Origin of the sequence: Granulicatella seriolae (assembly GCF_024543085.1) — a bacterium.
GTDB lineage: Bacteria > Bacillota > Bacilli > Lactobacillales > Aerococcaceae > Granulicatella > Granulicatella seriolae.
Genome location: NZ_JANHNZ010000002.1, coordinates 57,672 through 115,342, shown reverse-complemented (window position 1 = coordinate 115,342; position 57,671 = coordinate 57,672). Strand labels below are relative to the sequence as shown.

The following is a 57,671-nucleotide window of genomic DNA, read 5'->3' as shown; positions in this document are numbered from 1 at the left end:
ATTTGTCAAAACGCAAGATGGTTCCGGTAGATTTAGAAGTTTTGAATTGTTATGGCATTGGTGATTCAAAAGAAATTAGACGTTCAACTAAGCTAAGAGAAATCCAAGAGCCACAAATGGAAAAAGATTACTCCGTACGAGTCTTGGATATTGATTATAATGGTCATGTTAACAATACGCGCTACTTTGATTGGGTACTTGATACACTAGGGATGGACTTTCTACAAAAGCATCGCCTAATGCGTCTAACCGTTAAATATGAAAAAGAAGTTAGACCAGGAAGTCAGGTAACCAGTTTGGCTGAAGTAAGTAGTGAGGATGCGACTGGCTTAGTGGAAACCAGCCACACCATAAAAGATGCTGAGCAACGCTTCTGTCAGATGAATGCTAAATGGGAGAAGTTGTCTTAAGCAATAGCTGTCTATATAGGAAATTAGGTAAAAAGCTTCCTTGTGTTTAAGCTAGTCAAGACTCCAACATATCTTTCGGAAATAAGAACGATGGCAGTGCCGTGAACCTTGGTCTCACGACTGGCTGTCTACGTGGGTTGTTGTACATCGGCTAAAGCCAAAATAACCACTGTGCGTCAGCTATGCTGAACAATTCTATGCCCGAAAGATGAGTTGGAGTCTCTTTTTTTGTGAGCTGAAAATACATGTTATTAGATAGTATGGCCAATATAAGTATCACCAATTTCTAAGAATTTCCTAGTTGTCGAATCATCAGGATAATTTCAAATATAAAGAATTACTATATGAAGTTTAAGAGGTAGTAACAAAACGAAGTAGTGCATCAATAATGGTTTATCTTGCAAGTCTCAAGAACATCGTCTAAGATGGAATTAATTTTCATCCTAGACGATGTTCTTCTAGTGACATAGATTACTGATGTAAAAGTGATGATTGATGGATAATAACTTACATGAATTGGAGAAAAGATATGACATTTAAGCAAAAATTAATCAAGGAGATATTCAAAAGTTTCAAATGGTCAACAGTTATGATTATTAGTATCTTTTTTGTTCTGGTGCTAGTGTTATTGTTCTCTACAAAATATTATCAACTTCAGAAAGATATGAATTTAATTGAAGATGAATTTCAACAATTATATGATGAAGGGTTTCAAGTGCTTGATGAGTTGAATGCCGATATTATCCCCACTTATATGCAAGATAAAAATACTAGACAATTATATAGTGCATTTTATGAAACGAATAATCAATTAACACCAAGAGCTACTTTGCTGTTATTAGATGACCAAAATGATTTAGTTTTTTCCTCTGATAGCAATGCACAAGAGACGACAATGAATATAAATTATTTTAGGGCTGTTATTGAAAATTCACCAACTGCACCGAGCATGAGAATTTTTCGTGGACAGAATACCTACGCATATTTGTTATTATCCAGACCTATTGTGGAAAATAATCAAGCTTTAGGACATAGTTTTTTACTAATTAATGGGAATGATTTTGTGGCAAACCTTAAATTGGAAGCCACTAAATATGCAATTGTAGATGAGTTTGATAATGTCTACGCCTATACGGGTGATACTGAATTAAAAGGAAGTCTGATGAAGTTTAATCAGGATGATTTTCAACAATTTATTATGGTTCGTAATGGAGATATTTATGTGACCATGTCGAGAGAATTAACTCCAAAATTAACCTTACATGCTAATGTCATCATTATTAATTGGTTGACGCTAGTCATATTTATGGGAGTAGCTTTGTTTTTTATTGCTGTAGTGTTATTGATTCACTTTACTCTTTTATCAAGGAATATTGCTCAATTAAGCAGCTCTTCTGTCGGCATATTAGTTCATGAGACGGAGTTGGTTATTAAAGGATATAAAACTCGACTTGATCAATCCGGGGCAGATGAATTTGCCTATTTAGCAACTAGAATTAATATGATGATGGATACGGTAGAGTCGATTTATAAGACAATGGTTCGTTTAGAAGAAGAAAAAGTAATAGCTGAGAGAAAAATGTTAGAGGCTCAGTTTAATCCACATTTTTTATATAATTCCTTAGAGGCAGTAAAGATATTGGTGCATATCAATCCTAAGAAAGCAGAATATTTAATACTGGCATTGAATCGTGTACTTCGTTATAGCATTAACCAGGATATGGCTACAGCAAGACTGTGTGAAGATATGGAAATAATCAAAGACTATCTAGAGGTCAATCAAATTCGATTTGATAAATTTACTTATTCAATCTATGTTGAAGAATCCCTTGAAAATCTAATTATACCCCGATTAAACTTATTACCACTGATTGAGAACTCACTAAAATACGGCATGAAAATGAGAAGTGACTTGACGCTTAGTATTCGAGTTTTTAGACAATCCCATCAAATAATCTTTGAAATTGGGGATAATGGACCGGGATTTGATGATGAATTTATTGACAATATTCAACACTATTTAAGAACTCAAAATACTGAGCACGGCATTATTAATAGTTTTAGGAGAATGGAATCTGTTTTTAAGCAAGTAACAATTGAATTTGGTAGACAGGGTGAGACTAGTAGTATTCGTTTTGTTGTAGAGGAGGGGTAGTTATGTATAAGTTAGTGGTTGTTGAAGATGAGCATCTCATTAGGAATTATGTTGCTCATGGTATTGATTATCGAGGAATGAATATTGTTGTAGTTGGCGAGGCTGAAGATGGTGAACAAGGTGCAGCCTTAATTCGAGCTCTAAAGCCAGATATTGTTATTAGCGATATCAATATGCCAAAACTAACAGGATTTGAGATGTTTGAATTAACTCAAGATATAGACTATAAAAAAATCATCTTATCGGGTTATGATGACTTTGCTAATGCTAAAAAAGCGATGAGATATGGTGTAATGGATTTTATATCAAAACCGATTGATGAGAATGATTTAAGGGAAAGTATCTATCGAGCTTGTCTTGATATACCTAATCAACCCGATATTTTTGAAGAGTTTCCCCACTTAGAGATTCAATATAATAAGTCAACAGACCTAGTGATATCCGATGTCATACAATTCATTCATCAGCATTATCATGAACCCATTAGTATTCCTACCATTGCCAATCAATTTGGCATTAGTGAAAGTAACCTTTATAAAAAGATCAAAGATGAATTGGGGATAACTCTTACAGACTATATTAATCGATTTAGGGTCAAACAAGCCATGATATTATTGCTAAAAGACTCTAATCTACGAGTGTATGAAATTGCCAATGAAGTAGGGTTCACTGATTATAATTATTTTAGTAAAGTGTTTCGCAAGTATACACACTACACCATTTCAGAGTTTAAAGAGAAAATTACTCAAAATTAAGAGAATAGTCTAGTTTATTAATCGCTTTCATGGATTACAATGAAACTATCAAAAAGATAGGGAGTTATGGAAGATGAAAAATAAATTAATAAAAACAGTTATGGCTAGTTTCTCGGTACTAATGTTGGCAGCATGCTCTAATCCTAATCAAAATTCTCAAACGAGTGAAGGAAATCCAACAAGTGATCGATTGGTTATTTATTCACCGAATTCGGAAGGTTTGATTAATGCAACAATTCCAGCATTTGAGGAAAAGTATGGTATTAAGGTTGATCTAATCCAAGCAGGAACAGGTGAATTATTTAAGAAAATCGAAAGTGAATCATCAGCACCTGTAGCAGATATTATTTTTGGAGGCTCATACACGCAATACGCACAAAATGCCGACCTTTTCCAAGAGTATATTTCGACTGAAAATGATAATGTTCAAGAAGAATACAGAAACACAACTGGTTACTCTACACCTTATACGTTAGATGGTAGTGTCATCATTGTGAATAAAGATTTGACTAAAGGAATGAATATTAAAGGGTATCAAGATTTAATCAATGATGAATTGAAAGGGAAGATAGCAACAGCAGATCCTGCCAATTCTTCCAGTGCCTTCTCTCAATTGACTAATATACTATTGGCCAATGGTGGTTACGATAACGAAGCAGCTTGGACTTACGTTCAAAAATTATTTGGCTTAATCAATGGTAAAATTTCATCAAGTTCTTCAAATGTCTATAAAGCAGTTGCTGATGGAGAGATGGCTGTTGGATTATCATATGAAGACCCAACTGTTAAATTATTAAATGATGGAGCTAATATTGAAATTATCTATCCTGAAGAGGGTACTGTATTTCTACCTGCTAGTGCTGCAATCATAAAAGATGCACCTAATAGTGAAAATGCTAAGAAATTCATTGATTTCATTATTTCCAAAGAAGTTCAAGATACATTGGGAACTATGACTACCAATCGACCTGTAAGAGCAGACGCAACTACTAGTGAGAACATGAAAAATATCTCTGATATTAAGGTCATCGTAGAAGATTATGACTATGTTATTGAACATAAAAATGATATTGTGAAACGTTACAATGAAATTTTTATCAATAGTCAATCTAACTAGGAGGAAAATAGTATGAGTGAGATTAGTATTAGAAATGCTAAAAAGATATATAATGATACTCCTGTTATTGAGAATTTGAATGTAACAATTCCTGATGGTTCTTTATTTACCTTGCTAGGACCATCAGGGTGCGGGAAAACAACCTTGCTTAGAATGATTGCAGGTTTTAATTCTATTGAAGGTGGCGATTTCTATTTTGGATCTGAACGTATCAACGATATGGATCCTAGTAGAAGAAATATTGGTATGGTTTTTCAAAACTATGCCATATTTCCCCATTTGACAGTGAGTGAAAATGTTGCCTTTGGGTTAAAGCAAAGAAAACTACCAAAGGATGAGATCGAGAGACAAACAGACAAGTTTTTAGAGTTGATGCAGATCAGTCAATTTAAGGATAGAAAGCCAGATAAATTAAGTGGTGGACAACAGCAACGGGTAGCACTGGCAAGAGCCTTGGCCATTAATCCTGATGTGTTACTGATGGACGAACCATTAAGTAATCTTGATGCCAAATTGCGGTTAGATATGCGACAAGCTATTCGAGAAATTCAGCGTGAAGTTGGAATTACAACAGTGTATGTTACTCATGATCAAGAAGAAGCTATGGCAATTTCAGACCAAATTGCGGTTATGAATTTAGGTGAAATCCAACAGATAGGTAAACCAAAAGAATTGTATCATAGACCTAGCAATGAATTTGTAGCTACTTTTATTGGACGGACCAATTTAATCAATGCCAAACTAATAAAACGTCAAGATCGTGCGGTGATTCAATTCAGCAATGGCTATGAGCTTCCATTTCCACAACTAGATACATTATCAGAGCAGGATATCAGAGTAAGCATCAGGCCTGAAGAATTTATTCGAAGTGACGAAGGAGAAATTGAAGCTACAATCATAGATAGTGTCTATTTAGGATTAAATACAGAGTACTTTATGTCAATTCCTTTCGCAGATCGCATTCAAGTGAGTGAGGAATCTACCTTTGGAGAGGACTTGAAATCAGGAGATACGGTCAAACTAACGATAAATACCCAGAAAATTAATGTGTTTACCGCTGATGGGAAGCAAAATTTGCTGGGGGTGGATTAGATGGCTCAAAAATTCAAACGATTTAATATCTGGACAAGTGCTTCATTGTTTATATTTGTAGTCTATCTAATCTTTTTAATCTATCCTATTGTCACGATTTTAGGACAGGCTTTATTTAGTGATGGTAGTTTATCATTGGATAATTTTGCAACATTTTTCTCTAGAAGCTACTATTTGGATACACTTTTAAATAGTTTTAAAGTGTCCATCACAGCGACAATCACCTCGCTAGTTTTGGGAACAGCTGTAGCGTATTGTTTCACTATGTTTCGATTCAAAGGAAAGAAAGTTTTGCAGATTTTGATTATTATTGCTTCAATGTCAGCACCTTTTGTTGGCGCATATTCTTGGATATTATTACTGGGAAGAAATGGCTTAATAACAAAATTTTTAGTGAACGTATTAGGGTTTCCACAAATCGATATCTATGGATTTTCTGGAATTGTACTAGTCTTTACCTTACAACTCTTTCCTTTAGTGTTCTTATATGTTTCTGGTGCTTTGAGTAGTATTGATAACTCTGTGTTAGAAGCAGCAGAGAGCATGGGGTCACGAGGATTGAATCGTATTTTTAAGGTTATCCTACCTCTATTAACGCCAACATTATTAGCAGCTGCTTTATTAGTATTTATGAGAGCATTTTCTGATTTTGGTACACCTATGCTGATTGGTGAAGGGTACCGAACCTTCCCCGTTCTGGTCTATTCAGAATTCATCAGTGAAGTTGGAGGCAATTCTGCTTTTGCATCAGCCTTAGCAATTATTGCGATTATTATTGCCATGACTATTTTCATGTTTCAGAAATATATTGCACAAAGAAATAGTTTTAGCATGAATTCTCTGCATCCTATTGAACCTAAGAAAATTAAATCCTTTAAGAAAACAAGTGTTTATATTTTCGTTTATGGAATTGTATTTCTGGCTATATTACCTCAACTGTATCTGATCTATACTTCTTTCCTAAATACATCTGGAATGGTATTTGTACCTGGTTACTCCATGAATAGTTACAGAGAAGCTTTCAGCAGAATGGGATCAGCCATAATCAATACTATTCGTATTCCACTTTTAGCCTTGATTATTGTAGTTGTTTTTGCAACAGTGATTTCTTATTTAGTTGTTCGAAAACGAAATATGTTTACCTCTTTGATTGATAGCATGAGCATGATTCCTTATATTGTACCTGGAACGGTTATGGGGATTGCGTTTATCACAGCATTTAACTCAGGAATCGGAGGAAGTGGATTTTTAGCCATTACTGGTACGGCTTTTATTATGATTGTATCCTTGTCAGTGCGTAGATTGCCCTATACTATTCGTTCATCCGTTGCTGCTTTGCAACAGATTTCGCCAAGTATTGATGAGGCGGCAGAAAGCTTGGGAAGCAGTCGGATCAATACCTTTACAAAAATTACTGTACCTATGATGATGTCAGGTATTGTATCGGGTGCTATTCTCTCTTGGATTACCATGATTTCAGAGTTATCAACATCGATTTTATTATATAACGTTAAGACAAGAACAATGACTATCGCGATATATACAGAAGTCTTGCGAGGAAATTATGGTATAGCAGCAGCCTTATCAACCATTCTGACCTTAATCACAGTAGTATCACTGTTAATTTTTATGAAAGTATCAAAGAGCGATCGAATTACAATGTAGGAATGATGGTGTTCGAATCTTGGAGTAAGTGTTAGGTTTTGTATTGTTTAAACGGTAATAAGTAAGCTATATTGATAGCTAAAAATTTCAATGAATAAAATCCGTAATAGTGGAAAAATAAAATATGACTTAAAAGGCAGTACTACCTCTCTTGTAGTGTCCTTAAGTATTAGAAAAATCATCTAATATTTATTGGCACTCAAGGGAGTTTTTTTGTATTTTAGACAAGCTCCCTTATTGATAAATCAATTAGAAAATGAATTTCTTAATAATGTACTTGAAAAAATAAATTTCATATGCTATTCTATTTTTGTAAGCGATAGCATTTTGTTCAAATAAATCTAGATAGAGGTGGCAAATGAAAAAATTGTATACAGCATTACTTACATCATTTGATAAAGAGGGGTACATTAACGAAAAAGGATTAAGAGAAATTATTCGTTTTAACATTGATGTGAACCAAGTTGATGGACTTTATGTTGGGGGATCTACAGGGGAAAACTTTTTACTAGATACAGCCAGCAAAAAACTAATCTTTAAGATAGCCTTTGAAGAAACAAATGGAGCGGTAGATTTAATTGCTCAAGTAGGGTCTAATGACCTCCATGAAGCCGTTGAGTTGGCCAAGTATGTAACTGATTTGGGGTATAAGACTATTTCTGCGGTAACCCCATACTACTACAAGTTTGACTTTGAAGAAGTGAAAAACTACTACAACACCATTTTAGCAGGTGTAGAAACAGATATGATTATTTACTCCATCCCATTTTTAACAGGGGTATCTTTATCTGTAGACCAATTTGCAGAGCTTTTTGAAAACGAAAAGATTAAAGGTGTCAAATTTACAGCAGCTGATTTTTATCTGCTCGAACGAATGAGAACTCGTTTCCCTGACAAACTAATCTATGCTGGCTTTGATGAAATGCTCCTACCTGCCTTATCATTAGGTGTAGACGGTGCCATTGGTTCAACCTTTAACGTTAATGCCAAGAGAGCTCGGGCAACCATGGAAGCTGTTGAAAAAAGAGATTTAGACCAAGCCTTCTTAGAACAAAGCAAGTCCAATGACTTAATTGAGGCAATTCTAGCAAATGGGCTATACAACACGATTAAAATCATCCTTCAAGAAGAAGGAGTAGATGCTGGGTACTGTAAAGAACCAATGAAAAAACCGTCAGTAGAACAAATTGAAAGAGCAAAAGAAATTTATAGAACCTTAGTCTAGGTCTTCAGGTAAAAGGAGTGAAGAAGATGAAAGAGTTTTTGTGTATCGATATTGGTGGAACGAGTATTAAGTTTGCTATTTTTTCTGAAGATGGACAAATGGTTGGCTCTATGAATGACGTGGCAACACAACAAACCATTGGAAATACTGAAATATTAGATACTCTTCACTCCATTATCTTAGACAAATCGATGCAACATATCATTTCGGGAGTTTGTATTTCGACAGCAGGGGTTGTAGATACGGAGCAAGGTCGAATTCAATATGCAGGCTATACAATTCCTGGTTATACAGGAACGGAACTTAAGGCTTATGTTGAGGAACACTTCCATATTCCATGTGAGGTTGAAAATGATGTGAATTGTGCTTGCTTGGGAGAATTTTGGAAGGGAGCTGGCCAAGGGAGCAGCTCAATGGTATGTTTAACTATCGGAACAGGTGTTGGTGGAGCTATCATGAGTGGCGGACATTTATGGCATGGATATTCCAATACAGCTGGAGAGATTGGCTATATGAATGTCAATGGTAAGAAATTCCAAGATGTCGCTTCAACTACTTATTTGGTTCAAGAGATAAATGCAGTAAAAGGCTTGAGCGGAGACCGTGCTTGGAATGGCTACCAAATTTTTCAGGCAGCGAAAGAGGGAGATGCTCAATCAATAGAGGGCATTCAAAGACTAGTTAAAAACCTTGTTACAGGACTGACCACAATTATCTATTTGGTTAATCCACAAGTGATTGTGTTAGGTGGAGGAATTATGGCTCAAGAAGAGATGTTAAAGCCTTTGATTGAAGCTGAACTTCGTCAACAGATTGAAGATCCACAGTTTTTAACAAGCCAAATTTGCTTTGCTCAACAAAAAAACGCTGCAGGAATGCTAGGTGCCTTATACCATTTTATCCAAAAGCAAGGAGATGACTAGATGGATATACTTGATCAAATCGAAAAACAATATGTTAGCTTCTCCAACAAGGAAAAGCAGATAGCCATGTATATTTTACAAAACAGTAACTCTATTAAAAATATCAATATCTCCAAACTAGCTGAAAAGACCCAAACCTCAAGTGCTACAATCACGCGTTTTTGCCGAAAGATATCCTGTGATAGTTTTGTAGATATGAAAATAAAAATTAGTGCATCTCAAGTAGATTCCCAATCTAGAGAAACTGGAAATATCTATGAAGATGTTTATCAATTCTACGATAAGGTGATAGAACGTACCAAGAAAAATATTGATACAGAAGTCGTCCAAAAATTTGTTGAAGAAATTAAAAAAGTGAAACGAATTTTCATCTATGGCGTAGGAAGTTCTGGGATTACTGGGTTGGAATTACAGCAACGATTTATTCGGATGGGGCTGAATATAACTTGTGTAACCGATTCTCATATGATGTTGATTAATAGTACATTGGTCACCAAGGATGACCTTGTTCTAGGGATTTCTACGTCTGGAACGACACAAGATATTATTAAAGCACTAAAGATTGTAAAAAGTAAAGGTGCTAAAATTGCCTGCATTACAAGTTTTTCAGAAAGTCCCTTAGCGAAACTGAGTGACTATGTTATGACTGTATATAATAGTCTTTTTGTGGACGATACACGCTTTGTGAATTCACAATTTGCTATAGTTTATTTAATGGATGTCATTTCAACCATGCTACTGGAAGAAGAGGGGTATCACTACATGATGAGCCAAACCATCAATGCAATTGTTAAGGATGGAGAAGAGTGAAATTTATTTTCATAATCAAAATTTTAGAAATTATTTTTATGAAAAGGGTTGCATTTCTAAAATGATTTGGTAAGATAAGATTATAAAGATGGAGTAAGCGTTTGCGACATCAATCAAAAAACTTTAGGGGGAAAAGAAATGAACAAGGTTTTTAAAGGGTTTATGGCTACGGCAGCATTAACAGCTGTTTTAGCAGGATGTGGGAATACAACACCAGCCGAGTCAAGTAAAACTGAGGGAGAAAGCAGCAAGACAGAGACACAAGAACAAGTTACTATTAAATATTGGAACTTTCCTAACTTCACTAATGACAAAGAATTTACGAAATCTGAAGATTATGATGCAGCCTTAATCGCAGCGTTTGAAGCGGCAAACCCAAATATCAAAGTAGAATACCAAAAATTAGACTTTACAGATGGGCCTGCAAAAGTAGAAACAGCCATCCAATCTAAAACAAATCCAGACGTTATTTACGATGCGCCAGGACGTGTTATCGACTGGGCAAGCAAGGGCTACTTGGCACCATTTTCAGATGTGGACACGTCTAAGTTGGATCCATCAGCAGTAAAAGCATCAAGCTTTGAAAGTGACCTTTACCTATACCCACAAGGAATTGCACCATTCTTAATGGCTGTAAATACTAATCTAACGGATCAACTAGGAATTACAGATATGCTACCTTTGGACAAAGCAGACAACCCAAGTCGTTCATGGACAACAACAGAGTTTGAAGCTTTCCTTAGAGCTGTCAAAGAAAAAAATCCTGATTTGATTCCAACTCTTCTATATGCTAAATCACAAGCAGGAGACCAAGGCCCACGTGCTTTCGTTTCAAACCTATACGGCTCATGGATTACTGATGATGCTATTTCAAAATATACCATCAATGATGAAAATGGTGTTAAAGGCTTAGAATGGATTCAAAAAGTTTCTCCTGAAGGACTACTAGGTTCTGGGGAAGGTCTTGAATCAAAAGATGGACAAGAATACTTTAAATCTGGTAAAACGGCTCTAACAATCCTTTCATCACCAGGCTTACGTGTACAACAGATGCAAGGTGAAAATATGAATGCTCGTTTCTTGCCTTATCCAAACGAGAACGGTAAAGCGAAGTTTGAATTCCTAGTAGCTGGACCAGCTGTCTTTGAAAATGGCGACAAAGCAAAAGTTGAAGCTTCACAAAAATTTGTTGACTTTATGATCAATGATTCTGTTTGGGGTAAACGTACGTTATTAGCAACTGGTAACTTCTCAGCTAAAACTGGTGAAAAAGGTCTGTATGATGATCCTGAACTAGTCTATGCAGAAGAATTAAGTAGCCAATTTGGTCCTTACTACAACACAATCGCTGGATACGCAAAAATGCGTCCACTATGGTTCCCAATGTTACAATCAGTTATGAGTGGCGAAACAAATCCGAAAGAAGCAGTAGATAGTTTTGTAGAAAAAGCTGATCAAACGATTAAAGAAGCGGCAGAATAAAAACTAAACGATTAGGGAGAGGAAGGAGACTTGTTCTTTAGAATCTCCCTTAATTTATTCTTTGATATGAAAATGAAAATCATAAATTGACTTTAATGAAAAGGAGTTTACCATGGAGCTGTCTAGATTCAAAAAAAGAAGAAAAATTGATTACTATGGGTATTTATTCTTAGCACCAGCCATGTTTTTCTTTTTGACCTTTGTCCTTTATCCAATGGTGAAAGGAATTTATTTATCATTTTTTAGATTCAGGGGCAGAAGACAAATTTTTAATGGCATTACACATTACACCAATCTTATCGGAGATGAAGTGTTTCGAAAATCAATGGGAAATACTATTCTCATTACCTTCATAGCTGTTCCGATTGTTGTGATTTTAGCTATGTTTATTGCTATTAATATTTACAACAAGCATGCAGCTGTTCGTTCATTTTTTAGAGGTGTGTTTTATATTCCAGCCATTTCATCAGTGGTATCTGTCACCGTTGTATGGTTATGGATCTATAATCCTGACTTTGGGATTTTAAACTATGTTCTAAAATCAGTAGGTGTGATTGATAAAAATGTTGCCTGGTTAGGGGATTCCTCAACAGCTCTTTATGCTATTATTGCTGTCTTAATTACGACCAGTTTAGGGCAACCAATCATTTTGTATATAGCAGCCTTGGGAAATGTGCCTACAGAGTTATTGGAGTCTGCTACGATTGATGGAGCTAACAACTGGGTTTTATTTAGAAAGATTATTCTACCTTTAGTAAAACCAACTACTCTTTATATTGTGGTGACAACAACTATTAATAGTTTCCAAATCTTTGCTTTAATTCAATTGATGACGGCGGGTGGACCAAACTACTCAACGTCCACCATTATGTATTTAGTTTATGAAACGGCAATAACATTACAAGAATACGGTAAAGCATCAGCGATGGGTGTGATTTTGGCTATTATTATTGGAATTATTTCCATATTACAGTTCAAATTCCTATCCAATGATGTGAATTATTAGGAGGCGGCAGATATGAAATTTAAAAAATTTGGAGCCTTTAATATTATCTCAATGATTATCTTAGCTGCTCTAACAATCTTCTTTATTTTTCCTTTTTATTGGATTGCCAGTGGCTCGTTTAAGTTACAAGACGTTGCCATCGCCATTCCACCAGAGTGGTTTCCGATGAACCCAACCTTGGCCAATTACGAAGAATTATTGCAACCGTTAACTGGTCGTTGGTTCTTTAACTCAGTATTTGTCTCCTTGATGACGACTTTGTTGGTTTGTACGACTGCTTCTCTAGCGGGATATGCCTTGGCTAAAAAACGGTTTCCAGGTGTGACCCTTATCTTTACAATTTTTGTTGCAGCAATGGCTTTGCCAAAACAGGTTATTCTAATCCCTTTACTTCGTTTTATCACAGAGTTGGGCTGGATGGATACTTATCAAGCTTTGATTATTCCAGCGATTGGGTGGCCGTTTGGGATTTTCTTGATGAAACAATTTTCTCATTCTGTACCAACTGAACTGTTAGAATCAGCCGATATTGATGGCTGTGGCGAGTTGAAGAAGTTCTGGCATATTGTCTTACCGATTGTTAAACCGGGAATTGGGGCTTTGGCTATCTTTACCTTTATTGCTAGCTGGAATGATTACTTCACTCAACTTGTATTCACCAATACAGAAACCATGAAAACTTTACCACTGGGACTTGCTTCCATGGCCCAATCAGCAGAATACTCATTGAATTACGGTTTATTGATGGCTGGTGCGCTTTTAGCTTCCCTTCCAATGATAACAGTCTTCTTACTATTCCAAAGCTTCTTTACACAAGGAGTAACAGTTGGGGCGGTGAAAGGATGATGAGTACGGTAATGAAGAAAGAAGAAATGTTTGAGCATCTAAAAGGGGGGCTAATTGTCTCTTGCCAAGCATTACCCGGAGAACCTCTTTTCAAACAAGAGGGAGGAGTTATGAATTTAATGGCTAAGGCAGCTCTTGAAGCGGGTGCTGTTGGAATTCGTGCTCAAGGTGTCGAAGATATTCGTCAAATAAAAGAAACAGTAGATTTGCCGGTCATTGGTATTATCAAAAAATCATACCCTGATTATGAACAATATATTACTGTGACCATGGATGAGATTGATGCACTGGTAGAGGCGGGTAGCGATATTATTGCTCTTGATGCTACCATGCGTCCTAGAGGAGATGGCTTGACCATTAACCAATTCATTGCTAAAGTAAAAGAAAAATATCCAGATATTCGTTTAATGGCAGATATATCTACTTTGGAAGAAGGGATAAATGCCCAAGAAGCAGGAGTGGATTGTGTCGGATCAACGCTAAGTGGCTATACGGATTATTCCATTCAAAAGGATGGGCCTGATTTTGAGTTGATGCAAGAGCTAGTCACCAATCTTACGATTCCGATTATTGCTGAAGGGAAAATTCATACACCAGAGCAAGCTAGAAAAGCCATGGATTTAGGCGTTCATTGTGTTGTTGTGGGAGGAGCTATCACTAGACCCTTAGAAATCACAAACCGTTTCATTAAGGCTATTCATAAAGAAAAATAATGTTTGCTAACTAGTGTTGGTTAGTAAAGTACAGATACAAAGGGGTGGGTATTATGAGTCTAGGGCAATTAATCATTGGTTGGTTCTACTATGGTATTTTTTATATGGGACTGTCCATTGCTGCAACTTTGATGATTAATCGCGCGGTAAAAAAACTTTGGTTATCACCTTTACTAATCAATGCCTTAGCGATTCTTATTTTACTTGGTTCAAGAGCACTCAATTTGATTCCTGAGTCCTCAGTAGGGTTTTCCATTTACTTTGTCTATATGCCTATTGTGGTTGCCAGTGTGTTTTGTAACCTTGTGATTGGTCTGTATCGTCATTATCAAAAAAGCAGAGCCTTTAAATAGTTTAGCTTGATTGATTAATGTTTGGATAATCCTTCTCATTAATAAAATCAAATTTTAATTACGAAAGAATTCCCAGATAAGTGTCAGAAATAACGGTGAAAAGCATAGCTGGTGCACGGTGACTGTTTCGACTTTAGTCGAATTACAGTCACGTAGACAGCTAAGCCGTGAGACCAAGGCTTACGGCGGTGCCACCGTTTTTATTTCTGACACTTATCTGGGAATTCTGTAGTATAAGCAATAGGTGATAAGTAAACTATTTATCGGCCAAGACAGTCTGATTTGTTAACGAAGAATACTTGTACTTAGCAATCAGCTACTAAACCGCTCCATTTTCCAGATGGGGTGGTTTTTTGATTGTCTTTCATTCATTTTCTAGTTGAAATTTGATATACTGGGTCAGACAGTTCATTATAGGCTTTGGAGGAGGTTCAGATATGAAAATTGCTCTCTTAGGTTTTAGTGCCTCAGGTAAATCTACTTTAGCCAAATGGTTGGCCCAAACTTATCAACTTCCTTTACTTCATCTGGATACCATACAATTTACGGCTAACTGGCAGGACCGCCCACTTGAAGAAGGGCAAGCCATGGTTAAGGAGTTTATGTCGCAAGATTCTTGGGTCATTGATGGGAATTACCGAAAATTCTTCCAAGCAGAAAGGCTAGAGGAGGCAGACATGATCATTTTCATGAATTTTCCTGTCTATAGAGCTTTGCCTCGTGCTATAAAAAGGTATATAAGCTTCCATGGTAAAACACGTTCGGATATGGCTGATGACTGTATAGAGAAGTTGGATTGGACCTTTATGAAATGGATTCTTAAAGATGGACGTACGCCAATGATTAAAGACCATTACAAGTCTCTACAACAAACATATCCTGAAAAATGGATTGAGCTGACTTCTCAAAAAGACATCAATGCTTTTATGACACAGATAGAACAGAAAGAAAATGGTTAGGAGCTCTTATGTTAAAAAAATTTATTCATTATTATAAACCATACCGCAAGTTGTTCTTAATTGATTTTGGCTGCGCTGTGATTGTAGCCCTTTTAGAATTGGCTTTTCCCTTGATTGTTAATTACATAATTGATAGTATCTTGCCTCATGAGGATTTTCCTATGATTATTTTATTGGCATTGGGTTTGTTGCTCTTGTACTTGTTGACTATGGGGCTCAACTATATTGTGGTTACCTTGGGGCATCGCTTGGGAATCAATATCGAAACGGACATGAGAAGAGACCTCTTTCAACACATTCAAAAACAATCCTTCTCTTACTTTGACAATGTTAAAACGGGAGAATTGATGAGCCGTCTGTCTGGTGATTTGTTTGATATTAGTGAGTTGGCTCATCATGGTCCAGAAGAAGTGTTTATTGCTATCATGACCTTGCTTGGATCATTTCTGCTCATGTATCAAATGCAGCCGGCATTGGCAATAGCGACGGTGATTTTAGTACCGCTTCTAGCCATTGCTTTAATTTTTTTCAATCGTCGTATGTCACAAATCAATAAAAATATATACAAGGGGCTAGCCAACTATTCTTCTGGATTAGAAAATGTACTTAGTGGAATGCGTGTGGTACAGGCCTTTGCTAATGAAGAACATGAAAATCGTTTGTTTGAGGACTTGATTCAAGAGTACCGCAGCAATAAATTGGATTTTTACAATACGATGGGGACTAGTTCTTCCTTTAATTACGTGATGATGCGCCTTATAAATTTATTTACCCTTGTTTTAGGCGCCTATTTTACGATCAAGGGTCAGATGACAGCAGGAGAATTAGTAGCATATATCCTTTTGGCAAATGTCTTTGTTCGCCCAATTGAGCGGATGAATGCCATGATTGAGCTTTATCCAAAAGGCTTTGCTGGTTTCCAACGTTTCCTAGAGATTATGAGGCAGGAATCTAGTATTGTTGATGGAGCTGATGCGGTAGAAGCACCTAATTTTCAGGGGAATATTACCTACCAAGATGTTTCCTTTGGTTATGAAGATGGTCGTCCTGTCTTGGAGCACATTAATTTGTCCATTCAGGCTGGGCAGACTGTGGCCTTTGTTGGGCCTTCTGGAGTAGGTAAATCTACCTTAGTAAATTTATTGCCGAGGTTTTATGAAGCCAATGTTGGTGCTATTCTTATAGATGGTGTTGATATCAGAAAATACACGCTACAATCCCTAAGACAAGAAATTGGTGTTGTGCAACAAGATGTCTTTCTTTTTAATGGTACTATTCGAGAAAATGTACTCTATGGTCGCTTAGATGCCACCGATGAGGAAGTAGACCTAGCTATTGAGCGCGCTAAATTAAAGGAAGTTATCAATGATTTGCCAGATGGGGTGGATACTTACATCGGCCAACGGGGTGTAAAATTATCTGGTGGGCAAAAGCAACGCTTGTCCATTGCACGAATATTCCTTAAAAATCCATCTATATTAATTTTGGATGAGGCAACTAGTGCACTTGATACACAAACAGAACGCTTTATACAACAGTCCCTAGATGACTTAGCACAAGGGCGAACTTCTTTAATTATTGCCCATCGTTTAGCGACCATCCAACATGCGGATCGGATTATTGTCGTGACGGAAAATGGTATTTTGGAAGATGGTAGCCATCAAGAATTAATGGCCAATCAGGGTCTCTATTATGACCTTTACCAAGCACAATTTAACCAAAAAGAAATGATAGACTAGATAAGAAAGGATTAATATGAGTATATTAAATGTAGAAAAGTTAAACCACGGTTTTGGCGACCGTTTAATCTTTAATGATGTTAGTTTCCGACTCCTAAAGGGAGAGCACATCGGACTGATTGGCGCCAACGGAGAAGGAAAGTCAACTTTCATGAAGGTTGTAACAGGCCAAATGTTACCAGATGAAGGTAAAATTGAATGGTCCAAGAATGTAAAAGCAGGTTATTTAGACCAACATACCGTGCTAGACAAGGGAACGACGGTTAGAGGAGCCTTGCAAAAAGCCTTTGATGATTTGTTTGTGACCGAAGCTCGTATCAATGAGCTGTATATGGAAATGGGGGAAGCAGATCCAGATACAATGAATGAGCTCTTGGAAGAAGTAGGGGAGCTCCAAGACCGCTTAGAAGCTCATGACTTTTATATTCTTGATAGCAAGATTGATGAGGTAGCCAGAGCTTTGGGAGTGGCCGCTTACGGGATGGATACAGATGTGTCTGAACTTAGTGGTGGACAACGAACAAAAGTGCTACTAGCAAAACTCTTATTGGAAAAACCAGATATCCTCTTGCTGGATGAACCGACCAACTATTTGGACAGCGAACACATTGAGTGGCTCAAGAGATATTTACAGGACTATGAAAATGCCTTTATCCTCATCTCACATGACATTCCATTTTTAAACAGTGTTGTCAATTTGATTTATCATGTGGATAATTTCCAATTGAATCGTTATGTGGGGGATTATGAGCAGTTCCAAGAAGTTTATGCCATGAAACGCTCACAATTAGAAGCGGCCTACAACCGCCAACAAAAGGAAATTGCTGATTTAAAGGACTTTGTTAATCGAAATAAGGCTAGAGTTGCAACACGAAACATGGCCATGTCAAGGCAGAAAAAACTAGATAAGATGGATATGATTGAATTAAGCAGTGAAAAACCAAAACCTAGCTTCGGCTTCAAAGTTTCACGTGCTCCGGGAAGATATATTTTCCAAGCTGAGGACCTGGTTATCGGGTATGACAATCCCTTGACCAAGGCTGTTAACCTTGAAATGGAACGCAATCAAAAAATTGCTATCGTAGGGGCTAACGGAATTGGGAAAACAACCCTCTTGAAAAGCCTTTTAGGTCTAATCGATGCGCTTGACGGGCAAGTAGTTCGTGGTGATTATCTAGATATTGGTTATTTTGAACAAGAATCTCCAGCTGGTAACCGCAAGTCTGCTTTAGAAGAGGTTTGGGATACCTTTCCATCTATGACACAAGCAGAAGTTAGGGCGGCATTGGCAAGATGTGGCCTGACGACCAAGCATATTGAGTCTCAAATTCAAGTTCTATCTGGTGGAGAACAAGCCAAGGTTCGTCTGTGCAAATTGATGAATGAGGAGTCAAATGTCTTAATCCTTGATGAACCAACCAATCATTTGGACGTAGATGCTAAGGACGAATTAAAACGTGCCTTGACAGAATACAAGGGAAGTATCCTAATGGTCTGCCATGAACCAGAATTTTATGAGGGATTGGTGACGGATATTTGGGATTTCTCAACCTTACAATAATTACTAGCAAACTGTTCTAACAGATGATGAAAAACTGTTTCACTTTATGGAAATGTCATTATTTTCATAAAGTGTTTTTTTATTGTCTATTATTGAATTTGCTAATAGTTTACCTAGAGAAAGACTGTTTTTTTTTAGATAAATGGTGTATCATAGTTATGTAATCTAAATTTGGAGGGATATCAGTGGAACTATTTGAAGGACTATCAAAAAAAATTAGCGGTAAAAAGATTAGAATTGTATTTCCAGAAGGAACAGAGCCTCGTATTTTGGGAGCTGCGGTAAGATTATTAGCTGAAGACTTATGCCAACCTATTCTATTAGGGAATGTAAAGGAAATTAAAGAAGCTGCCAAAAGTCGTGGGTTTAATCTACATGACATCACAATCATTGACCCTAATGACTACGATGCGTTCGATCAAATGGTGGAAAGTTTTGTAGAACGCCGTAAGGGTAAGGCTACCAAAGAGCAAGCTCAAACCTTATTACGTGAGGAAACCTATTTTGGAACTATGCTAGTCTATATGGGCTTAGCAGATGGCTTAGTATCTGGTGCTGTTCACTCTACAGGAGATACAGTTCGTCCTGCTTTACAAATTATTAAAACCAAACCAGGTGTTTCTCGTACAAGTGGTGCTTTCATCATGATTCACAACAACATGCGTGAAAAATACCTCTTCTCTGACTGTGCGATCAATGTGAATCCAAATGCACAAGAATTAGCTGAAATTGCTGTAGAATCTGCTAAAACTGCTGAGATGTTTGGTATTGAACCAAATGTAGCTATGTTAAGTTTCTCTACAAAAGGTTCAGCAGCTTCTCCAGAAGTAGATAAGGTTGTTGAAGCAACACGTATTGCACAAGAATTAGCTCCCCAATACAATATTGACGGAGAATTGCAATTTGATGCTGCCTTTGTTCCAGCAGTGGCCAAACAAAAATCTCCTGAATCAAAGGTAGCTGGTCGAGCAACTGTCTTTGTTTTCCCAGAAATTCAATCAGGGAACATTGGCTATAAGATTGCACAACGGTTTGGTGGTTTTGAAGCTATTGGACCAATCTTACAAGGCTTGAACAAACCAATCTCTGACCTATCTCGCGGAAGTAACGAAGAAGATGTCTACAAATTGGCTATCATTACTGCGAATCAAGTCTTAATCGGGTAAGAAATGGGATTAGGTAAAAAGTTCGTAAAGAATGCTATCTATTTCTAAATCACAAAAGAGTTCCCGAGAAATATATCAGAAATCGAAACAGTGGCACCGCTGTGAGACCAAGGCTCACAGCGGTGCCACCATTTTAATTTCTGACAGCCTATTTTGAGGCTTGTTTGTGTCTTGAAACATATTTTATTTAGTAAGGATTTTTCCTCCAGCCCGAATACATTAAGCAAAATAGTTTGTTGATCTTAGCTAATTTTCTATTAACAAGAGCAGACTAATGTATTTTTTGTCTACACATATTTAGGACGTTTGCTTTATCTAAGCAGTTCTCTTATAATTATATCAAAGAAATTTCATTAAATTCACATTTTTCCTTGCTTGCAATAAATACGTATGGTAGGATTTTAGAATGTAACTAGTAATTAAGAAAAAAGAAATGAGGTATAAAAATGAGAAAAAGTAAAAACTTAGTAGTCTTATTGTCACTCCTTGCGGCTGTTTTCTTAGTTGCTTGCGGGAATTCTAGTTCACCAAGTGGGGAGAATTCAGACACATTCACAATTGGTATGGAAGCGGGATACCCGCCTTTCAACTGGTCACAATCCACAGATGCTAATGGTGCTGTTCCAATTGAAGGAACCAGTGAGTATGCTGGTGGTTATGACGTAGAAATTGCGAAAAAAGTCGCAGCTTCTCTAGGTAAAAAATTAGTCATCGTTAAAACGGAATGGGATGGCTTAACACCGGCCCTACTATCAGGCAAGATTGATGGTATTATTGCTGGGATGAGCCCAACTGCAGAACGAAAACAAACTATTGATTTTTCTGCTCCGTATTACCAATCTCAATTGGTTATGATTGTTAAAAAAGGCAGCAAATATGAAAATGCAACTAGCCTGGCTGATTTTTCAGGGGCTAAAGTGACAGGTCAGTTGAATACATTCCATTATAGTGTGATTGACCAAATCCCTGATGTAGAAAAACAACCAGCTATGGATAACTTCCCTGCTATGCGTGTAGCCTTACAAGCAGGTACGATTGATGCCTATGTTTCTGAGAAGCCTGAAGGAGAAAGTGCACATGCAGCTGACCCTAACTATGTCATGGTTGAATTGACAAATGGTTTCCAAACCAGTGCAGAGGATACAGATATTGCAATCGGTCTAAAGAAAGATAGTCCATTAACAGAAAAAGTTAACGAAGCTCTAGCGAAAATTTCTGATGAAGAACGATTACAATTAATGACAGATGCAGTGAAAAATCAACCTGCAGCTCAGTAGAAAGATGATGGTGTATTAATGAGTTTAGAATGGATAATTAAAATCATACAAGAAAATTGGCAAATGTTTTTAGAAGGGGCTTGGATTACGCTTTACATTTCCGTTATCGGTACCCTGATTGGAACGGGAATTGGACTTCTAATAGGAATGATTAAAACTATTCCCATGCCTGAACAAACATGGAAACGCCGCTTCTTGAAAACAGTTAATTTCTTATTATCCTGTTATACAGAGTTTTTCAGAGGAACACCGATGATTGTGCAAGCCATGGTTATCTATTACGGGTCCGCAATGGCATTTGGTATTGACATGAATCGTACTTTTGCAGCCATTTTTATCATCTCTATTAACACTGGTGCCTATATGGCAGAAATTGTTCGTGGAGGTATTTTGTCCATTGATAAAGGACAATTTGAAGCTGCCCAAGCAATTGGTATGACCCATACACAAACTATGTTAAATGTCATTTTTCCTCAAGTTATTCGAAATATATTACCAGCTACAGGAAACGAATTTGTTATCAATATTAAAGATACGTCTGTATTGAACGTTATTTCAGTTTCTGAATTGTACTTTGCGACAAAAACGGTGGCCGGAACGAACTTTAGGTACTTTGAGACCTTCTTTGTCACCCTAATCATCTACTTTATCATGACCTTTACCATTACCAGAATCCTACGCCGTTTAGAAAGTCATTTGGATGGCCCAGATAGCTATGATCTGATAAAATCGGATCCTATGGGGTCAAATTCCATGGCTAATGTACAAAAGACTGTTGCGAAAAGGATAGGTGGTTGAGATGACTAATATTTTAGAGATTCGTAACTTGAGCAAATGGTTTGGGAAAAATGAAGTACTAAAAGATATTTCTTTTACAGTTAAAAGTGGTGAGGTAGTGACCATTATTGGGTCATCAGGCTCAGGAAAATCAACTCTCCTACGCTGTATTAATTTGTTAGAAAAGCCAACTAGTGGCGATATTTTTTACCGAGGCGAAAACATTCTTGGTGAAAAACAAAATATTTATGATTACCGTAGCCATTTAGGTATGGTTTTCCAACAGTTTAATCTCTTCAACAACTTGAATGTTTTAGAAAATTGTACGGTTGGCCCAGTTAAAGTCTTGAAAAAATCCAAAGATAGCGCTGAGAAGTTAGCCAAGGAATATTTGGAGACAGTTGGAATGGCTTCCTACATTAATGCCAAGCCAAAGCAATTGTCCGGTGGTCAGAAACAACGTGTGGCAATCGCTCGTGCTTTAACTATGCAACCAGATGTATTGCTGTTCGATGAACCGACTTCAGCACTTGACCCAGAGATGGTAGGTGAAGTCTTGGAGACAATGAAAAAACTAGCTAAGTCAGGCTTGACCATGGTTGTGGTAACTCATGAGATGGAATTTGCCAGAGAAGTTAGTGACCGAGTTATCTTCATGGACAAAGGATTGATTGCCGAGGAAGGCACACCAGAAGTTATTTTTAATGATCCAAAAGAAGAACGAACCAAAGAATTCCTAATGCGAATTTTGAATTAGATGGTATAATAGTGAGTAGTCCTTAATCGGGCACTCACTATTTTTTATAAAAAAATTTACGATGAGGTGATGACTTGAAAATAGCTTATCAGGGAATACCAGGAGCCTATAGTGAAGAGGCAACCAATCGATATATAGAAGGCTTAGAAAGAGAGTCGGCATCCTTAACCATAGTTGGCTATTCGACCTTTAAGCATTTAGTGGACGACTTGTTAAATGGTAGTGTCGACCAGATTGTGATACCAGTTGAAAATTCTACAACTGGGATTATTGCTCGCACCATGGACTTGTTCCGACATCAGGATGTTTTTGCTGTCAAAGAAATTTTTGTGCCGATTCGTCATACCTTATTGGGCATTCGAGGAAGTTCCATTGAACGGATTGGTAAAGTTTTATCCCATCCAGAAGCCCTCACCCAGTGCATTTCTTTTTTCGAGGAGCACCCTTGGATGGAAGCTGTTGCCTATGACGACACAGCTAATGCAGCTTTGTTTGTCAAAGACGAACAAGATCCAACTATAGCTGCGCTTGCCAGTGCACGTGCTGGTCAACTTTATCAACTAGAAGTCTTGCAAGAACATATTCAAACAGAAATGGATAATACAACACGGTTTTATGTTTTGGAAAAGGGACGACCTCAAAAAACTAGTGGCAATAAGTTGTCCTTTTATGTGGAAACCTCGCATGAACCAGGTTCCTTAACCAAACTTTTGCTACAATTTGAAAAGTTCGAGGCCAACCTTCTAAGTTTGAACGCTAGACCAATCGCTAATCAATCTTTTTCTTATGGATTCTTTATTGAAGCCAGCTTTGATGCTGAAAAAGATTCTGTAGCAGATTTGCTAGAACAATTAAACCAGTACGCCAAATACGTTCAGTTACTAGGTCAATTTCAAGCGGCCAGCTTGCCAAATGAGTAAGTTCAGTCAAAAAAGGAGCATACGTTTATGGATAAGATAAGCATTTTAATAGAAAATGAAGCTCAAACATTAGAATTGGCTGAAATACTTGCTGAACAGGCGTTTCCTGGAGCACTGTTTTTGTTAGAAGGGGAATTAGGGGCAGGCAAGACGACTTTTACTAAGGGCATCGCTAAAGGATTAGGGATCTCCAGAATAATCAAAAGTCCCACTTATACCTTAATTCGTGAGTATCAAGATGGTCGTTTGCCCTTGTATCATATGGATATGTATCGCCTAGAAGTGGCCGGCTCAGATGACTTAGGCTTAGAAGAATATATTTTAGGACAAGGCCTCACCGTGATTGAGTGGGCAAAGTTTATTGAGGACCAACTTCCTGAGGACTTTCTTCTTATCCAATTTCACAAATTGAACAGTGACGAAGCAGCAACAGATAAGTATTTGGAAGCTAGACGAATTGAGCTCTTTCCAAGTGGTTTAGCGTATCAAAAATGGTTAGATAATATACAGAATCAACTTCAAGTCACAAGCCAGAAGGAAGATGAAAGAGATGAGTAAAGAGAAGAATGAATCGGTCTCAATACATCTGGAAGAGGCGCAAGCCAAGGATGCTGAAAAGATTATTGACTTTACCAAGGAGATTGGTGGTCAAACGGATAACCTTACCTATGGAGCTGAAGGCGTAGATTTAACGGTTGAGCAAGAAGCTATGTTTTTAGAAAGTATGCAAGAAAGTGATAACCAAATCATGTTAGTAGCTTTTGATGGCGATAAGATTGTTGGTCTAGGCAACATTTCCGCTTCGCCTAGAGAACGGTTGATGCATGTGGGAGAGTTAGGTATTTCTGTACATAAGGATTACTGGGGTTTTGGTATTGGTAAATACCTTATGGATGAGCTACTTTATTGGGCTAAAGAGGGTAAAATCTTGCGGCGGATTGAATTGGATGTGCGGTTGGATAATGAGGTTGCCATCCACTTATACAAATCGTTTGGTTTTGAAATGGAAGGTACTTTAAAAGGAGTACTCTTTGATGGGAATAAGTATTGGGATGTTTATCGTATGGCTTTAATGATTTAAGAGGACTAGAAGATGAGATGTTTTTCTTTCTATACACGAGTCTCTAGCAACTGAATCATAAATGAAAACGATGGCACCGCCGTGAGCCTTGGTCTCACGACTTACCTACCTACGTAGCTGTAATCGGCTGAAGCCGAAACATCCACTGTGCGTCAGCTATGCTTTACACTGTCATTTTTGACTCAGCTGCTAGAGACTCTTTTATAGTTTTAAAAATATTGTTACTCAGAGTTCTTGTCTAGCTCTAAGAAAAAATGAACATTATTGAACTACAGTTTGAGAAAGGATGAGATGATGAAAATTGGTATTGTAGCTGCAATGGAAGAGGAGAAGCATTATTTATTGGAAAGGATGCATATTTCTGGTGAAGTTGAGATTGCTGGTTGGACTTTTGTTGCAGGTCAGTTAGCAGGCAAACGGGTCGTCTTAGTGCAATCTGGTATTGGTAAAGTTATGTCAGCTATTGCCACCACACTTTTAATCCACCATTTTAAAGTGGACTTTGTTATTAATACAGGGTCTGCAGGGGGATTGGGTAAGGGATTGAAAATTGGGGACGTAGTTATTGCCAATAATCTGGCTTACAGTGATGTAGATGTGACGGGGTTTAATTATGATTATGGACAATTGCCTGGTCTTCCAGCGAGATTTGAGACTAGTCATAAATTTTTAGATGGAGCTCTTGAAGCGGCTAAAGAAGTTGGACTTCAAGCACATGTTGGCTTAATCGTTTCAGCCGATGCCTTTATCCATACTGAAGCACCAAGACAGGCAATTCTAAGACATTTTCCAGATGTATTAGCCACAGAAATGGAAGGTGCAGCCATTGCACAAACCTGTTATACCTTTAAAGTTCCTTTCTTAGTCATTCGGGCGATCTCAGATATTCCTGAGAGTGGTGAGTCGGCAGTTAGTTTCGACCAATTTATCGTGACTGCAGGCAAAAAATCCGCACAAATGGTCTGCTTATACATTAAGCATATGTAGAGGTAGTACTGATGATAGATATAAAAGCCGGCATGTTTTTTATGGGAGATGCGTTTGAAGAAGGTTATTTGTTGGATAAAGAAGGACCTCAAGTTCCGGTCTTGATTCCGTCATTTTCTATGGCTGAGACACCAGTGACCAATCAGGAGTTTGCGACATTCATTGAGGAAACTGGCTATGTGACTGAAGCAGAGCAATTTGGTTGGAGCATGGTATTTCATTTGCTGGTGGAGGAAAAGGATAGAGGTCATTATTACAAAAATCCTGAGTTTCCTTGGTGGTTAATGGTTCCGGGAGCAAAATGGAATCAGCCAGAAGGTCCAGAATCAACTCTTGCTGGGCGAATGAATCATCCTGTTGTCCACGTCTCACGCAATGATGCCTTGGCCTATTGTGATTGGGCGGGGCTGCGTTTGCCTAGTGAAGCCGAGTGGGAATATGCAGCAAGGGCTGGCTCGGTGACACGTTATCCTTGGGGACAAGACCTAGTTGAAGGTGGGAGCTATCATGCCAATACTTGGCAAGGTGATTTTCCTAATGAAAATTCTTTGGCAGATGGCTATTTAGGTACAGCACCGGTAAAGGAATATGAGGCCAATGCTTTCGGGCTCTACCAAATGATTGGCAATGTCTGGGAATGGTGTTCAAACCCTGCTAAAATGGATTTGAGTGATTTCACGCATACCAATGGGAAAGTCTTATGGCAAAAATATAAAGTCTTTGACCAAGATGTTTATGCTATTCGAGGGGGTTCCTTCTTGTGCCATCATAGTTATTGCAATCGATACCGAGTAAGTGCACGAAACAAAAGTGTTGCAAACTCCAGCTCAAGTAATTGTGGCTTTAGATGTGTGAAGGATTTTTAAATGAAGAATGATTGGGGATGAGTGAGTCTCTAGCCCATCTGTTGGCAATAAAAGCGGTGGAACCATCGTGAGCCAAGTAGCTATCTACGTAATTGTAAAGAGGTTGGGCAAAAAGTCCATAATGACTCATGTTTATATTTAAATCACAAAAGAGTTTTGCGAAAATCTTATCAGAAATGAGAAAGGTGGCACCGCCGTGAGTCTAGGTCTCACTGGCTTAGCTGTCTACGTGGCTGTAAATCGGCTGAAGCCGAAACATCCACTGTGCGTCAGCTATGCTTTACACCGTCATTTCTGATAAGATTTTCGCAAAACTCTTTTGTTTGTATAGCAGCATGGACTTATTGCCCAGTCTCACTTGTTTTAATTTTTAGGAGTGTTTAGCAGATCTTTTCTTAAAGGAGCGAAGGACTTGGACAATGACTGGGTATAGTAGTCCAGCCACTACCCAGACAATCCAACTAGTTGTCCAGTCATTTGTTAGAAAACTATAACCTATATAGATAGCTGTAACAAAAGGCCAATAAATGATAGCCAGAGTTTCTTCGTTTATAGAAGATTTTTTGTTTTCGATGGAATAGTCGCCAACTTGCAGTAGTTTTTCGTAGCTTGTCCAGATGATGCCTGCTCGGATGAAGAGCATGACCCCGATTCCTAGGATGAGCAAAAGTAGGCTAAGCATAGATAGAATGAGAAATGAGTTTCCGTCATCCATCATGATTCCTATAAATAAAGGGAAGATAGCTACAATGCAGAGCACGGTTCCAATAATATTTAATTTTTGGTAAGTGGGTCTGAACGCTTCTTGTTTTGCTTTGACAATTCCTTCAACGCCATAGGTAAGTTCAACAATCTCACTTTCTAGAAAATTGAATTTTGAGCTTTTGAAGCCACTTGAGATAAATAGGATAACTGCCACCACAACTAAGGCAAGCATCAGCATCAAGCCCAATCCAACAGCCAGATTCTCACTGATATTCCATTGTTTTTCTTGGTTAGCTCCCAGTAAAAGGAATAAGCCAATTGGAGAGAGAATGCTAAGATAGGTTGCTAGGGCTATCTGTTTGGAAGTTTCCTCTTTGATAGTCAGAAAGGTATTGGCTTCTTCAACGGATACTTTTCGAATGGGATTTTCTTCAAGAGAATGCTCATTACCATCATATTCTTCTAGGCTATCTTTTAATAAATAATCTGTAGAGACACCAAACAAGTGGGATAATTTGATAATTCTTTCCAAATCGGGGATGGATTGAGCTGCCTCCCATTTAGAAACTGCCTGCCGACTGACGTTCATTAATTCACCCAGTTCCTCTTGTGACCAACCGTTCTTCTTCCTAAGCTGTATTAATTTATCTGCGAATATCATAAGTCTTACCTCCTTCTTTTGATACTTTCATTATAGGAAACGAGGCGGTAGCATACTACCAACTGGGGCATTTCAATTCGTCAACTGGCAGTTGCATACGAGAATTAAAAAGAGTTTTTACTGATTGTGTTCAATTCTCCAGTATCTTTGGTAGGACTTAAAAGTAGGAGACCAGTTTCGCTAATAATAACTACCCTTGACTAGACATAGCAAAATAACGCCCTTCATTATCTTGAAAGTTACAAACGGATGTAGCTCCTTGCTGTTGTACTTCGCCAACAAAAAATCCATCAGCCAATAACTTTTGACGCAAAGCCTCAAAGTCATCAACTGTAAACATGATTGAAGGAGTTTCTAAGGAAACCATCGGAGATACAACTTTAATAAAGTCTATTTGAAAGAATTGCATGGAAAAACTTTGCCCATCAGAAATAACAATTGACTTCGTTTCACCAAGGTCAAAAGATTCTTTAAAACTAAAATCAAAATATTTCAGCCAAAACTCAGCACTTTCTTCTACATTGCTAACATATAACATCACACAGGTTTTCATGATTTGCCTCCTAAAGAGAAATAGTTTAAGATATTAAATTTAGTGTAGCATTATCTACAAACAATCGTCCACTTATAAAAACGCAATCCCTATAATTTACCAGCTATCCATAGAAGACTTTAGTAGTATGTGGTAAAATGATACAGACGAACGGGCAAGTGAATGGAGGAGACTCATGTTAAATATTGGAATAGTAGGATTAGGAAATATTGCTCAAAAAGCTTATTTGCCAGTAATGCGAGAAATTGAAGGGGTTAAATGGTACCCTTGTTCACGGAATAAGGAAAACTTAAAGAAAGTCACCAGTCTATTCGGTCGAGCTGTTCCTTGCGAAACCATTGAGGAACTCTTACAATTCCCACTAGATGGTGTATTTGTCCATGTCGCAACTGCTGCCCATGCTGGAATTGTCAAACAGATTCTGGAAGCAGGTATTCCAGTTTACGTAGACAAACCTATTACAGCTGACTATGAACAAACGGAAGCCCTTTACCGAATTGCCAAAGCCAACAATACTTTTTTGATGGCAGGTTTTAATCGCAGATTTGCGCCAAAGGTTCAGGAAATGAAAAAAATTCCTGATAAGAAACGTATTCTTGTTGAAAAGAATGCGATTGACGAAGCAGCAGATATGCATTTTAAGCTGTATGATCTCTTTATCCATCCTTTAGATACAGCCCTTTACCTAATGGACGGTCGACCTGTCAAAGGGTCATTTTATTATAAGAAAGATAGAGAGCAGTTAGAACAAGTGACTGTTTATTTAGAATCTTTGCAAGAAGTGGCCATTGCGTCTATGAATGTAACTTCCGGTGCTCGCCGGGAAATCATCGAGGTTCAGTCAACAGGTGGGACGTATTCGTTACAAGATTTGTCAGAACTGACTATTTATCAAGGCCCAGACCGAATTGAGGACCGTTTTGGCTCTTGGGAAACAACGCTCTATAAACGAGGTTTTGTTACGATTGTTCAAGCTTTTTTAAGTGCTATTCAAACGGGTGGAGAAAATCCGGTATCCCCCTATTCTAGTTTGCTTAGCCATTTAATCTGCAATCGCATTGACACAGCTAAAGCTAGTGAGGGCTTCTTGTCCTTTACTTTGCCAGAAGAATTTTTAGAATAGAATGGAGTTTTTATGTATACATCGAAATTTGTTGAAACTTTTCCAGAAACCAAGGTCTATTTTGACCGCTCACTTTCTGCTTTCACCTATACACAAACAGGTGGACCAGCGGAACTCTTAATCTTTCCCAAAAGAAAATTAGAAGCCGCGTCCATTCTTGAGTGGCTGAAAGAACAAGAAATACCTGTAACCATCCTAGGGAATGCATCCAATGTCATTATCCGTGATGGAGGTATTCGTGGTGCCGTCATTATGCTCAATGAGATGACCGATATTCATGTCGAGAAGAATCGTATTTTCGTGGATGGCGGTGTTGCTTTAATTCACACATCCCAAGTGGCAAGAGACCACCATTTGACTGGATTGGAATTTGCTTGTGGAATTCCTGGCAGTGTGGGCGGAGCTGTCTACATGAACGCTGGTGCTTACGGTGGTGAAGTGGAAGAAGTAATTGAATATGTTGAGGTGATTACACCAGAGGGCGAGTTTAAACGCTATTACCGCTCAGACTTGGATTTTTCCTATCGCCATAGTCGGATTCAAGAATCCGGTGATCTAGTCATAGAAGTCTGCTTTAACTTGAGATTTGGTAATATTGATGACATTCAAAGCCGCATGGATGAGCTCACTCAGTTACGTGTGTCTAAGCAGCCTTTGGAATACCCATCCTGTGGTTCTGTCTTCAAACGTCCAGAGGGGTATTTCACTGGCAAATTAATTCAAGACGCTGGTATACAAGGCAAACAAATTGGTGGAGCACAAATCTCCATGAAACATGCAGGATTTATTGTCAATATTGATAAAGCCAGTGCTACGGATTATATAGACCTGATTGCCTTTATCCAAAAGACCATCTTTGATTTATATGGGGTAAGATTAGAACCAGAAGTTAGGATAATTGGTGAAGAAATCTAGGTGAAAAGCATGACTGGAATCTTGCAAAACCATGAAAACATGGTAAAATCATCTCATAGATTAAAAAACAGTGAGATTGTGAAGAGACAAATTGATTTTTGCAATCCACATGAACAGGAGTGAGCCAATGGTTGACAAGCATGCCTTGATTTTACAAACAGATTTTGGTTTAGTGGATGGAGCTGTTAGTGCCATGTATGGTGTGGCAGCACAGGTTGATCCTGACTTACGTGTTAGAGATTTGACTCATGATATTCCGCCTTATGATATTTGGGCAGCGTCTTATCGTTTGGTTCAGACAGTGCCTTATTGGCCTAAGAAATCTGTCTTTGTCTCTGTAGTAGATCCAGGTGTGGGCTCTGACCGAAGAAGTATTGCTGCAAAAACTAGGTCTGGGCAATATGTGATAACGCCGGATAATGGTTCCTTGAGTCACCTTGCTCATAGTGAGGGCTTAGCAGAAGTTCGCTTGATTGACGAAGTGACTAGCCGTTTACCTCATTCGGAAGAGAGCCATACTTTCCACGGCAGAGATATTTACGCCTATAACGGAGCACGACTAGCTTCAGGTGAAATTTCCTTTGAAGATCTTGGTGCACTGATTGATGAAAGCTCCATTGTTAAATTACCTATAACGGATGCCTACTTAGACGGAAAGGTTTTAGTTGGCAGCATTGATATTTTAGATGTTCGTTTTGGTTCTTTATGGACCAACATCCCTCTGCAAATGGTACGCCAATTAGGTATTGCTGATGGAGATAATGTTCAAGTTTCCATTTACCATTTGGAAAAGAAGGTCTATCAAAATATTATGATTTATGCACGTTCCTTTGCGGATGTAAATGTTGGGGAGCCTTTGGTTTATGTTAATTCGTTGGTTAACTTAGCCGTAGCCGTCAACCAAGATTCATTTTCTAATCTCTACCATATCGGAACAGGAATTGATTGGAAAATTGAAGTACGTAAAGCTCCAAAAATCATTTTTGAATAAAAGGGGAATAGGAATGAAAAATAATTCGGTAAGAAATGTTGTAGCAGTGGGAATTGGTTCTGCTATTGTAATGATTTTAATGCGTTTTGCAGTTATTCCAACAGGGATACCTAATACAAATATTCAAACGGCTTATGGTTTCCTAGCTTTGTTTGCGGGAATCTTTGGGCCTATACCAGCTATGTTGACGGGCTTAATTGGTCATTTTTTAAACGACACTATGCAATATGGTTCTGCTTGGTTGAGCTGGGTCTTCTGTTCAGGATGCCTAGGCTTAGCTCTTGGCTTTACCATTGATAAAAAAGCTTTAAGTGAAGGCAAGTTTGGTTTGAAAGAAACCGTTCGCTTCAATATTGTTCAAGTAGTAGCCAATCTCATTATCTGGGGCATGCTAGCTCCTGCCTTGGATGTGTTTATTTATAGCGAACCAGCCTCAAAAGTGTTCACTCAAGGTTGGGTAGCTGGGATTAGCAATGCTGTATCAGTTGGTCTAATTGGAACCTTGCTATTAAAGGCTTATACCAAAACACAGGTACAGTCTGGTTCCTTGAAGAAAGATGCTTAAGACAGTAGGAAAGGATATCTTTTTAGGGTATTCTTTCTTTTTTATACTAAATCTAGGAGGGAGATAATGGATAAGGCTCCTATTATTACATTTGATGATTTTTCATTTCGGTATACGTCACAAGCCGAACCTACGTTAAAAAATATTTCTCTCTCCATCTACCCCGGGGAGAAAGTCTTGATTCTGGGACCAAGTGGCTCAGGGAAGTCTACTTTTGCTCATGCCATTAATGGACTTATTCCCCATGCTTATCCAGGTGAAATTAGCGGAAGTGTTGTGGTTGATGGCAAACAGGTGGAAAGTTCTTCTATTTTTGAACTATCTTATTCTACTGGAACGGTTTTACAAGATACGGATCACCAGTTTGTAGGCTTATCTGTGGCAGAAGACCTAGCTTTTTCCATGGAAAATGGACAGATAGCTCTGCCAGAAATGCAAAGCAGAGTCCATAAATGGGCTGAAAAAGTACATGTACAAGACCATTTAACAGCTTCACCCTACCATTTATCTGGAGGGCAAAAACAGCGAGTGTCAATGGGGGGAGTTTTAATTGATGAGGGCAGTATTCTCTTGTTTGATGAACCCTTAGCCAATCTAGACCCTCGTTCTGGGCAAGAATCAATAGAATTAATTGATGACTTGCATCGCCAAACCAAAGCAACAGTTTTAATTATTGAACACCGTTTAGAAGATGTGCTTGTTGCACCAGTTGATCGGGTTTTAGTCTTCTCTGAAGGACGTGTGATTGCTGATAGCAAACCGGAAGAATTATTGCGTGATGGTTTGCTGCCTGACTTAGGGATTCGCCAACCTCTTTATATCTCTGCTATGGAATATGCAGGTGTTGATTTGGAAAGTGTTGAACATTTGGACAGTTTAAAAAAAGTGGGTGGACCTTATCTAAAAGAGCAAATGCAGGCATGGCAATCAACTTTACCCCAAGTAAGACAAGGGCATTTTATTGAACCACTCTTAGAGATAGAGGACCTAAACTTTTCCTACAGCAAAACAGGCAAGCAAATCTTAAAAGATATCCCTCTAACCCTTCATAAGGGAGAGATGATAAGTATCGTCGGGCAAAATGGTGCCGGTAAATCCACTCTTTCTAAAGTTATCTGTGGCTTTGAAAAAGAAAACAGTGGTCATCTGATATGGGAAGGACAAGACTTTTCCAAGCTTTCTATTAAAGAAAGGGCTGATCATATCGGCTATGTCATGCAAAACCCTAATGAAATGATTACTCAGCACCTAATCTTTGATGAGATTGCTCTAGGCTTGCGTTATCGAGGTGTCCCAGAACAAGAAATCGAAGAACGTGTTCATGCCATTTTAAAAATCTGTGGGCTTTATCCGTTTCGCACTTGGCCAATTAAGGCACTGAGTTATGGGCAGAAAAAACGGGTGACCATTGCTTCTATCCTCGTTTTAAATCCACAAATTATTATCCTGGACGAACCAACTGCTGGGCAGGATTTTGCTCATTACCGTGAAATGATGGAGTTTCTGAAGCGAATCAATGAAAGTGGCATTACCGTTGTGATGATTACGCACGATATGCATCTCATGTTGGAGTATACCAATCGAACGTTAGTCATGACGGATGGGCAAATTATTGCAGATACTAGTCCAGTTAAGGTACTGACAAATCTGTCCTTGATTGAGCAAGCATCTCTAAAAGTAACCAGTCTCTTTGAATTTGCCCAAAGACTTGGCTTGAGTGATCCAGTTGAATTTACTGAAAAATTTATTGCTTTTGATCGTGAGGTGAACCGTTCATGAGCCAACACGTCTTAGGATATGTGGAAAAAGATACACCCATTCATAGACTCCATGCGACTTGCAAACTAATCTATTTTTTAGTCATAACGACAGTGGTTATGCTGACCTATGACACGAGATTATTGTTAGCCATTACTATCTCTTCTCTTTTTATTTTGTATTTAGCAGATATTCATTATAGAGAGATTTCCTTTATTTTGAAATTCATTGCCTTTTTTACCTTACTAAACTTAATCGCCGTTTATATTTTTGAGCCTGAGTATGGTGTTGCCTTATACGGTAGCCGCTGGGTTATCGCTGAGGGGTGGGGGCGTTACAGTATCACTTGGCAGCAAATTTTTTATGAGAGCAATCTACTCTTGAAATATTTGGCTACGGTGCCGATTGCGATTGTTTTTATTATGACAACCAACCCAAGTCAATTTGCTTCTAGTCTGAATCATATTGGTTTGTCCTATCGAATTTCTTATTCTGTTGCCTTGACCTTGCGTTATATTCCTGACATTCAGTCCCAATTTCGAACAATTCGACAAGCTCAAGAAGCAAGAGGACTTGATCTGTCTCGAAAAGCTAAATTAAAGGATCGGATAATGGGAACAGTGGGCTTAATTATGCCGCTAGTTCTAACTAGTCTGGAAAACATAGATACCATTAGTCATGCTATGGAGTTGCGGCGCTTTGGACAAGGTAAGAAACGAACTTGGTATGTTCAAGCACCCTTTAAGCGGGTGGATGTTGGGATCTTGGTTCTTGCGGGGGCTTGGATTCTGGCTTTAATCCTTTGTTATGTGGCCAATCAAGGTCGCTTTTATAATCCTTTTATGTAAAAAATTTAAAATGAAGAATGAGGAGTGGAAAACATGCGTGCAATTATATCAGTAACTGGTAAGAACCATCCGGGAATTGTAGCGGCTGTCTCAACGGCGCTTAGTGACTTGAATGTGGATATTATGGACATTTCCCAAACCATCATGGAAGACTTTTTTACGATGATTTTGTTAGGAAATCTGGCTACTTCTGAGCAACCTTTGGGTAAGATTATTGAGGTTATGAATGAAGTTGGTGTAAAGCAAGCTGTCACCATTCGTGTACAATCAGAAGAAATTTTTGCTGCAATGCATACCCTATAGAGGAGGTTGGTCATGGAGAGAACGGAGAATATATTAGAAACGATCAAGATGATTGCCGAAGAAAATTTAGACATTCGTACCATTACCATGGGGATTTCACTCTTGGACTGCATTGATGCCGATGGAGAAAAGGCACGTAAGAAGATTTATGAAAAAATTACAACTAAGGCCAAGGATTTAGTGGCGGTTGCTCAAGAGATTGAAGAACGATTGGGGATCCCTATCGTCAATAAGCGGGTTACTGTGACACCAATTTCTGTCGTTGCAGGCGCGTCAAACGATGAGGACTATGTCGCTTATGCTGAAACCTTAGATAGAGCTGCTGAAGTTCTAGGGATTGATTTTATCGGTGGCTTTTCTGCTTTAGTGGAAAAGGGCTATACCAAAGGGGATGAGCGACTGATTGCGTCCATTCCACAAGCCTTGAGCCAAACCAATAAGGTCTGTGCTTCAGTCAATGTCGGTTCTACCAAGGCTGGACTTAATATGGATGCTGTTGCCCAAATGGGACGAGTTATCCGTCAAACAGCAGAACTAACAGCTGACTCACATGGTTTCGGTTGTGCAAAATTGGTTGTCTTTGCCAATGCGGTTAGCGATAACCCATTTATGGCAGGTGGTTTCCATGGCGTTGAAGAAGCTGACTGTGTGATCCATGTTGGGATTAGTGGCCCAGGTGTCGTCAAACGAGCGCTGGAAAAAGTTAAGGGTCAACCATTTGATGTTGTTGCAGAAACTATTAAAAAATCAGCCTTCAAGATTACTAGAATGGGGCAATTGGTTGGAAATTTGGCCTCTGAAAGGTTAGGGGTGCCATTTGGTATTGTGGATCTAGCCTTGGCACCGACTCCAGCAGTGGGGGATTCTGTTGCTTATATTCTGCAAGAAATTGGTTTAGAACGAGTGGGTGGTCATGGAACTACTGCTGCCTTGGCAGTTCTCAATGATGCAGTCAAAAAAGGTGGGCTTATGGCCTGTAGCCATGTGGGTGGACTTTCTGGTTCATTTATTCCTGTATCGGAAGATATTGGTATGATTGAGGCTGTTAATGAGGGAACGATCACGATTGACAAACTGGAGGCCATGACGGCGATTTGTTCAGTTGGTCTGGATATGGTGGCTGTGCCCGGTCAAACTTCTGCCAATCAAATTGCAGGAATGATTGCTGATGAATCGGCTATCGGTATCATGAACCACAAAACGACGGCTGTCAGAATTATTCCAGCAATCGGACTGGATGTCGGCGATACGGTAGAATTTGGTGGACTACTAGGAAGAGCTCCTATTATAGCTGTCAGCAATGTCGACAATCATTGGTTAGTGGAACGTGGCGGTAGAATTCCGGCACCTTTGCATTCTTTCAAAAACTAAGGAGCAGTCAATGAAAGATAATAATAGCACCCAAGAATTTTTATCCATCTTATCAAAGCCGGCCAGAAGAGCCTTCGAGGCAAATGGCATTACATCACTAGAGATTTTAGAAAAGTGGACAAAAAAAGAAATTGCAGCTCTTCATGGAGTGGGGCCAAAAACCTTTCGCATGCTGGAAGAAAAAGGAATTTTTGTTAAAGATTAATGACTGTTACAAAAATTACGAATAATTGAATAGGCAAATCATCAACGATATCTTGTGCTCGAAATAATAATTGAGCACAAGATATTGATTTTTTTTGTATTTTTTTCAGATGGATAGATTGAATAAACCATTCTGGATTGTTATAATAGTCGGAGTGGTAAATGAAAAGGAGTGTTAGCATTCATGAAAGTTGTTTATATGTCATTAACAGGCCAAACAAGAAAGTTTGTCAAAAAATTAGGGATGGATGCCTTAGAAATTGTCCCAGACAATGCCTTTCAATCCATTCAAGAGCCATATATTATTATTGCTCCAACCTATGACATAGAAGCTACTGAAATCTTGAATGATTTCATTGAGACAGCTGAAAACAAAAGTTGGTTAAGGGGGGTAGCAGGCGGAGGAAATCGTAATTTTAATACCCTTTTCTGCTTCACAGCTAAAGACCTAGCTCAAGATTATCAAGTCCCTTTGTTACACTGCTTTGAGTTCCAAGGAACTGACCAAGATGTCAATAAATTAAAGGAAAAGGTGAGAGAAATTGGATAGCCCAAAATTAGTCAATAAAGTCCAAGATGTAACATACTTTGAGTTAAATAATGAGTTGAACCGTCCCGTAGATGGTAAAATACCTTTGCATAAAGACCGTGAAGCTGTTCGCGCTTTTTTCTTAGAACACGTCAATCCCAATACGGTGTTTTTTTATACCCTAGATGAAAAACTAGACTACCTCATCGAGCATGATTTTATTGAAGAAGAATTTCTTGCAAAATACAATCGTGAATTCGTTAAAGATTTGATGCAAACAACTTATAAGAAAAAATTCCGTTTTCGTTCTTTTATGTCTGCCTTCAAATTCTACAAACAGTACGCTCTTAAAACCAATGATGGCCAGCGCTATTTAGAACGTTTTGAGGATCGTATCGTTTTTAACGCTCTATTTTTAGCAGATGGCGATGAGCAATTAGCCAGAGATTTGGCAGAAGAAATGATTCATCAGCGCTACCAACCGGCAACACCAACCTTCCTTAATGCAGGTAGAAAACGTCGTGGTGAATTGGTTTCCTGCTTCCTTATCCAAACAACTGATGATATGAACAGTATTGGTAGAACCATTAACTCAGCTCTCCAATTATCCCGTATCGGTGGCGGAGTGGGCGTTAGCTTGTCCAATATCCGTGCAGCCGGTGACCCAATCAAAAAGATTGAGAATGCCTCAAGTGGAGTTGTTCCAATCATGAAATTATTGGAAGATAGTTTCAGTTACTCTAACCAATTGGGGCAACGGAACGGAGCGGGAGCGGTCTACTTAAATGTTTTCCACCCAGATATTGTGTCTTTCTTGTCTACCAAAAAAGAAAATGCCGATGAAAAAATTCGGGTTAAAACATTGTCACTTGGCTTAGTAGTGCCGGATAAGTTCTACCATTTGATTAAAAATGATGACATGATGTACTTATTCAGTCCATACGATGTAGAACGAATCTATGGGGTGCCTTTCTCCTATGTGGATATCACTAAAGAATATGACAACATGGTCAACAATTCAGAAATCCGTAAATCAAAAATCCGAGCTCGTGACCTTGAAAATGAAATCAGTAAATTGCAACAAGAATCTGGCTATCCATACATTATTAATATCGACACAGCCAACCGCTCCAACCCAATCGATGGCAAGATTATCATGAGTAATCTATGTTCAGAAATCCTGCAAGTCCAAGAACCATCCCTTATTAACAATGCCCAAGAATACGAAGTGTTAGGAACTGACATCTCTTGTAATTTAGGCTCAACCAATATTGTTAATTTGATGAAATCACCTGATTTTGAGCGCTCTGTAGATGTGGCGGTTCGAGCGTTGACTTTTGTAACCGACCATTCCAGTATTGATGCTGTCCCAACCATTAAAAACGGGAATGCTAAGGCACACACTATTGGTTTAGGCGCTATGGGCTTGCATACCTTCTTTGCCCTCAACCAAATGGAATACGGTTCAGAGGAATCCATTGAAGTGACGGATTTGTATTTCCGTATGTTAAACTTCTACACCTTAAAATCAAGCAATAAGATTGCCAAAGAACGTGGTTTCAGCTTTGAAGGCTTTGAAAAATCAACCTATTACAGTGGTGAATATTTTGATACCTACATCGAAGAAGATTTCTCTATCATATCAGATAAGGTAGCCGCTATTTTTGCAGACCTACCTGTTCCAACAGCACAAGACTGGGCTGATTTGAAAGAGGCGGTTCGACAAGGTGGGCTTTACCACCAAAATCGTATGGCAATTGCCCCAACCGGCTCCATTTCCTATGTCAATGAAACCTCAGCGAGCTTGCACCCAATCACTCGTTTGATTGAAGAACGCCAAGAAAAGAAAACAGGTAAAACCTATTACCCAGCACCGTTCTTGTCGAATGAAACCTTGCCTTTTTACAAATCAGCTTACGATATTGATATGAGAAAAGTCATTGACGTGTATGCTGCGGCACAAAAACACATCGACCAAGGAATGAGCTTGACCCTCTTCATGCGTTCAGAAATCCCACAAGGCCTCTACGAATGGAAAAACGGACGCACAGACAAACTAACCACCCGTGACCTCAACATCCTACGCAACTACGCATGGAACAAAGGCATAAAATCCATCTACTACGTAAGAACCTTTACAGAAAACAACGAAGAAATAGGAAGCAACGCATGCGAATCATGCTCGATATAAAGAACAGAGCGTGAGGAGTAGCGCTTAGGGCTGTAGAAATTTAGGAAATTCCACGGAAGCCTTGAAAAGGCTGTAGGGAATTTATCTAATTTCATAAGCCCTGCAACTCCGAACGCGTTTAGAAAAGAGCGTGAGAGACGGCGTCTAGGGGTGACAGAAATTTAGGGAATTTTACTGAAGCCTTGCAAAGGCTGTAGAAGATTCATCTAAGACCGAACCCTGACACCTCGAACGCATCTCAGCACCACACAAATCAGCCCGAAAGGAGCACACCAATGACAAGCAATAATTACATCGCCATAAACTGGAACAGTATCGAAGACATGATTGACAAACTAACATGGGAAAAACTAACCGAACAATTTTGGCTAGACACACGGATTCCTCTGTCAAATGACCTAGACGATTGGAGAACCCTATCCGCCGTTGAACAAGATATGATTGGTAAAGTATTCGGAGGCCTAACCTTATTAGATACTCTTCAATCTCAAGATGGGGTTGAAGTCATTCGCGGGGACATTCGTAGCCAACATGAGGAAGCTGTCTTGAATAATATCCAGTTTATGGAATCTGTTCATGCTAAGAGTTACTCATCTATCTTTAGCACTTTAAACACCAAATCAGAAATTGAGGAAATCTTTGCTTGGACCAACTCCAACGAGCTCCTACAAAACAAGGCCAAGAAAATTAATGATATTTATGCTAATGGAACAGGCTTACAACGCAAAGCTGCTAGTGTAATGTTAGAATCTTTCCTTTTCTACTCAGGATTTTACGCACCCTTATGGTATCTAGGCAATAACAAATTAGCCAATGTCGCTGAAATTATTAAATTAATCTTACGTGACGAATCAGTTCACGGTACCTATATTGGCTACAAATTCCAAATTGGCTACAATCAATTGCCAGAAGACCAAAAAGAAGAGTTGAAAAACTGGGTTTTCCAAACCATTTATGAGCTTTATATGAATGAATCTAAGTTCACACAAGAAATCTATGACAAATTAGGCTGGACGGAAAAAGTGAAAGTCTTCATCCGTTACAATGCCAACAAGGCACTGCAAAATCTAGGTTTCGACCCCTTATTCCCAGATACAGCTGATGATGTGGACCCAATCGTTATGAACGGCATTTCGACTGGAACCAGCAATCATGATTTCTTCTCGCAAGTAGGAAATGGCTACCTCTTAGGGGCTGTTGAAGCCATGGAAGACCAAGATTATACCCAGTGGCTTTGATGAAAATGAAAGTTTCTGAATAAAATATTAAAAAATAATGAAATTTTAGTTGACAAATGTTTCAGAAGACTTTATGATAAGCCTAATCAAATAAACAGCGATGAAATGATAAGTAAACGAACGTGGATTGAACAAGAGAGCTCGGTTGGTGGGAAAGAGCACATGAAACCCGTTGAAAATGGTCAAGGAGCTCAGTAGTGATTAAGCTGCTGCGATTTGTACACGATAAGGTACAAAAGTATCTCACCATTCTATAGGAATGTGACGTACTTTCTGAGCATTGAATTGTGAAATTCATTGAAACTAGAGTGGTAACGCGAAGTCTTCGTCTCTAGCCTGAAAAGGCATGGGACGAAGGCTTTTTTTGTACAGTTTAGTCTCGTTTACCTCATCAAAACCATCGCATAAAAAAAGGAGAGAATGACACATGAATATCAAAAAAATAGTTAAATCATCGTTATTAGGATTAGCAGCAATCGCATTGGTGGCTTGTAACTCAAACACAGCCTCAGAGTCTTCAACCAGTGGTGCTGCAGGCGAATCATCCAGTAAAACAACAGAAACGATTACCGTTGTCGCTTCACCAGCACCCCATGCTGAAATTTTAGAAGCAGCAAAACCAATTTTGAAAGAACAAGGCTATGATTTACAAATCAATATCGTTAATGACTATGTAACGCCTAACCAAATCGTTGCTGCTGGAGACGCTGATGCCAACTATTTCCAACACACTCCATATCTTGATAAATTCAACCAAGAACATAACTTAGACTTGGTTTCAGTAGGAAATGTGCATATCGAACCAATGGCCATCTACTCTAAAAAGTATAAATCACTAGAAGAATTACCAGAAAATGCTGTTGTCTACGCATCTACCAATCCAGCAGAAGTTGGTCGTTTCTTAGGATTCTTTGTGAAAGTTGGCTTGATTACCTTGAAAGATGGCGTTGACCCAGTTCAAGCACAATTAACAGATATCGCTGAAAACAAGAAAAATATTCAAATCAAACCTGAAATTGCTCCAGAATTCTTAGTTCAAACCTACAACAATGATGAAGGTGACGCAGTTATCATCAACTCTAACTTTGCTATCGATGCAAAACTATCTCCAATCAGTGATTCCATCGCTTTGGAAGATTCAAAATCTCCATATGCAAACTTGGTTGCTGTGAAACCAGAAAACAAAGATGAAGCCAAAATCAAAGCCTTAATCGAAGTGCTTCATAGTGATGCCATCAAAACATTTATCAAAGACACTTACAAAGATGGTTCTGTAATTCCTGCAGAATAATCAGACAGACGTTAGACTAGAGAGCAAACGAGTAGGGTGATGAGCTTGCCTCAACCTACTCGTTTTTATCCTTTGATTACTGAATGGTCAAGCAGAATATGGTATAGTATTAGCAACGAAAGGAGGAGAATCCATGATTCAAATCGAAAATGTATCAAAAATTTACCAAACCAAACAAGGCATCGTTAAGGCGGTCGACCAAGTTTCCCTAACCATCGACAAAGGGGAAATCTATGGAATTATCGGTTTTTCAGGAGCTGGAAAAAGTACGTTTATCCGTCTCTTAAATGGTTTAGAAAGTGTCACTTCTGGTACCATTGCCATAGACGACCAAGTTATTACCTCCTTAAAACGTAAGGAACTCCTAAAAGCTCGTAAAAAAATCTCAATGATTTTCCAACATTTTAACCTCTTATGGTCTCGGACTGTTGAGGAAAATATTGCCTTTCCACTAGAAGTGGCTGGTGTAGCCAAAGAGGCTCGTCAAAAAAGAGTGGCTGAGCTAGTCCAACTGGTCGGCTTAAATGGTAGAGAGAAATCTTATCCCGCTCAATTATCTGGTGGGCAAAAGCAACGGGTAGGGATTGCAAGAGCATTGGCAAATGACCCAGATGTCCTGCTCTGCGATGAAGCAACTTCGGCACTAGACCCAAAAACAACAGAGGACATACTCAACCTCTTGTTGGATATCAATAAGAAATTAGGCTTAACCATTGTCATGATTACTCATGAAATGCATGTTGTCAGCAAAGTGTGTCATAAGGTTGCTGTTATGGAAGAGGGAAAAATTGTGGAGTCTGGTGAAGTTATTGACGTTTTCCGTAATCCTCAAAAAGAAATTACCAAGCAATTTGTAGGAGAAGACCGTGATGATCAAGACCTAAGTCAAGTCTTCGAGAAATTAGAAACCGTGCTAGAGACAGGTACTTTGGCACGTATTCAGTACTTTGGTGATGCGACAGCCCAAGGAACCTTAGCGGATACCATTCGCAAATTCGATGTCGGAATTTCCATTTTGCAAGGGAAAGTGAATGTGACGCAAGAAGGTCCAATTGGGAATTTGATTGTCTTTATTGAGGAAAATCCTGATAAGAGCCAAATTATCTTGGATGATTTAGCCAAGAGAGGCGTTAGTGTGGAGGTGTTGAAGCATGTCAACTAGTTCAGAATTTTTGGAACTACTGCAAAAGACGTTTTCTTTTGAGAATGTTGATTGGTCTGAAGTTCTCAAAGCGACCAATGAAACCCTCTATATGACTTTTGTATCGACTTTCTATGTTTTCATTCTAGGACTAATTCTGGGATTGTTTTTCTACTTAACCGATGATGGAAAAGCCTTAGCCAATAAGGTTGTTCACACACTTTTATCCATCTTTATCAACATCTTCCGCTCCATTCCATTTATCATCTTGATTGCTTTGTTGATACCATTTACCAAGAGTTTGATGGGGACAATGTTAGGTCCTCGTGGCGCTATTCCGACTTTGGTGATTAGTGCGGCGCCGTTCTATGCTAGGTTGGTTTCGATTGCTTTGACTGAGATTCCGACTGGGGTTGTTGAGGCGGCTGAGTCCATGGGGGCAAGCACCTTTCAAGTTATCCGTAAAGTTTTGATTCCAGAAGCGTTGCCGGCACTTATTTCGGGGATTACTGTGACGGCTATTGCCTTGATTGGGTCGACCGCGGTTGCTGGGGTTATCGGTGCTGGTGGTCTAGGGAACCTAGCTTATCTGATTGGGTTCACCAGAAACCGTCAAGATATCGTCTTGGTAGCCACTATCGCTATTCTAATTTTAGTCTTTATTATTCAATTCGTAGGCGACTTCCTGACCAAGTTGGTTGATAAACGCTCGTAAATGGGTTTATATATGAAAAAGTTTATCGAGAAATAAATTTGCTTTTAAATCATAAAATAGTTTCCCTGAAATCTATCAGAAATGGGAACGGTGGCACTGCCGTGAGCCGAGGTCTCACTGGCTTAGCTGTCTACGTGGCTGTAATCGGCTGAAGCCGAAACATCTACTGTGCGTCAGCTATGCTATACACCGTTATTTCGGATAGATTTCAGGGGAACTATTTTATTTGGGTATCATTTGGACTTTTCGCCCAGCCCCAAGGAGATAAAATCAACATGGAAAACCATTTCAAAAAATGATACACTTAGGTTATCGAAGGAGGATGGGTCATGAATCAAAAGCAAATGGTTGGAGAAAAAGCAGCAGAATTTGTTGAAGATGGGATGATAGTAGGCTTAGGGACGGGTTCCACGGCTTACTACTTTGTAGAAGCAGTAGGTAGAATGGTGGCTGAGGGCATGAAAATTGTCGGTGTTACCACCTCTAATGCGACTAAACTACAAGCAGAAAAACTTGGTATTCCTTTAAAAAGTGTAGATGAAGTAGACCATATTGACTTAACGGTTGATGGTGCAGACGAAGTTGCCCCAGATTTTTCTGGTATAAAAGGTGGCGGTGGAGCTCTTCTGTTTGAAAAAATCGTTGCTGAGAGATCTAATATGGTCATTTGGATTGTCGATGAATCAAAACTTGTTGATAAGTTAGGGGCATTTCCACTACCTGTCGAGGTTGTTACTTATGGTGCTGACCGACTTTTTGAAGATTTCCAAGAGTTTGACTATGAGCCAAGTTTCAGGTTAAACGATGATGGTAGCCGCTATCTAACTGATGGAGGGCACTATATCATTGATCTCCACATTTTTCCTATTGAGGATCCGGTCATTTTTGGACGCCAGCTGAAACTCCTAACAGGGGTGGTTGAGCACGGTCTTTTCACCAATCTAACCTCAAAAGTCTTGCTGGCCAGTCCACAAGGTGTCAAAGAATTACTTGCCTAAAGCATAGGTTAATAAAAAGCTTGGTTTGACTAAGCAGTAACTCTATTTTAATATTTATATAACAGAGTCTCCAGATAAGAGACAGAAATTATGGTGTCAAGCATAGCTGACCACTTGGATTTCTGACAAATTTATCTGGAGACTTGATTTTATTAAGCATCAAAGACCATTTTCCCACTTTTACTTCTTTTGTTTTAGTGATCATAGAGGTAGTTTGACTTTAATTGCCTATTTTGTATACAATTATGAGAAAATGTATTATTTCTGACCTACTAACGAGGAATAAACCACTTTTATTCCTCGTTAGAGGTCAATTATTAGACGGTTTTCTCATAAATCAGAGGTATTTGGCTATTTTTAGGTAAAATATAACCTATTAGCAAGCCAATTATGAGAAAATGTACTTTTTTGGCCTTCTAACGAGGAATAAACCACTTTTATTCCTCGCTAGAGGTCAATTATTAGACGGTTTTCTCATAAATCAGAGGTATTTGGCTATTTTTAGGCAAAATATAACCCGTTAGCAAGCCAATTATGAGAAAATGTATTATTTCTGTCCTTCTAACGAGGAATAAACCACTTTTATTCCTCGTTAGAGGGCATAATTTAGTCAGTTTTCTCATAATCCATTACTTTATGAGCCCTACTTTAAATCTCTGTTATATTTCTGATGGATTATGAGAAAAAGAATCCATATTAGATCATTTACTGGGAGTAGGGCATCTCTATTCCCAGTAAATGACTAGTTTTCGGCTCTTTTTCTCATAATCGTTCCTTTATTAGGCCTTTTAAAGACCAACCCCCTCCAAAAGGAAACGTATTATGAGAAAATCAATCTATTTATTGATATTTACTGGGACTAGATTAGGTCTACTCCCAGTAAATCAACGAATTCATCTTACTTTTCTCATAATACATAATAGAAATTGATTTTATTACTAGTAAAGCTGGATTATAGTATCGATTATGAGAAAAAGAATTCATATTAGCACATTTACTGGGAGTAGAGCATTTCTATTCCCAGTAAATAACTAGTTTTCAGCTCTTTTTCTCATAATTGCCTAAAAAGCTCACTTTTATAGCGGCAGAAATAGACTAGGTAAAGCTCAATTTTATTACAAGACAAAAGAGTTTACGAGACTTTTCTCGCAAACTCTTATGTGCTTTAACATATATTCTTTACGGACTTCTTGCCCAGTCTCAGACATAGTCACAGCAGTATTTTCATCATTTAACAAAAAGGTAATGAATAATACGTAGGATGTAGGACAGGAGTCCGATAACAAATAGAACACCGACCAGTGTGTGAAAAACCACCCCAACTTGAGACGTATTGACCCAGTTTTGCAGGAAGGCCAGCTGACTAAAGAGAATATAATAGATAAGACTGGCCCAGAAAAATAATGAAAATAAGCGACGTAACATGATATTCCTCCTTTAAAAAAGTAGTCCTTGTAAGATTAGACTAGAAATGGCAACCACTGCCCAAGTAATGGCACCTGTAGCAATGGGCTTCAGGCCAGCACTCAAAAATTGTTTGAAAGACACTTGATAACCGATACCGGCCAGTGCCATAGCCATCAACCATTGGGAAGCTGATTTGGCAAGTGGCAATAGATTAGTCGGAACTAAGCCTAGACTAGAAACCAAAGATGCCAACATGAAATAAATGATAAACCAAGGGATAATAGACCAAAAGGCAACCTTTTTGGCTGATTTACGACTGCTATAAAAACGGTAGAGCATCATAATGAAACAAGCCGGAACAATCATTAAAGCACGGGAAAGCTTGACAATCGTAGCAATATCTCCAGCAGCTGGGCTGTAAGTATAACCCGCTGCTACTACAGAAGAGGTGTCGTTAATGGCAGTTCCAGCCCACAAGCCAAAGTCGAAATCAGACATGCCCATAGCATGGCCCAGAAAAGGGAAAAGAAAAACAGCGATAATATTAAAGAGAAAGATAGTCGAAATAGACAAGGCGATCTCGTCATCGTCTGCTTCAATAATGGGAGAGGCCGCAGCAATCGCAGACCCACCACAAATAGCTGTCCCGAAACCAATCAAGGTTCGCAAATGACTAGATAAACCTAGCAAACGGCCGACCACATAGGCTGTCAAAAAAGCCAAAGTAATGGTCACCAAGGTAATGGAAAGGGAGTCAAGACCGGTAGCAGAAACCTGTTGAAAAGAAAGGGTAAAGCCTAGAAAAACAATCGAGTATTGCAGTGCTTTTTTAGCAGAAAAACGCATGCCAGGAGAAAAACTTTCAGGTAAGCCCACTGTATTTCGAACGATCATACCAATGACGATGGCGAAAACTGAACTACCTATTATTGGAAAGGCCGTCCCTAGTTGAATGGCAGCAAAAGCAATTAGAGCAGTCGCCAATAAGCCTAGCCCATTTATATGAAAAAATCTTAGAAATTGTGCCACAAAAAAACTCCTTATCAGATGACTTACTTGCTATTATAGCAAAGAATAAGGTCAAATGAGAAGGAGTTTTTATTTTGTAAAGGATTAGGAGCCAGAACGATTGGCGTAATACTTCCAGGGAATCTGACGAGCCCTAGCCCAGTCTTGAAGGTTTTGAGAGAGAATCATATCGGTTTTTCTAAGGTCAGAAATGGTAGAGACCCCTAAAAGTGACAGGATAGTCTTGAGCTGTTCTTGCCAACTCTTTACTTGAGCAATGGTTTCCTCAACGCCTTTGGACTGAATCAGATGCAAGAATTGCCCAGAAACACCAACCCCCTGAGCACCCATAGCCAGACTCTTTACCATATCCATAGGGGTTTTAATCCCACCTGAAGCTATAATAGTTGGACGGTCACACTCATTGATAGACATGGCTTCCAAGAGGGAAACCATGGTAGATTGGCCCCAATTTTCTAGATAGTCATAAGAAATCTGGCTCCGTCTAGAATTTTCAATGGCCGCAAAGTTGGTTCCGCCATTTCCAGCGACATCAACCACGCTAACACCAAGGCTAGCCAGCTCCTTCACGGTTTCACGGCTCATGCCAAAACCAACCTCTTTGACAAAAACAGGCACATCCAAGCCACTTACAATGCGTTCAATATTTTCTTGCCAGCTCGAAAAATCACGGTCTCCCTCTGGCATAATCATTTCTTGCGGTCGATTGAGGTGAATTTGTAAGGCATCAGCTTGTATCATATCGACAGCACGTTTGGCATTTTCTAAGCTATGGTGAGCCCCCAGATTGGCAAAAATCTTACCACTAGGATTTTCCTTCCTCATAATAGTAAAACTATCCGTAGTAGAAGCATCCTTGAGCGCAATGCTCAGACTCCCCGAAGCGATAGCCAAGCCAGTTTCGCGAGCCACGATGGCAAGATCCTGATTAATCTTGTAGGTCGCCTGACTTCCGCCAGTCATAGCACTAATAAAGAAAGGACTGGAAAAATCCATGCCGCCAAATGACGTTGCAATAGAAATATCATCCCAATCGACAGAGGAAAGGGAATGATGAACAAAACGAGTCTGCTCAAAATCACTAGCAGAAGCAGGACTATAAAGATGCGTAGCCAAAGCCACATGGTCATCCTTACGATTAGCCTGTCTCTCAGGAGTATCTTGTGGATTAGTCATTGGCAACCTCCTCAAGGTTTTTATTAAAAACAAGTCCGGAAAATGGTGCTGCCACTGAGAATGGCAATAACTGAATACCAGCAGCTTCCCACTCGTTAATGATAGCCTGACGAGCTTCTTCTTGATCAGACTGAATAAAACAGATACCACAATCGCCACCACCAGCTCCTGATGATTTGGCAACGGCTCCATGTTTTACAGCAATGTCACACAAATTTTTCAAAGTAGCTGTTTCAATTTCAATGTCCATATCTTGTGAAAATTGTAAAAGTAGACGGCGATTTTCTTGGATGCCAGCCTGAATCTCAGAGACATTTCCTTGTTCAAATGCAAGAATCATTTTCTCTAGACAGGTTTTACTGTCGGCTAGGAAGCCTTGATGCGCCTTAGTTTTTTCTTCATCTGATAGGCGCCCGTTCAATTGGTCCACCAAATCAGTCGTGGAGGCAGCAAAACGAGTCCAGCCAACCATCAACTCTAAGCCAGCAGGAAGTTCCAAGCGTTCAATTCTTAAGAGTGGCCAAGGGGTTTCTAGCAAGTCCAAGAGGTCCATTTCGTCAAGGGCTTGTCTTACCCAGTCACGGTCAAAACAAGTGTAGGCAATCCAGCCCCCAAAGGCAGAAGCTGCAATATCACCAAAAGAGCCATTACTTTTGACTTCCAAATGAACCAAAGAGGCTAATTTGTAGAGAAGCATTGGCGTGATATCGACTTGGTAAAAGGCTAGAAGTGCCTTGATAGTCGCTATAGTTACGGCGGCACTAGAGCCCAAACCATACTTAACCCCAGAATCGGAGTCATCTAAACAAGTCGAAACGGTCAAGTCATAGTAATGAAGCTCAGAAATCCCCAATTCAATTAAATAGTTTTCGGTAATACGAATAGCTTCAGTGATATAGGCATAAGGATTCTTACGCTTATCTACCACCAAACGATTATTCTTGCGTTGCCAAGGGACAGTAAGCCCTGAATTCTGAGTAGAATGAATGGTACCGCCATATTGATTCATTTTCAAATTGACTGTAATGGTTTGGTCAATGGCCAAAACAATAGCCGGGTAGCCAGACTCGACTACCGCATATTCCCCAGCAATATATAGTTTCCCAGGTGCTGATGCACTTGATTTCATATTCGTCATCCTTTTTTCTTTTCTATCTGATCTTATTTTCTAAAGTTAGCAAGTGATTCGTCCCATTGTTGTTCAGTTAATAGTTCTAAGCCATTACCTGGCAGAGAGGTTACCAACTTGTCTTTTGGAAATTCTTTGGACAATTCTTCTTTAATCGCCTCTAGATCACTAGCACGGCACAAAACCTTTACATTTGGTCCAGCATCCATAGTCATATAAGCTTGAAAGCCCTTGTCACGCAATTGACGGACGGCTTGCTGTGCTCTGACACTATCAGCTTCCCAATAGGAAATCGGTGGGAGAGCCCCTAACATAGTGGCGTGCATTTTCATACCATTGGACTCGGTAATCTGACCTACAGTTTGAAAGTCTTTGTCAGCAATGGCCTGTTTGATATTGTCTAAATCCTCCTTGGCACTAGTTACCCATGCTGGATAGAAGGGGGAGGTTGCAACGGTTGATTCCATACCTTGACGACTGGACAAGGTTTTCTTTTCAGCATTGACAACAATAATCAACATGCCAATATCCCAGCCAGCATCATCAACAGGGATTGCCATAGAATCCTCAGAAGAAGTCCCCATATCCCATTCTACAAAGCCACCATAGATACTTCTAGTCGAGCTACCACTGCCACGGCGCGCAAAAGTGGATAATTCGGGCAAATCTAAGTCTAACCCACTAGCCTGATTGATAGCACCAGCCAAAGCCGCAAAAGCAGAAGCAGAACTAGCTAAACCAGCAGCAGTTGGCACAAAGTTTAAACTTTCTACTCGTGCAAAAAGTGGCACAGCCATTCTCTGACGGAACAAGTCTAGAAAGCGAGAAATTTTTTGCGTTTCCTCACAAGATTGTTTTTCCAAATTCAGGTAAAAGGAATCTTCTGTAAAGTTCGGATCAAAGGTGACCTTAGTGTCGGTATAAAAAGCCTCCAAGGTCAAAGAAAGGCTGCTATTCATTGGTAAGAATAAGTCCTTATCACGCTTGCCCCAGTATTTAATCAAGGCAATATTGGTATGCGCACGAGCAATTCCAACCTGACTTGCCTGCTGTGTATCAGTCATGGTCAACCTCCTTTAGTGGATGTAAGGTAAATGGATGATGCCAAGTTTGACGAGCTCCCGCCAAAGAAAGTTCCTGAGCAATAGTCGTCGCTTGGTCCATGTTGGCCGCCAAAGCAATCATACAACCACCACGACCACCACCTGTTAACTTAGCTCCCAAAGCACCAGCCTGACGAGCTCTAGCTACTAGACTATCCAGCTGATTGTTGGAAATGGTTAAATTCTGCAATCGCTCGTGAGCTTGATTCATCAAGTCCCCTAAACGATTAGGCAGGTTATTTTCTAAGGCTTCCTTAGCTTGATTGGTTAAGCGACCTAAGTCGTGAATACTTTCTTCTATGAGGAGAGATTTTCCTTTAAGTTTTTCTTGGTCTAAAAGTGTTTTTACAGCCTGAACCGCTTCTAAAGTGTGCCCAGTTTTTCCTGAGTCAGCCACTACTAGAACTGCATCCATATTCATTTCCATGGTATCCATGACCTGATCTTTTATATAGTAGATGGGCCTTGTGCCGCTGGTCGTAGCCGTATCGATACCGGAAGGATTCCCGTGAGCAATCGTTTCAGCTTCTTGGACAATGCGCCACAAGTTTTGCTCAGACAATTCCTGCCCAAAGTAGTTAAAGAGACCTCTAGTGACCGCCACAGCAACCGCTGCACTTGATCCCATGCCACGCTCAGCAGGAATAGTAGAGTCAATCTCGATATGCAAATGAGGGCTTTTACTAAAGCTAGCATCCGCCAAGGTGAGTTCATTATTGATAAACACTTGCCTTGTACGCTGATGGACAAACGATGTGTTTAACCCCAGCTCTTCAATAGTTTGTAAGGAAAGATGGATAGCATGCTTAAGACTACGAAGAACCTCAGGCATGGCATAGGCAACACCACGGTAAAAGTCACAAGCGACACTAAGTGGATGGTTGGAAGGACTGACCGTGGCTGTGACGCCAACTCCAGCAAAGGGAAGTGCGATAGCAGGCTGACCGTAGACCACCGAGTGTTCACCCATCAAGATAAGTTTGCCACTGGCTTGCCCAACGGAGCTAGGGCATTTGGTTTTAGCTTGACTACTCTTCATAAGAACCTTCCTTTCGTGTCAGATTTTTTGACTTATTAGGGCGTAATTCCCTAGTTCATTGAACATTCTACTGAATTCTAGCGAACTTGTAAACTTTTCATGCCTCTATTTAAGATAAACTTTATCAAACTAAGGCTTTTCTGTGATACAATAATGCCAGAAATGAGAAGGGACTGTGACTGTGGACGAAAAAGCATACTACTACCAAATACTCCGCGACGAATGGAAACAAAATAAAACCAACCATGACATTCGTTTGACTCTTGAAGAACTACAACACCTAACCTCTTTAAATGACCGCATCTCCTTACAGGATGTGGAGGACATTTATTTACCAATCTTGCACATTTTTGATATTTATTGGAAGAACCACATCGACTTGCACAAGAAAGAACAGTCCTTCCTTAAACAAACCCATCGGACAATCCCATTCATCATTGGCGTTTCCGGTAGTGTGGCGGTGGGAAAGAGCACTACAGCAAGACTGCTCCAAACCATGTTGCAGCAGGTGTATCCGGAAAAGACGATCGATTTAACCACAACGGATGGCTTTCTGTTTCCCAATGAAGTCTTAATCGAACGAGGCATTCTTAATCGCAAAGGCTTCCCTGAAAGTTATGACATGGAATCCTTGGTAGCATTCCTATTGGCCATTAAAACCAGCGACCAAGCAGTAACGGCACCAATGTATTCCCATGAAATCTACAATATCATTCCTAATGAGACCCAAAGTTTCCAACAACCAGACATCCTGATTGTTGAGGGGATTAACGTCTTGCAGCTGCCACCTAATCGGGAAATCTATGTCAGTGATTTCTTTGACTGGTCGCTATATGTAGATGCCGAAGCAGATAATATCGAAAAATGGTTCCTAGAACGGTTTGAACTGCTCATGGACCGTGCTAAAAGTCAGCCGGACAATTATTACTACAAATACGCTATAGGTGCCCGACAAGATGCCATCGCTATGGCCAAAGAAGTTTGGCGCACCATTAACTTGAAAAACTTAGAGGAATATATCCTACCAACCAGGTCTAGAGCCGACCTAATCATTCACAAGGCCAGCAAACACCATATCGATTATCTACAATTAAAAAAATATTGACCCCAAGTAAGGTAAGAATGAGAAATTTAGGCGCAACTATGGTAAACTATAGCCTATACATTGGCAAGCCAAGAGGTAAGAACTCTTGCTTTGTACAAAGAAATAGAACATAAGGAGGAAAACATGTCAGACCAAATTACACACTTAGAAAAAATTATCGTGCTCGATTTTGGGAGCCAGTACAACCAGTTGATTACTAGAAGAATCCGAGAATTCGGTGTTTATTCTGAATTGATTTCTCACAAGACTAGTGCCAAAGACATTATGGCAAAAGGAAATGTGAAGGGGATTATCTTCTCAGGAGGGCCAAACAGTGTCTATGATGACAATGCCTTCCATGTTGACCCAGAGATCTTTGAATTAGGCATTCCTGTTTTCGGTATCTGTTACGGTATGCAATTGATGACGCAATTCTTCAATGGAAAAGTTGAAGGCGCAGAGCACCGTGAGTATGGGAAAGCGGATATTCGCATTCAAGATGATGCTAACCCACTATTCAAAGGCCTAGCTAGCACTGAAACCGTTTGGATGAGCCACGGAGACTTGGTGACCGAATTGCCAGCAGGCTTCACCGTTAGTGCTGTTAGCGACTCATGCCCAATCGCAGCCATGGCAAACAATGACAAATCTTTCTACGGCGTACAATTTCACCCAGAAGTACGTCACTCCGTACATGGAAATGACATGTTGAGAAACTTTGCTTTCGATATCTGTGGCTGTAGTGGTGACTGGTCCATTGCTAGCTTTATTGACATTGAAGTAGAAAAAATTCGTGAAACAGTTGGCGACCGCAAAGTCTTATTGGCCTTGTCAGGCGGTGTAGACTCAAGCGTTACCGGCGTTCTCTTGCACAAAGCAATCGGCGATCAATTAGTTTGTATCTTCGTTGACCACGGCCTACTAAGAAAAGGTGAGGGCGACCAAGTCATGGAAAGCCTATCTGGAAAATTCGGCCTAAACATTATCCGTGTCAACGCCCAAGAGCGCTTCTTATCTAAGCTAGCCGGCGTTAGCGATCCAGAACAAAAGCGTAAAATCATTGGAAATGAATTTGTTTATGTATTTGATGACGAAGCTAGCAAGTTAGAAGGCGTTGATTTCCTAGCACAAGGAACCCTTTATACAGACGTTATCGAATCAGGAACCGATACAGCACAAACCATCAAGTCTCACCATAACGTGGGTGGCTTGCCAGAAGACATGCAATTCCAATTAATCGAACCACTAAACACCTTGTTTAAAGACGAAGTTCGCCAATTAGGAATCGAGTTGGGCATGCCAGAAAGCCTAGTATGGCGCCAACCATTCCCAGGACCGGGCTTAGGCATCCGTGTCATCGGCGAAATCACCGAAGAAAAACTAACCATCGTCAGAGATAGCGATGCTATTTTGAGAGAAGAAATCGCCAAAGCAGGCCTAGACAGAGACATCTGGCAATACTTCACCGTCCTACCAGGCTTTAGAAGCGTAGGGGTTATGGGGGATGCTAGAACCTATGACTATACAATTGGTATTCGTGCTGTTACCAGTATTGACGGCATGACCAGTGACTTTGCAAGAATTCCTTGGGATGTTTTGCAGAAGATTAGTGTGCGGATTGTTAATGAAGTAGGGCATGTTAATCGAGTTGTTTATGATATTACTAGTAAGCCACCTTCAACTATTGAGTGGGAGTGAAGTAACAAATTTGTTACTGTTGCGGAAAGCCTTGTAAACAAAGGATTTCAGAGCTTGGCTGCTCAAAAATTATGGTAATTGAAGTCGCAATGATACTAAAATTCGAAAAAACGACCTAAAAAGGGAGTTGTTGAATTTGTATTGATTTTTTAAATAGGGCAAAGAAATAGCACATAGATTTTGAAGTGATGGCTTCTGGTCTATGTGCTTTTTGCTAGGGATGCAGAGCTAATTTTACTTCTTTGGTTTAAATTTGGCACTATATTTTTTTACATCATCATCTTTTGTCAACCATCCAAATTTTTTAAGGAATGCTAATTTTTCATCATCTGTACTCCACTCTTCTAATGTATGTAACTTGCCTTCGTACCGTTCATTTTCTTTGCCATTGAAGAACTTTCCTCCAGGTCCTTGCTTATAGCGAGTGGGTATACCATTCTTTATTGATGTCCATACACTTGATCCTCCAGATGTAGTCAAATCATCACCAACCATACCGTCTAAAGCACCACTTGCTAACTTAGCAAGTAAACTTTTTTCTTCTTTGCTTTTTCCCATATTGTAAACATCCTTTCTAGTTATTTTAAATTTATAATTGCCTTCAATAAGCATATTGAATTTTTATGCTGCACTAAGACCTTTTGTATAGGTATTAACCCATGTCTGTTGAGGTAAAAGATTGATACCTAGTTCTGTTGCCATAGCAATCTTTTCTGGAGAAGCATTTCTAGCCATAGGGAGATTACGCGGATGACCTGATACGTCAAATATAGTATTTTGTTTGTTGTGTATTGGAGGCAAATTTATGCTGGTGGTACTTAGAGATTCACTAAGTGAAACAGGGCTTTCGGCTATTTTCATAATAGACTTGTCTATAGATTTTTTTGACATAGACTCTTGCAGAGCAGCCCATAGTTCCTTTATGGAATCCATATTTTTCATCCCCAAGATGAAGACTATTAATGTTGTAATGGTTATTCCTGAGAAAATAAGTTCTTTTTTGTGTGCTTTAATCCATGAAATAAAAGCACTTTGTTCCTTCTCCATTCTATGCACGATTCCTAGTTTTCCAATGTAGTGATCCCTATTCTGATTACATTCCATTTGTTACCCTCCATTTTAATTTCTTCTTAGTGGTTTAGCCGTTGACTATCTAATACGATTTTTGGTTCATCTTTATTATACTTTGCTATTATAGGTTGTACAAGTAATATAAATGGGGTATTATATAATGAAAAGGAGGAATAATATCCCGTGTACAACATAATTGAACAGAAGCAACGTTGCTGGAATGAACGGTTAAAAAAATGCATTCAAGATGCCGGATATACACAAAAGTCATTTGCACATAATTTAAATGAAAGATATGGTACTCAGTTCACACAAAAAACTATAAGCAGATGGGTTAATCTAGGTGATGCCAGAAATGGTATAAAGGGCTTCCCAGAATTTGATAATATGGTTTATATCGCAGATTACTTAAAGGTGGATATTGGTTATCTCACTGGTGAAATAGATAACGAAACATTTACATTGGAACAAGTGTGTTCAGTAATAGGTTTAAATCAAAATGCAATTGAGGCACTAGTATCTATTATGCATCCTTTTGGGAAATATGAAGACGATGATATGATGACAGCTTTAAATATTTTTTTTACATCTACTTATTTTCATGAGTTATGCGAAGCCATCAGTTATCTTAATATTTCATTGACTAAATTCATAAAGTCTAAACAAGTTACTATTCCAAAGTTTAAATGCGAAGATGAGAAAGAACAATGGATTAACAATATTTCAGACCAACAAATGGAGCTGTCTGGAGTTGTAAAGATTGCGCGATACTATGTACAAGAGGCTTTTACTTTGTTGCTAAATGATGCATTTGATGCAGGTTAATAAACCACTAATATTCATAATCGAAACTTGGAGTTATCTCTTTTTTTAGCTGAAATCATCGTTCCTCTTGTGCTAGTTTTTTATCTTTGGATTTCTTTTGCTCCTGATCGGCTTCTTTGTGTTTCTGAATCTCTTTTAGAATACTGGTTGCTTCCGATTTTCCTTGATTCATATAATCATCATAGTTCTTTTCAATCTGTTTTAACTGCTTGAATTCTTTGCCTAGTTCATTATGCTCATTCGCTATCTGCTCACACTGAGTTTGCAGTTTATCGAGCTGCTTGTTGAGCTTTTTGAAGACCGATTTGTCTTTCATGCCATTTTTGACAAGCACTTTGAGGTGCGGATATTTCTTGATAAAGAAATCAACTTGTTCCTCCGATTTTTCATAAGCTTCAATACCACTCTTGTTCATCATATAGAAGATTTTGTCGGTTGGGTTTTTCTTGTAACCGTCATAATGGGATTTCTTTTCCATACAGACCTGGATATGCTTGATGATTTCCTTGATGTCGTTTTGTTCTTGGCTCAGGCGGTCAAAGTTCTGCTTAATTTCGTTCCTATTAAAGGAAAGTTTATGAATCGCTCGCCCTAATTCTTCCCGACTATTAAAGCCAAATTCTCGCATTTGAAGGACAGAAGATGAAGCAGTTTGAAGATTATGTTTGCTTGCCCAGTGCTTGTAGGCAGGGCTATTTTGAATTTTTTCATTGTCCCTGGTATCAACAATGGAATCTAATTCCTTTGTTCTTTGTGCTAGTGGTGTTTCTATGCGTTTTCGTAGTTCGGCTTCTGTATAATCATCACCAAGTGTTTTGGCACGAGTGAATCTTTGTTTATCCTTATGCTTGAAAGAGATGTATTTGCCAGGCTTTATTTCATAGCCAAGCTTCTTCATGCCTTCGATAAAACCATCCCAGTCTTTTGACTTCTCGATAGTCTTATCAATATCTTTTTGTAGCTTGCTCTTAAAATTTGAGCCTTGCTTATCGGTGTTCCAGTCATACCAATTGGTGAATTTTCTCTTAGTAATTTCTTCGATATCAGCCTGTACTTCTGAATCTAGCACAGAGAGATTATGCTCCTTACAAAGTCTGTCACTTTGATTTCTAATGTTCATATAAGAGCCGTAGTAGGAGTGGTAGACTTTTCCCTCATCAACATCAACAGAATTAAAAATGATATGATTGTGGATATGGTTTTTGTCGATATGGGTGGCAAGTACATACTCGTACTTACCACCTAAAACCGATTCACAAAGCTCTAATCCTACTTGATGAGCTTCTTCAAAACTAACTTCATCTGGCACAAAGGATTGAATTAAATGATGAGCCAGTGTCTTCGTTCTGGAGTTAAATTGTTTCTTAG

General features: G+C 39.0%; 54 protein-coding genes and 1 pseudogene (2 of these 55 cut by a window edge). 44 read left to right on the top strand and 11 right to left on the bottom strand.

The window, feature by feature from the left end:
• From NPA36_RS02775 to NPA36_RS02655, 25 genes and pseudogenes are all read left to right on the top strand, one after another.
• Window positions 1–410: the 3' portion of an acyl-[acyl-carrier-protein] thioesterase gene (locus NPA36_RS02775; RefSeq protein WP_256944580.1), read on the top strand. Its footprint begins 337 nt before the window's first position; the window shows 410 of its 747 coding nt (coding positions 338–747); its start codon lies beyond the left edge, outside the window; the stop codon is at window positions 408–410.
• Between the two features lie 529 nt (window positions 411–939).
• On the top strand, window positions 940–2,565 hold the full coding sequence (locus tag NPA36_RS02770; RefSeq protein WP_256944579.1) for a sensor histidine kinase: 1,626 nt from the start codon (window positions 940–942) through the stop codon (window positions 2,563–2,565).
• A 2-nt stretch (window positions 2,566–2,567) separates the two neighbouring features.
• Entirely contained in the window at window positions 2,568–3,320 is a 753-nt protein-coding gene (locus tag NPA36_RS02765) for a response regulator transcription factor (protein ID WP_256944578.1), read from the top strand.
• Window positions 3,321–3,393: 73 nt separating this feature from the next.
• Window positions 3,394–4,437 (top strand): ABC transporter substrate-binding protein, encoded by a 1,044-nt coding sequence (locus NPA36_RS02760; protein ID WP_256944577.1) that lies wholly within the window; start codon window positions 3,394–3,396, stop codon window positions 4,435–4,437.
• A gap of 12 nt (window positions 4,438–4,449) precedes the next feature.
• Entirely contained in the window at window positions 4,450–5,529 is a 1,080-nt protein-coding gene (locus tag NPA36_RS02755; RefSeq protein ID WP_256944576.1) for an ABC transporter ATP-binding protein, read from the top strand.
• Window positions 5,530–7,194 (top strand): ABC transporter permease, encoded by a 1,665-nt coding sequence (locus NPA36_RS02750; protein ID WP_256944575.1) that lies wholly within the window; start codon window positions 5,530–5,532, stop codon window positions 7,192–7,194. It abuts the gene before it with no gap.
• A gap of 358 nt (window positions 7,195–7,552) precedes the next feature.
• Window positions 7,553–8,419 carry an N-acetylneuraminate lyase gene (locus tag NPA36_RS02745; protein ID WP_256944574.1) on the top strand — a complete coding sequence of 289 codons (867 nt, stop codon included), beginning with the start codon at window positions 7,553–7,555 and terminating at the stop codon, window positions 8,417–8,419.
• Between the two features lie 26 nt (window positions 8,420–8,445).
• The gene (locus NPA36_RS02740; RefSeq protein WP_256944573.1) at window positions 8,446–9,342 is read left to right on the top strand and encodes an ROK family protein; all 897 of its coding nucleotides are present in this window, start codon (window positions 8,446–8,448) and stop codon (window positions 9,340–9,342) included.
• Complete coding sequence (locus NPA36_RS02735; protein ID WP_256944572.1) at window positions 9,343–10,152, top strand: MurR/RpiR family transcriptional regulator; 810 nt, start codon at window positions 9,343–9,345, stop codon at window positions 10,150–10,152.
• Window positions 10,153–10,290: 138 nt separating this feature from the next.
• A complete protein-coding gene (locus NPA36_RS02730) occupies window positions 10,291–11,634 on the top strand; it encodes an ABC transporter substrate-binding protein (RefSeq protein ID WP_256944571.1) in 1,344 nt (447 codons plus the stop codon).
• A 112-nt stretch (window positions 11,635–11,746) separates the two neighbouring features.
• Entirely contained in the window at window positions 11,747–12,640 is an 894-nt protein-coding gene (locus tag NPA36_RS02725) for a carbohydrate ABC transporter permease (RefSeq protein WP_256944570.1), read from the top strand.
• Between the two features lie 12 nt (window positions 12,641–12,652).
• The gene (locus NPA36_RS02720; RefSeq protein WP_256944569.1) at window positions 12,653–13,486 is read left to right on the top strand and encodes a carbohydrate ABC transporter permease; all 834 of its coding nucleotides are present in this window, start codon (window positions 12,653–12,655) and stop codon (window positions 13,484–13,486) included.
• A gap of 11 nt (window positions 13,487–13,497) precedes the next feature.
• Window positions 13,498–14,199 (top strand): N-acetylmannosamine-6-phosphate 2-epimerase, encoded by a 702-nt coding sequence (locus NPA36_RS02715; RefSeq protein WP_256944568.1) that lies wholly within the window; start codon window positions 13,498–13,500, stop codon window positions 14,197–14,199.
• A gap of 53 nt (window positions 14,200–14,252) precedes the next feature.
• On the top strand, window positions 14,253–14,552 hold the full coding sequence (locus NPA36_RS02710) for a hypothetical protein (protein WP_256944567.1): 300 nt from the start codon (window positions 14,253–14,255) through the stop codon (window positions 14,550–14,552).
• 437 nt (window positions 14,553–14,989) lie between these two features.
• Window positions 14,990–15,511 (top strand): DNA topology modulation protein, encoded by a 522-nt coding sequence (locus tag NPA36_RS02705; protein ID WP_256944566.1) that lies wholly within the window; start codon window positions 14,990–14,992, stop codon window positions 15,509–15,511.
• Window positions 15,512–15,519: 8 nt separating this feature from the next.
• On the top strand, window positions 15,520–17,250 hold the full coding sequence (locus NPA36_RS02700) for an ABC transporter ATP-binding protein (RefSeq protein WP_256944565.1): 1,731 nt from the start codon (window positions 15,520–15,522) through the stop codon (window positions 17,248–17,250).
• Window positions 17,251–17,266: 16 nt separating this feature from the next.
• Complete coding sequence (locus NPA36_RS02695; protein WP_256944564.1) at window positions 17,267–18,811, top strand: ABC-F family ATP-binding cassette domain-containing protein; 1,545 nt, start codon at window positions 17,267–17,269, stop codon at window positions 18,809–18,811.
• Window positions 18,812–18,996: 185 nt separating this feature from the next.
• A complete protein-coding gene (pta, locus tag NPA36_RS02690; RefSeq protein ID WP_256944563.1) occupies window positions 18,997–19,977 on the top strand; it encodes a phosphate acetyltransferase in 981 nt (326 codons plus the stop codon).
• 446 nt (window positions 19,978–20,423) lie between these two features.
• A pseudogene (locus NPA36_RS02685) lies at window positions 20,424–22,052 on the top strand (ABC transporter permease subunit).
• Between the two features lies 1 nt (window position 22,053).
• Window positions 22,054–22,788: an amino acid ABC transporter ATP-binding protein gene (locus tag NPA36_RS02680; RefSeq protein WP_269076733.1), complete on the top strand. Its 735-nt coding sequence runs from the start codon at window positions 22,054–22,056 to the stop codon at window positions 22,786–22,788.
• Between the two features lie 74 nt (window positions 22,789–22,862).
• Entirely contained in the window at window positions 22,863–23,708 is an 846-nt protein-coding gene (locus tag NPA36_RS02675; RefSeq protein WP_256944562.1) for a prephenate dehydratase, read from the top strand.
• Window positions 23,709–23,744: 36 nt separating this feature from the next.
• On the top strand, window positions 23,745–24,266 hold the full coding sequence (tsaE, locus tag NPA36_RS02670) for a tRNA (adenosine(37)-N6)-threonylcarbamoyltransferase complex ATPase subunit type 1 TsaE (protein WP_407932772.1): 522 nt from the start codon (window positions 23,745–23,747) through the stop codon (window positions 24,264–24,266).
• Complete coding sequence (locus tag NPA36_RS02665; protein ID WP_256944560.1) at window positions 24,259–24,789, top strand: GNAT family N-acetyltransferase; 531 nt, start codon at window positions 24,259–24,261, stop codon at window positions 24,787–24,789. Before tsaE ends, NPA36_RS02665 begins: the two co-directional genes overlap by 8 nt.
• Window positions 24,790–25,083: 294 nt before the next feature.
• Window positions 25,084–25,776 carry a 5'-methylthioadenosine/adenosylhomocysteine nucleosidase gene (locus NPA36_RS02660; RefSeq protein ID WP_256944559.1) on the top strand — a complete coding sequence of 231 codons (693 nt, stop codon included), beginning with the start codon at window positions 25,084–25,086 and terminating at the stop codon, window positions 25,774–25,776.
• An 11-nt stretch (window positions 25,777–25,787) separates the two neighbouring features.
• Window positions 25,788–26,642: a formylglycine-generating enzyme family protein gene (locus NPA36_RS02655; protein ID WP_256944558.1), complete on the top strand. Its 855-nt coding sequence runs from the start codon at window positions 25,788–25,790 to the stop codon at window positions 26,640–26,642.
• 370 nt (window positions 26,643–27,012) lie between these two features.
• On the opposite strand, the gene NPA36_RS02650 is transcribed toward NPA36_RS02655, so the two are convergent.
• Window positions 27,013–28,008 carry a helix-turn-helix domain-containing protein gene (locus NPA36_RS02650; protein WP_256944557.1) on the bottom strand — a complete coding sequence of 332 codons (996 nt, stop codon included), beginning with the start codon at window positions 28,006–28,008 and terminating at the stop codon, window positions 27,013–27,015.
• 190 nt (window positions 28,009–28,198) lie between these two features.
• A complete protein-coding gene (locus NPA36_RS02645; protein WP_256944556.1) occupies window positions 28,199–28,561 on the bottom strand; it encodes a VOC family protein in 363 nt (120 codons plus the stop codon).
• A gap of 175 nt (window positions 28,562–28,736) precedes the next feature.
• Between NPA36_RS02645 and NPA36_RS02640 the strand changes: the two genes are divergently transcribed.
• The 16 genes from NPA36_RS02640 (at window position 28,737) to rpiA (ending at window position 44,742) form a co-directional block, all read left to right on the top strand.
• Window positions 28,737–29,684: a Gfo/Idh/MocA family protein gene (locus tag NPA36_RS02640; protein ID WP_256944555.1), complete on the top strand. Its 948-nt coding sequence runs from the start codon at window positions 28,737–28,739 to the stop codon at window positions 29,682–29,684.
• Window positions 29,685–29,696: 12 nt separating this feature from the next.
• Window positions 29,697–30,599 (top strand): UDP-N-acetylmuramate dehydrogenase, encoded by a 903-nt coding sequence (gene murB, locus NPA36_RS02635; RefSeq protein ID WP_256944554.1) that lies wholly within the window; start codon window positions 29,697–29,699, stop codon window positions 30,597–30,599.
• Between the two features lie 127 nt (window positions 30,600–30,726).
• A complete protein-coding gene (locus NPA36_RS02630; protein ID WP_256944553.1) occupies window positions 30,727–31,590 on the top strand; it encodes an SAM hydrolase/SAM-dependent halogenase family protein in 864 nt (287 codons plus the stop codon).
• Between the two features lie 13 nt (window positions 31,591–31,603).
• Window positions 31,604–32,155 carry an ECF-type riboflavin transporter substrate-binding protein gene (locus NPA36_RS02625; RefSeq protein WP_256944552.1) on the top strand — a complete coding sequence of 184 codons (552 nt, stop codon included), beginning with the start codon at window positions 31,604–31,606 and terminating at the stop codon, window positions 32,153–32,155.
• Between the two features lie 66 nt (window positions 32,156–32,221).
• Window positions 32,222–33,934 carry an ABC transporter ATP-binding protein gene (locus NPA36_RS02620; protein WP_256944551.1) on the top strand — a complete coding sequence of 571 codons (1,713 nt, stop codon included), beginning with the start codon at window positions 32,222–32,224 and terminating at the stop codon, window positions 33,932–33,934.
• Window positions 33,931–34,761: an energy-coupling factor transporter transmembrane component T family protein gene (locus NPA36_RS02615; protein ID WP_256944550.1), complete on the top strand. Its 831-nt coding sequence runs from the start codon at window positions 33,931–33,933 to the stop codon at window positions 34,759–34,761. The genes NPA36_RS02620 and NPA36_RS02615 overlap by 4 nt, the downstream gene beginning before the upstream one ends.
• Before the next feature lie 33 nt (window positions 34,762–34,794).
• Window positions 34,795–35,064, top strand: a complete 270-nt coding sequence (locus NPA36_RS02610; protein WP_256944549.1) for an ACT domain-containing protein — start codon at window positions 34,795–34,797, stop codon at window positions 35,062–35,064.
• A 12-nt stretch (window positions 35,065–35,076) separates the two neighbouring features.
• Window positions 35,077–36,435 carry a PFL family protein gene (locus NPA36_RS02605; RefSeq protein ID WP_256944548.1) on the top strand — a complete coding sequence of 453 codons (1,359 nt, stop codon included), beginning with the start codon at window positions 35,077–35,079 and terminating at the stop codon, window positions 36,433–36,435.
• A gap of 10 nt (window positions 36,436–36,445) precedes the next feature.
• Window positions 36,446–36,640 carry a helix-hairpin-helix domain-containing protein gene (locus NPA36_RS02600; RefSeq protein WP_256944547.1) on the top strand — a complete coding sequence of 65 codons (195 nt, stop codon included), beginning with the start codon at window positions 36,446–36,448 and terminating at the stop codon, window positions 36,638–36,640.
• A gap of 183 nt (window positions 36,641–36,823) precedes the next feature.
• A complete protein-coding gene (gene nrdI / locus NPA36_RS02595; RefSeq protein ID WP_256944546.1) occupies window positions 36,824–37,189 on the top strand; it encodes a class Ib ribonucleoside-diphosphate reductase assembly flavoprotein NrdI in 366 nt (121 codons plus the stop codon).
• A complete protein-coding gene (gene nrdE, locus NPA36_RS02590; protein ID WP_256944545.1) occupies window positions 37,182–39,359 on the top strand; it encodes a class 1b ribonucleoside-diphosphate reductase subunit alpha in 2,178 nt (725 codons plus the stop codon). Before nrdI ends, nrdE begins: the two co-directional genes overlap by 8 nt.
• 275 nt (window positions 39,360–39,634) lie before the next feature.
• On the top strand, window positions 39,635–40,597 hold the full coding sequence (gene nrdF, locus NPA36_RS02585; RefSeq protein ID WP_256944544.1) for a class 1b ribonucleoside-diphosphate reductase subunit beta: 963 nt from the start codon (window positions 39,635–39,637) through the stop codon (window positions 40,595–40,597).
• Window positions 40,598–41,024: 427 nt separating this feature from the next.
• The gene (locus tag NPA36_RS02580; RefSeq protein ID WP_256944543.1) at window positions 41,025–41,888 is read left to right on the top strand and encodes a MetQ/NlpA family ABC transporter substrate-binding protein; all 864 of its coding nucleotides are present in this window, start codon (window positions 41,025–41,027) and stop codon (window positions 41,886–41,888) included.
• A 133-nt stretch (window positions 41,889–42,021) separates the two neighbouring features.
• Complete coding sequence (locus tag NPA36_RS02575; protein WP_256944542.1) at window positions 42,022–43,050, top strand: methionine ABC transporter ATP-binding protein; 1,029 nt, start codon at window positions 42,022–42,024, stop codon at window positions 43,048–43,050.
• Window positions 43,040–43,744: a methionine ABC transporter permease gene (locus NPA36_RS02570; RefSeq protein ID WP_256944541.1), complete on the top strand. Its 705-nt coding sequence runs from the start codon at window positions 43,040–43,042 to the stop codon at window positions 43,742–43,744. Before NPA36_RS02575 ends, NPA36_RS02570 begins: the two co-directional genes overlap by 11 nt.
• A 329-nt stretch (window positions 43,745–44,073) precedes the next feature.
• The gene (gene rpiA / locus NPA36_RS02565; RefSeq protein WP_256944540.1) at window positions 44,074–44,742 is read left to right on the top strand and encodes a ribose-5-phosphate isomerase RpiA; all 669 of its coding nucleotides are present in this window, start codon (window positions 44,074–44,076) and stop codon (window positions 44,740–44,742) included.
• A gap of 1,227 nt (window positions 44,743–45,969) precedes the next feature.
• Here rpiA and NPA36_RS02560 read toward each other — a convergent pair.
• The 6 genes from NPA36_RS02560 to mvk form a co-directional block, all read right to left on the bottom strand.
• Window positions 45,970–46,167 carry a hypothetical protein gene (locus NPA36_RS02560; RefSeq protein ID WP_256944539.1) on the bottom strand — a complete coding sequence of 66 codons (198 nt, stop codon included), beginning with the start codon at window positions 46,165–46,167 and terminating at the stop codon, window positions 45,970–45,972.
• A 12-nt stretch (window positions 46,168–46,179) separates the two neighbouring features.
• The gene (locus NPA36_RS02555; RefSeq protein ID WP_407932757.1) at window positions 46,180–47,178 is read right to left on the bottom strand and encodes a YeiH family protein; all 999 of its coding nucleotides are present in this window, start codon (window positions 47,176–47,178) and stop codon (window positions 46,180–46,182) included.
• 84 nt (window positions 47,179–47,262) lie between these two features.
• Entirely contained in the window at window positions 47,263–48,354 is a 1,092-nt protein-coding gene (gene fni / locus NPA36_RS02550) for a type 2 isopentenyl-diphosphate Delta-isomerase (protein ID WP_256944538.1), read from the bottom strand.
• Entirely contained in the window at window positions 48,347–49,483 is a 1,137-nt protein-coding gene (locus NPA36_RS02545) for a phosphomevalonate kinase (RefSeq protein ID WP_256944537.1), read from the bottom strand. Before NPA36_RS02545 ends, fni begins: the two co-directional genes overlap by 8 nt.
• A gap of 32 nt (window positions 49,484–49,515) precedes the next feature.
• Window positions 49,516–50,547 carry a diphosphomevalonate decarboxylase gene (mvaD, locus tag NPA36_RS02540; protein WP_256944536.1) on the bottom strand — a complete coding sequence of 344 codons (1,032 nt, stop codon included), beginning with the start codon at window positions 50,545–50,547 and terminating at the stop codon, window positions 49,516–49,518.
• Window positions 50,540–51,625: a mevalonate kinase gene (mvk, locus tag NPA36_RS02535; RefSeq protein WP_256944535.1), complete on the bottom strand. Its 1,086-nt coding sequence runs from the start codon at window positions 51,623–51,625 to the stop codon at window positions 50,540–50,542. The genes mvaD and mvk overlap by 8 nt, the downstream gene beginning before the upstream one ends.
• A 181-nt stretch (window positions 51,626–51,806) precedes the next feature.
• Between mvk and coaA the strand changes: the two genes are divergently transcribed.
• Together coaA and guaA are read left to right on the top strand one after the other, a co-directional pair.
• The gene (gene coaA / locus NPA36_RS02530; RefSeq protein WP_256944534.1) at window positions 51,807–52,730 is read left to right on the top strand and encodes a type I pantothenate kinase; all 924 of its coding nucleotides are present in this window, start codon (window positions 51,807–51,809) and stop codon (window positions 52,728–52,730) included.
• A gap of 123 nt (window positions 52,731–52,853) precedes the next feature.
• Window positions 52,854–54,407 carry a glutamine-hydrolyzing GMP synthase gene (gene guaA / locus NPA36_RS02525; protein ID WP_256944533.1) on the top strand — a complete coding sequence of 518 codons (1,554 nt, stop codon included), beginning with the start codon at window positions 52,854–52,856 and terminating at the stop codon, window positions 54,405–54,407.
• A 234-nt stretch (window positions 54,408–54,641) separates the two neighbouring features.
• Here guaA and NPA36_RS02520 read toward each other — a convergent pair whose 3' ends face one another.
• Together NPA36_RS02520 and NPA36_RS02515 are read right to left on the bottom strand one after the other, a co-directional pair.
• Window positions 54,642–54,965: a hypothetical protein gene (locus tag NPA36_RS02520; protein ID WP_256944532.1), complete on the bottom strand. Its 324-nt coding sequence runs from the start codon at window positions 54,963–54,965 to the stop codon at window positions 54,642–54,644.
• A gap of 63 nt (window positions 54,966–55,028) precedes the next feature.
• Complete coding sequence (locus tag NPA36_RS02515) at window positions 55,029–55,454, bottom strand: hypothetical protein (RefSeq protein WP_256944531.1); 426 nt, start codon at window positions 55,452–55,454, stop codon at window positions 55,029–55,031.
• A 207-nt stretch (window positions 55,455–55,661) separates the two neighbouring features.
• Between NPA36_RS02515 and NPA36_RS02510 the strand changes: the two genes are divergently transcribed.
• Window positions 55,662–56,303 (top strand): helix-turn-helix domain-containing protein, encoded by a 642-nt coding sequence (locus NPA36_RS02510; protein ID WP_256944530.1) that lies wholly within the window; start codon window positions 55,662–55,664, stop codon window positions 56,301–56,303.
• A 55-nt stretch (window positions 56,304–56,358) separates the two neighbouring features.
• Here NPA36_RS02510 and NPA36_RS02505 read toward each other — a convergent pair whose 3' ends face one another.
• Window positions 56,359–57,671: the 3' portion of a relaxase/mobilization nuclease domain-containing protein gene (locus NPA36_RS02505; protein WP_256944529.1), read on the bottom strand. Its footprint extends 145 nt past the window's final position; 1,313 of the gene's 1,458 nt are visible here — the last part of the coding sequence; its start codon lies beyond the right edge, outside the window; its stop codon occupies window positions 56,359–56,361.

Bases quoted from the DNA above. Each gene is read 5' to 3' on its own strand.
- NPA36_RS02545 (WP_256944537.1), bottom strand. From the start codon at position 49,483: ATGAAATCAAGTGCATCAGCACCTGGGAAACTATATATTGCTGGGGAA.
- NPA36_RS02760 (WP_256944577.1), top strand. From the start codon at position 3,394: ATGAAAAATAAATTAATAAAAACAGTTATGGCTAGTTTCTCGGTACTA.
- NPA36_RS02745 (WP_256944574.1), top strand. From the start codon at position 7,553: ATGAAAAAATTGTATACAGCATTACTTACATCATTTGATAAAGAGGGG.
- NPA36_RS02605 (WP_256944548.1), top strand. From the start codon at position 35,077: ATGGAGAGAACGGAGAATATATTAGAAACGATCAAGATGATTGCCGAA.
- NPA36_RS02680 (WP_269076733.1), top strand. From the start codon at position 22,054: ATGACTAATATTTTAGAGATTCGTAACTTGAGCAAATGGTTTGGGAAA.
- fni (WP_256944538.1), bottom strand. From the start codon at position 48,354: ATGACTAATCCACAAGATACTCCTGAGAGACAGGCTAATCGTAAGGAT.
- guaA (WP_256944533.1), top strand. From the start codon at position 52,854: ATGTCAGACCAAATTACACACTTAGAAAAAATTATCGTGCTCGATTTT.
- NPA36_RS02640 (WP_256944555.1), top strand. From the start codon at position 28,737: ATGTTAAATATTGGAATAGTAGGATTAGGAAATATTGCTCAAAAAGCT.
- NPA36_RS02765 (WP_256944578.1), top strand. From the start codon at position 2,568: ATGTATAAGTTAGTGGTTGTTGAAGATGAGCATCTCATTAGGAATTAT.
- murB (WP_256944554.1), top strand. From the start codon at position 29,697: ATGTATACATCGAAATTTGTTGAAACTTTTCCAGAAACCAAGGTCTAT.
- NPA36_RS02695 (WP_256944564.1), top strand. From the start codon at position 17,267: ATGAGTATATTAAATGTAGAAAAGTTAAACCACGGTTTTGGCGACCGT.
- NPA36_RS02570 (WP_256944541.1), top strand. From the start codon at position 43,040: ATGTCAACTAGTTCAGAATTTTTGGAACTACTGCAAAAGACGTTTTCT.
- NPA36_RS02740 (WP_256944573.1), top strand. From the start codon at position 8,446: ATGAAAGAGTTTTTGTGTATCGATATTGGTGGAACGAGTATTAAGTTT.
- mvaD (WP_256944536.1), bottom strand. From the start codon at position 50,547: ATGACTGATACACAGCAGGCAAGTCAGGTTGGAATTGCTCGTGCGCAT.
- NPA36_RS02650 (WP_256944557.1), bottom strand. From the start codon at position 28,008: ATGATATTCGCAGATAAATTAATACAGCTTAGGAAGAAGAACGGTTGG.
- NPA36_RS02580 (WP_256944543.1), top strand. From the start codon at position 41,025: ATGAATATCAAAAAAATAGTTAAATCATCGTTATTAGGATTAGCAGCA.
- NPA36_RS02750 (WP_256944575.1), top strand. From the start codon at position 5,530: ATGGCTCAAAAATTCAAACGATTTAATATCTGGACAAGTGCTTCATTG.
- mvk (WP_256944535.1), bottom strand. From the start codon at position 51,625: ATGAAGAGTAGTCAAGCTAAAACCAAATGCCCTAGCTCCGTTGGGCAA.
- NPA36_RS02515 (WP_256944531.1), bottom strand. From the start codon at position 55,454: ATGGAGAAGGAACAAAGTGCTTTTATTTCATGGATTAAAGCACACAAA.
- rpiA (WP_256944540.1), top strand. From the start codon at position 44,074: ATGAATCAAAAGCAAATGGTTGGAGAAAAAGCAGCAGAATTTGTTGAA.
- NPA36_RS02715 (WP_256944568.1), top strand. From the start codon at position 13,498: ATGAAGAAAGAAGAAATGTTTGAGCATCTAAAAGGGGGGCTAATTGTC.
- NPA36_RS02705 (WP_256944566.1), top strand. From the start codon at position 14,990: ATGAAAATTGCTCTCTTAGGTTTTAGTGCCTCAGGTAAATCTACTTTA.
- NPA36_RS02755 (WP_256944576.1), top strand. From the start codon at position 4,450: ATGAGTGAGATTAGTATTAGAAATGCTAAAAAGATATATAATGATACT.
- NPA36_RS02610 (WP_256944549.1), top strand. From the start codon at position 34,795: ATGCGTGCAATTATATCAGTAACTGGTAAGAACCATCCGGGAATTGTA.
- NPA36_RS02625 (WP_256944552.1), top strand. From the start codon at position 31,604: ATGAAAAATAATTCGGTAAGAAATGTTGTAGCAGTGGGAATTGGTTCT.
- NPA36_RS02660 (WP_256944559.1), top strand. From the start codon at position 25,084: ATGAAAATTGGTATTGTAGCTGCAATGGAAGAGGAGAAGCATTATTTA.
- NPA36_RS02720 (WP_256944569.1), top strand. From the start codon at position 12,653: ATGAAATTTAAAAAATTTGGAGCCTTTAATATTATCTCAATGATTATC.
- NPA36_RS02725 (WP_256944570.1), top strand. From the start codon at position 11,747: ATGGAGCTGTCTAGATTCAAAAAAAGAAGAAAAATTGATTACTATGGG.
- NPA36_RS02575 (WP_256944542.1), top strand. From the start codon at position 42,022: ATGATTCAAATCGAAAATGTATCAAAAATTTACCAAACCAAACAAGGC.
- NPA36_RS02645 (WP_256944556.1), bottom strand. From the start codon at position 28,561: ATGAAAACCTGTGTGATGTTATATGTTAGCAATGTAGAAGAAAGTGCT.
- NPA36_RS02710 (WP_256944567.1), top strand. From the start codon at position 14,253: ATGAGTCTAGGGCAATTAATCATTGGTTGGTTCTACTATGGTATTTTT.
- NPA36_RS02730 (WP_256944571.1), top strand. From the start codon at position 10,291: ATGAACAAGGTTTTTAAAGGGTTTATGGCTACGGCAGCATTAACAGCT.
- NPA36_RS02620 (WP_256944551.1), top strand. From the start codon at position 32,222: ATGGATAAGGCTCCTATTATTACATTTGATGATTTTTCATTTCGGTAT.
- nrdI (WP_256944546.1), top strand. From the start codon at position 36,824: ATGAAAGTTGTTTATATGTCATTAACAGGCCAAACAAGAAAGTTTGTC.
- nrdF (WP_256944544.1), top strand. From the start codon at position 39,635: ATGACAAGCAATAATTACATCGCCATAAACTGGAACAGTATCGAAGAC.
- NPA36_RS02735 (WP_256944572.1), top strand. From the start codon at position 9,343: ATGGATATACTTGATCAAATCGAAAAACAATATGTTAGCTTCTCCAAC.
- NPA36_RS02665 (WP_256944560.1), top strand. From the start codon at position 24,259: ATGAGTAAAGAGAAGAATGAATCGGTCTCAATACATCTGGAAGAGGCG.
- NPA36_RS02520 (WP_256944532.1), bottom strand. From the start codon at position 54,965: ATGGGAAAAAGCAAAGAAGAAAAAAGTTTACTTGCTAAGTTAGCAAGT.
- NPA36_RS02630 (WP_256944553.1), top strand. From the start codon at position 30,727: ATGGTTGACAAGCATGCCTTGATTTTACAAACAGATTTTGGTTTAGTG.
- NPA36_RS02560 (WP_256944539.1), bottom strand. From the start codon at position 46,167: ATGTTACGTCGCTTATTTTCATTATTTTTCTGGGCCAGTCTTATCTAT.
- NPA36_RS02600 (WP_256944547.1), top strand. From the start codon at position 36,446: ATGAAAGATAATAATAGCACCCAAGAATTTTTATCCATCTTATCAAAG.
- NPA36_RS02615 (WP_256944550.1), top strand. From the start codon at position 33,931: ATGAGCCAACACGTCTTAGGATATGTGGAAAAAGATACACCCATTCAT.
- NPA36_RS02700 (WP_256944565.1), top strand. From the start codon at position 15,520: ATGTTAAAAAAATTTATTCATTATTATAAACCATACCGCAAGTTGTTC.
- NPA36_RS02655 (WP_256944558.1), top strand. From the start codon at position 25,788: ATGATAGATATAAAAGCCGGCATGTTTTTTATGGGAGATGCGTTTGAA.
- NPA36_RS02770 (WP_256944579.1), top strand. From the start codon at position 940: ATGACATTTAAGCAAAAATTAATCAAGGAGATATTCAAAAGTTTCAAA.